The sequence below is a fragment of the Vibrio rumoiensis genome (genome assembly GCF_002218045.2).
Taxonomy (GTDB): Bacteria; Pseudomonadota; Gammaproteobacteria; order Enterobacterales; family Vibrionaceae; genus Vibrio; species Vibrio rumoiensis.
In genome coordinates, this window is sequence record NZ_AP018685.1 from 399,439 (window position 1) to 457,109 (window position 57,671).

34 protein-coding genes and 7 pseudogenes (2 of these 41 only partly in view) are annotated in these 57,671 nt (G+C 41.5%); 27 read left to right on the forward strand and 14 right to left on the reverse strand.

Going from position 1 to position 57,671, the window contains the following annotated elements; all coding sequences use genetic code 11:
• Nucleotides 1-212 (reverse strand): annotated as a pseudogene (locus VRUMOI_RS01885) (IS256 family transposase); it reaches 990 nt to the left of the window's first position.
• A gap of 64 nt (nt 213-276) precedes the next feature.
• Here VRUMOI_RS01885 and VRUMOI_RS01890 point away from each other — a divergent pair.
• The 6 genes from VRUMOI_RS01890 to VRUMOI_RS01915 all read left to right on the forward strand — a co-directional run bounded on the left by VRUMOI_RS01890 (nt 277) and on the right by VRUMOI_RS01915 (nt 6,466).
• Nucleotides 277-1,368: a PTS transporter subunit IIC gene (locus VRUMOI_RS01890; RefSeq protein WP_110410613.1), complete on the forward strand. Its 1,092-nt coding sequence runs from the start codon at nt 277-279 to the stop codon at nt 1,366-1,368.
• 74 nt (nt 1,369-1,442) lie between these two features.
• Nucleotides 1,443-2,072, forward strand: a complete 630-nt coding sequence (locus VRUMOI_RS01895) for an orotidine 5'-phosphate decarboxylase / HUMPS family protein (RefSeq protein WP_110410614.1) — start codon at nt 1,443-1,445, stop codon at nt 2,070-2,072.
• A gap of 33 nt (nt 2,073-2,105) precedes the next feature.
• Nucleotides 2,106-3,167: an L-ascorbate 6-phosphate lactonase gene (gene ulaG / locus VRUMOI_RS01900; RefSeq protein ID WP_110410615.1), complete on the forward strand. Its 1,062-nt coding sequence runs from the start codon at nt 2,106-2,108 to the stop codon at nt 3,165-3,167.
• 137 nt (nt 3,168-3,304) lie between these two features.
• Nucleotides 3,305-3,922 (forward strand): helix-turn-helix domain-containing protein, encoded by a 618-nt coding sequence (locus VRUMOI_RS01905; protein ID WP_110410616.1) that lies wholly within the window; start codon nt 3,305-3,307, stop codon nt 3,920-3,922.
• 61 nt (nt 3,923-3,983) lie between these two features.
• The gene (locus VRUMOI_RS01910) at nt 3,984-4,931 is read left to right on the forward strand and encodes an IS30 family transposase (RefSeq protein ID WP_110410617.1); all 948 of its coding nucleotides are present in this window, start codon (nt 3,984-3,986) and stop codon (nt 4,929-4,931) included.
• Between the two features lie 8 nt (nt 4,932-4,939).
• Entirely contained in the window at nt 4,940-6,466 is a 1,527-nt protein-coding gene (locus VRUMOI_RS01915) for a PRD domain-containing protein (protein ID WP_162598326.1), read from the forward strand.
• 44 nt (nt 6,467-6,510) lie between these two features.
• Here the strand turns inward: VRUMOI_RS01915 and hxpB are convergent, their stop codons facing one another.
• Nucleotides 6,511-7,161 carry a hexitol phosphatase HxpB gene (gene hxpB / locus VRUMOI_RS01920; protein WP_089138328.1) on the reverse strand — a complete coding sequence of 217 codons (651 nt, stop codon included), beginning with the start codon at nt 7,159-7,161 and terminating at the stop codon, nt 6,511-6,513.
• 135 nt (nt 7,162-7,296) lie between these two features.
• Nucleotides 7,297-8,720 (reverse strand): IS66 family transposase gene (gene tnpC / locus VRUMOI_RS01925; protein ID WP_110410664.1). Its coding sequence is split into 2 segments (ribosomal slippage): nt 7,297-8,528 and nt 8,528-8,720, totalling 1,425 coding nucleotides; the frame shifts between segments, so codons are not numbered across the junction.
• A 120-nt stretch (nt 8,721-8,840) separates the two neighbouring features.
• On the opposite strand from tnpC (VRUMOI_RS01925), the gene VRUMOI_RS01930 reads away from it, so the two are divergent.
• From VRUMOI_RS01930 to VRUMOI_RS01955, 6 genes and pseudogenes are all read left to right on the forward strand, one after another.
• The gene (locus tag VRUMOI_RS01930; RefSeq protein WP_110410618.1) at nt 8,841-9,821 is read left to right on the forward strand and encodes an IS630 family transposase; all 981 of its coding nucleotides are present in this window, start codon (nt 8,841-8,843) and stop codon (nt 9,819-9,821) included.
• Between the two features lie 270 nt (nt 9,822-10,091).
• The gene (locus VRUMOI_RS01935) at nt 10,092-20,381 is read left to right on the forward strand and encodes a retention module-containing protein (protein WP_110410619.1); all 10,290 of its coding nucleotides are present in this window, start codon (nt 10,092-10,094) and stop codon (nt 20,379-20,381) included.
• Nucleotides 20,365-24,381 carry a hypothetical protein gene (locus VRUMOI_RS01940; RefSeq protein WP_110410620.1) on the forward strand — a complete coding sequence of 1,339 codons (4,017 nt, stop codon included), beginning with the start codon at nt 20,365-20,367 and terminating at the stop codon, nt 24,379-24,381. The genes VRUMOI_RS01935 and VRUMOI_RS01940 overlap by 17 nt, the downstream gene beginning before the upstream one ends.
• Before the next feature lie 47 nt (nt 24,382-24,428).
• Nucleotides 24,429-25,487, forward strand: coding sequence for a hypothetical protein (locus VRUMOI_RS01945; RefSeq protein ID WP_110410621.1), 1,059 nt, complete (start codon nt 24,429-24,431; stop codon nt 25,485-25,487).
• The gene (locus VRUMOI_RS01950) at nt 25,484-28,504 is read left to right on the forward strand and encodes a COG1361 family protein (protein ID WP_110410622.1); all 3,021 of its coding nucleotides are present in this window, start codon (nt 25,484-25,486) and stop codon (nt 28,502-28,504) included. The genes VRUMOI_RS01945 and VRUMOI_RS01950 overlap by 4 nt, the downstream gene beginning before the upstream one ends.
• 289 nt (nt 28,505-28,793) lie before the next feature.
• Nucleotides 28,794-29,707 (forward strand): annotated as a pseudogene (locus VRUMOI_RS01955) (aldo/keto reductase).
• A 99-nt stretch (nt 29,708-29,806) separates the two neighbouring features.
• Here the strand turns inward: VRUMOI_RS01955 and VRUMOI_RS01960 are convergent.
• A complete protein-coding gene (locus VRUMOI_RS01960) occupies nt 29,807-30,787 on the reverse strand; it encodes a LysR family transcriptional regulator (protein ID WP_089139882.1) in 981 nt (326 codons plus the stop codon).
• 109 nt (nt 30,788-30,896) lie between these two features.
• Between VRUMOI_RS01960 and VRUMOI_RS01965 the strand changes: the two genes are divergently transcribed.
• The 12 genes and pseudogenes from VRUMOI_RS01965 to uxuA all read left to right on the forward strand — a co-directional run bounded on the left by VRUMOI_RS01965 (nt 30,897) and on the right by uxuA (nt 41,833).
• The gene (locus VRUMOI_RS01965) at nt 30,897-32,102 is read left to right on the forward strand and encodes a multidrug effflux MFS transporter (protein WP_089139881.1); all 1,206 of its coding nucleotides are present in this window, start codon (nt 30,897-30,899) and stop codon (nt 32,100-32,102) included.
• A gap of 160 nt (nt 32,103-32,262) precedes the next feature.
• The gene (locus VRUMOI_RS01970) at nt 32,263-33,252 is read left to right on the forward strand and encodes a 2-hydroxyacid dehydrogenase (RefSeq protein ID WP_089139880.1); all 990 of its coding nucleotides are present in this window, start codon (nt 32,263-32,265) and stop codon (nt 33,250-33,252) included.
• Nucleotides 33,253-33,333: 81 nt separating this feature from the next.
• Nucleotides 33,334-33,618 carry a DUF1294 domain-containing protein gene (locus VRUMOI_RS01975; RefSeq protein WP_089139879.1) on the forward strand — a complete coding sequence of 95 codons (285 nt, stop codon included), beginning with the start codon at nt 33,334-33,336 and terminating at the stop codon, nt 33,616-33,618.
• A 24-nt stretch (nt 33,619-33,642) separates the two neighbouring features.
• Entirely contained in the window at nt 33,643-34,479 is an 837-nt protein-coding gene (locus VRUMOI_RS01980; protein ID WP_089139878.1) for a sulfurtransferase, read from the forward strand.
• Between the two features lie 11 nt (nt 34,480-34,490).
• Complete coding sequence (locus tag VRUMOI_RS01985; RefSeq protein ID WP_089139877.1) at nt 34,491-34,910, forward strand: GFA family protein; 420 nt, start codon at nt 34,491-34,493, stop codon at nt 34,908-34,910.
• Nucleotides 34,911-35,020: 110 nt separating this feature from the next.
• Nucleotides 35,021-35,284 (forward strand): annotated as a pseudogene (aspA, locus tag VRUMOI_RS01990) (aspartate ammonia-lyase); the annotation flags it as partial.
• Between the two features lie 58 nt (nt 35,285-35,342).
• Nucleotides 35,343-36,493, forward strand: a protein-coding gene (locus VRUMOI_RS01995) for an IS3 family transposase (protein WP_110410624.1) whose coding sequence is annotated in 2 segments (ribosomal slippage) — nt 35,343-35,586 and nt 35,586-36,493 — 1,152 coding nt in all. Because the reading frame shifts where the segments join, the coding sequence is not laid out codon by codon here.
• Nucleotides 36,494-36,747: 254 nt separating this feature from the next.
• Nucleotides 36,748-38,050: pseudogene (locus VRUMOI_RS02000) on the forward strand (TRAP transporter large permease).
• Between the two features lie 39 nt (nt 38,051-38,089).
• The gene (locus VRUMOI_RS02005) at nt 38,090-39,055 is read left to right on the forward strand and encodes a TRAP transporter substrate-binding protein (RefSeq protein ID WP_110410625.1); all 966 of its coding nucleotides are present in this window, start codon (nt 38,090-38,092) and stop codon (nt 39,053-39,055) included.
• Nucleotides 39,056-39,247: 192 nt separating this feature from the next.
• Nucleotides 39,248-40,120, forward strand: a complete 873-nt coding sequence (locus VRUMOI_RS19575) for a mannitol dehydrogenase family protein (protein ID WP_110410626.1) — start codon at nt 39,248-39,250, stop codon at nt 40,118-40,120.
• A gap of 19 nt (nt 40,121-40,139) precedes the next feature.
• Nucleotides 40,140-40,747: pseudogene (locus tag VRUMOI_RS19580) on the forward strand (mannitol dehydrogenase family protein).
• A gap of 21 nt (nt 40,748-40,768) precedes the next feature.
• Nucleotides 40,769-41,833, forward strand: coding sequence for a mannonate dehydratase (gene uxuA / locus VRUMOI_RS02025; protein WP_027695795.1), 1,065 nt, complete (start codon nt 40,769-40,771; stop codon nt 41,831-41,833).
• Between the two features lie 78 nt (nt 41,834-41,911).
• Here uxuA and VRUMOI_RS02030 read toward each other — a convergent pair whose 3' ends face one another.
• A complete protein-coding gene (locus tag VRUMOI_RS02030) occupies nt 41,912-42,466 on the reverse strand; it encodes a YgjV family protein (RefSeq protein ID WP_110410629.1) in 555 nt (184 codons plus the stop codon).
• A gap of 414 nt (nt 42,467-42,880) precedes the next feature.
• On the opposite strand from VRUMOI_RS02030, the gene VRUMOI_RS02035 reads away from it, so the two are divergent.
• The gene (locus VRUMOI_RS02035; RefSeq protein ID WP_110410630.1) at nt 42,881-43,546 is read left to right on the forward strand and encodes a hypothetical protein; all 666 of its coding nucleotides are present in this window, start codon (nt 42,881-42,883) and stop codon (nt 43,544-43,546) included.
• An 87-nt stretch (nt 43,547-43,633) separates the two neighbouring features.
• On the opposite strand, the gene VRUMOI_RS02040 is transcribed toward VRUMOI_RS02035, so the two are convergent.
• The 9 genes and pseudogenes from VRUMOI_RS02040 to tnpC (VRUMOI_RS02080) form a co-directional block, all read right to left on the reverse strand.
• Nucleotides 43,634-45,604, reverse strand: a complete 1,971-nt coding sequence (locus VRUMOI_RS02040) for a bifunctional diguanylate cyclase/phosphodiesterase (RefSeq protein ID WP_110410631.1) — start codon at nt 45,602-45,604, stop codon at nt 43,634-43,636.
• Between the two features lie 4 nt (nt 45,605-45,608).
• Nucleotides 45,609-46,319, reverse strand: a pseudogene (locus VRUMOI_RS19695) (transglutaminase-like cysteine peptidase).
• Entirely contained in the window at nt 46,300-46,893 is a 594-nt protein-coding gene (locus tag VRUMOI_RS02050; RefSeq protein WP_089139926.1) for an OmpA family protein, read from the reverse strand. Before VRUMOI_RS02050 ends, VRUMOI_RS19695 begins: the two are co-directional and overlap by 20 nt.
• A gap of 9 nt (nt 46,894-46,902) precedes the next feature.
• Entirely contained in the window at nt 46,903-48,216 is a 1,314-nt protein-coding gene (locus tag VRUMOI_RS02055) for a TolC family outer membrane protein (RefSeq protein WP_089139930.1), read from the reverse strand.
• A gap of 423 nt (nt 48,217-48,639) precedes the next feature.
• Nucleotides 48,640-50,750 (reverse strand): annotated as a pseudogene (locus VRUMOI_RS02060) (type I secretion system permease/ATPase); the annotation flags it as partial.
• A gap of 8 nt (nt 50,751-50,758) precedes the next feature.
• A complete protein-coding gene (locus VRUMOI_RS02065; RefSeq protein ID WP_110410632.1) occupies nt 50,759-51,331 on the reverse strand; it encodes an EAL domain-containing protein in 573 nt (190 codons plus the stop codon).
• A complete protein-coding gene (locus tag VRUMOI_RS02070) occupies nt 51,318-52,697 on the reverse strand; it encodes a LapD/MoxY N-terminal periplasmic domain-containing protein (protein WP_162598328.1) in 1,380 nt (459 codons plus the stop codon). Before VRUMOI_RS02070 ends, VRUMOI_RS02065 begins: the two co-directional genes overlap by 14 nt.
• 103 nt (nt 52,698-52,800) lie before the next feature.
• The gene (locus VRUMOI_RS02075) at nt 52,801-54,198 is read right to left on the reverse strand and encodes an HlyD family type I secretion periplasmic adaptor subunit (RefSeq protein WP_089139924.1); all 1,398 of its coding nucleotides are present in this window, start codon (nt 54,196-54,198) and stop codon (nt 52,801-52,803) included.
• 334 nt (nt 54,199-54,532) lie between these two features.
• Nucleotides 54,533-55,959 (reverse strand): IS66 family transposase gene (gene tnpC / locus VRUMOI_RS02080; RefSeq protein WP_110410665.1). Its coding sequence is split into 2 segments (ribosomal slippage): nt 54,533-55,767 and nt 55,767-55,959, totalling 1,428 coding nucleotides; the frame shifts between segments, so codons are not numbered across the junction.
• 300 nt (nt 55,960-56,259) lie between these two features.
• Between tnpC (VRUMOI_RS02080) and VRUMOI_RS02085 the strand changes: the two genes are divergently transcribed.
• Entirely contained in the window at nt 56,260-56,736 is a 477-nt protein-coding gene (locus tag VRUMOI_RS02085; RefSeq protein WP_231897475.1) for a substrate binding domain-containing protein, read from the forward strand.
• Between the two features lie 327 nt (nt 56,737-57,063).
• Nucleotides 57,064-57,671, forward strand: partial view of a TnsA endonuclease N-terminal domain-containing protein gene (locus VRUMOI_RS02090; protein WP_231897476.1) — the 5' portion only. The gene runs 247 nt beyond the window's last position; 608 of the gene's 855 nt are visible here — the first part of the coding sequence; its start codon is at nt 57,064-57,066; its stop codon lies beyond the right edge, outside the window.

The following is a 57,671-nucleotide window of genomic DNA, read 5'->3' on the forward strand; positions in this document are numbered from 1 at the left end:
AATGCTCCGACAGAAGACTTAACAGTCTTCTTAGAGGTTCCATTTTTACGATTTGGCTGGTCATCATTATCGATGTGTTGTGCAAGCTCAGCTTTTAAAGCAGCTTCCGTAATTTGCTTGATAAGAGGAGTTAAAAAGCCATCTTTGCCTGTTAAATCTTGTCCAGATTGAAGAGCTTTAATGGCTTGCTCTAGATCGAAATCATTATTCATGTGTCATTCCTTTTTTGTCTATTTTAGGAGAAATGACACAGATTTCTAAACACTACCCCCAATAATGAAAAAACTGAATGCGACACTAGGTGTTCAAGGTGTACTTCCTGCCAACGAAGCGGTATTTGGTATCGCAATGGTGGACTTAGCTAACACAATTACATTTACCTTCTTAATTGGCTTTTTTATTCACCTTGCACTTGTATACGTTATACCTTTTAAAAGCTGCAAAAACGTCTATCTTACTGTTCATATTCAGTTATTTTTGTCGACGTTTATGGTTGTAACGCTTCCTCAAGTACTAAACATCGAAGGTGCGACACTTATTGGTGTATCGGCAACTCTGTGTGCATTGTATTGGACATTTAGCCCGGCCATTACCAGAAAACTTGCCCATAGTTTTGTCGGAGACGACCTTACCCTTGGTCATCACCAACAGGTAGGTGCGTGGTTAGCAAGCAAAATAGCACCTATTTTTGGCAACAAAGAACAAGACGCCGAAGATATGCATTTGCCTGGATTCCTGGCCATCTTCCGCGACACAACTATCTCTCTCGCATTCTTGATGCCAGCAATATTCATCGGAATTGGTATTGCGATAGGTGGTGAGGGCGTAAGTGAACTAAGCGGCAAGACAAACTGGGTTGTCTGGCTTTTGCTTCAAGGCTTAACCTTTACTGCTGGTGTGGTTGTATTGCTTACAGGTGTACGTATGTTCATCGGATCAATCGTTCCTGCTTTTAAAGGGATTTCTGACAAGCTTATCCCGAATGCAGTACCTGCACTGGACTGTCCTGCATTTTACCCATATTCACCAACGGGTGCCATGCTAGGGTTTGTTGCATCGGTAGCAGCGGCAATTATAGTCATGATTATTACTATCGTGATGGGACTTCCGATCATCGTGTTCCCAAGCCCTATCATCATGTTCTTTGACGGCTGTACTATGGGTGTCTTCGGTAACAAGTTTGGTGGATACAAAGGTGCACTTGCAGCGGGCTTCATTACCAGCTTTATTGCTCACGTGGGCGTTATCTTTATCTATCCTATGACAGGCCCAATTTACGGTAGCGGTTTGATGTTCTCGAATATTGACTTCACTCTAGTATGGCTACCTATTTTTAAAGTACTTCAGTTTATAACGGGTACTTTCTAAAATATTAAATAAGATTCCATACGGTGATAAACCACACCGTATGGACCCTCTCGACTAAAACTCAGGAACTAATAATGAAGTTACAATTAGCATTAGATTTACTTGATAAAGATGAAGCTATCTCAGTTGTTAAAGAGGTTGGAGAATACTTCGATATCATCGAAGTTGGCACTTCTTTATTAAAACTCTACGGAATAAATATAGTAAGCGAGATAAAACAGATTCATCCACATAAAGACGTTTTTCTTGACGCAAAAATTATAGATGGGCCAGAGAGAGAAGCGAGCTTAATGGCAATGTCGGGCACGGAATACTACTCAATGTTAGCCGTAGCGACGGATACAGCTGTTACGAAAGTACTGAACATTGCCAAGAAAAATAATGCAAAAGTCATTATGGATATGCAGTCTGTAACAGAATACAAATCTCGTTCAGAAGAATTAAAAAAACTTGGTGTTGAATATTTCTGCGTTCATAAAAACTCAGATTGTGGTGACAACTTGGAAGAGGCTTTTTCTGAGTTTCTCGATATTAAAGAAATTACCGGTGCTGATATATCTATTGCCGGTGGTATTAATGTAGAAACGCTCCCAACAATCAAGGAAAAACTAAATCCTGATATAGTCGTTATTGGCGGAGCGGTACTAAAAGCATCTGGCAAAAAATCAGTAGCAATGAAAATGCGTACTATTGCTGACAGCTAATCAGTATTTGAATTAATTTAAAAGGTAAATGTTATGAGCAATATTAGAGATATTTCTAGAGAGTCCTGGGTACTTAATACGATGCCAGAATGGGGCAGTCGTCTAAATGAAGAAATTGAATCTGAACAGGTTCCTGAAGGCTCTGTAGCAATGTGGTGGTTAGGCTGCGTTGGCGTATGGGTTAAAACACCTCAGGATACGAATATCTGTGTAGACTTCTGGTGTGGTACAGGTAAGCGCAAGCTTGACCTACCGGACATGAAACCGTCGCACCAGATGGCACGTATGAGCGGTTCAAGAATCGCTCAACCAAACCTGCGAGCCATTCCATTTGTATTGGACCCGTTCTCAATTAAGAAGATGGATGCTGTTGTGTCAACTCACTATCACGCGGACCATATTGATATCAACGTTGCGGCTGCAGTAATGCAGAACTGCGCTGAAGATGTCCCCTTTATTGGCCCTCAGGCATGTGTGGATTTATGGGTTAGCTGGGGTGTTCCAGAGGAACGTTGTATTGTGGTTAAGCCTGGTGATACTGTAAAAGTGAAAGACATGGAAATCGTCGCACTTGAGGCGTTTGATCGAACCATCCTGATAACCGAACCAGTGAAGCCGCTTGACGAGCCAAATGGCCCGGATATGGATATGCGCGCGGTTAACTACCTTATTAAAACGGAAGGGGGGAACATCTACCATTCGGGCGACTCCCACTATTCGAACTACTATGCCAAGCATGGTAAAGACCATAAGATAGACGTTGCACTAGGGTCATTTGGTGAAAACCCTATTGGTATTACGGATAAAATGAATGCGGTGGATATTTTGCGAATGGCTGAAGCACTTCGAACGGAAGTTGTTGTCCCTGTACATCATGATATATGGACAAATATGATGGCAGACACCAATGAAATTCTGACAATGTTTGATATGAGAAAATACCGCCTGAAGTACGAGTTCCAGCCATTCATCTGGCAGCCGGGTGGTAAATTCCTCTACCCACAAGACAAAAATGCCCGCGAGTATCACCACCCTCGAGGTTTCCCAGATGCATTTGAACATGAGGTCGACCTTCCGTTCACTTCATTCCTATAAGCAATGCAATTAATTAATTAATTATTTATCCAATATAAAGGTGCATATTTTTGCACCTTTTTTAATGATAATGTTGAAATAACAATATTTGTGGATTTGTGTTATAATTTTGGTAAAACTTAACTGGCAGGATTGTTATGAAGCTTGACTCTACCTCTCTGATAATATTAAAAACAATAACGTCTACAAATAAGATGTCAGTAATTGATATTTCCAAAGAACTAAATATGAATAAAGGCAGTATTTATCCAAGGTTAGAAAAAATAAACTACTGGCTTAAGCTTCACAACCTGAACGAATTAATACCTGGAGATAACTCAGGGCTCTATGTTCATGGCAGTGAACGTAATAGAGTTATCGAACTTATTAAAGATATTGATAGTGAATACATACTTCAACCACACGAGAGAGTTGATAATATAATCATATATCTAGTATCAAGCACTAAAAAAATAGATATATCACATCTAAGCGAACTAAATGGTGTAAGCAGAAACACTACGTTAAATGACATAAAGAAAGTTGCTTTGAATTCCTATGGCTTTCATATTAAATATGACAAGAAAATCGGATATCAAGTTATTGGAAATGAGAGTTTAATCCGGAACTTGTCCTTTGAAGTAATCCAAAGGAACTTACATAGTAAAATAAAATTCATTCAAAATACGCTTGAATCAAACATGTCTCTCTCTCTTGGATTTAATAAGTTATACCTGATTTCAGATAATAACTGCGACATTCATGGAATGGTGTAGAAGAGGAAACCAACTGCTGAAAGTGGTACGCTCTTCTCGCCAAAGAAACAAGCGGACTACCATGAATTATCAGCAGTTGACCGAGGGAAGACGATACCAGATTTCTGCCCTTTTAGAACAGGGAATTTCAATTTCTGAAATTGCCAAAACCGTAAAATGTCACCGCTCAACTCTCTATAGAGAGTTGAGACGATGCGGTACAAAAGAACAATATTCACCAGATACAGCCCAGCAACTATCTAGGGCAAAGCGATTAAACGCATCTAAGTATCGAGTACCGCAACAACGTGTCGAATTTATTGAGTTTTTAATAACGCAAGACTGGAGTCCAGAGCAAATATCTCACGTTCTTACTCGTATTGGAGAAAAAGTCAGTCATGAATGGATTTACCGTTTTATTGCCTGCAATAAACGGCAAGGCGGTAAACTGTTTCGTCATTTACGCCAAGGTCATAAACGCTATAGAAGAGGCAAGAAAGATAAAGCTCCCGCAATAAAAAATGCCATTTCAATAGATGAAAGACCCAAAGATGTCGATAATCGTACACGTTTTGGTGATTGGGAAATTGATACAGTTCTTGGTAAACATGGTACGGGCGCTATTGTCACAATCTTAGAGCGAGCCACACGGTTTTATTTAGTAAAAAAAGTGCCTTCAAAATCAGCAGAAGATGTGACCAGAGCGACGATAGACTTATTACGGCCATACAAACGATTTGTTCATACTATAACGGCCGATAATGGCAGAGAATTTGCGGGTCATATGGAAGTAGCACAAGCCTTAGAAACCGATGTGTATTTTGCTCACCCTTATAGTTCTTGGGAGCGCGGTGCTAATGAAAATGCTAATGGCCTGTTGAGACAATATATCAAGAAAGGAACAGATTTACGGTCGGTGAGTGATGATGAAGTTGAGCGAGCCCAACTTCGGATAAATTATCGTCCAAAGAAGTGTTTAGGGTTCAAGCAACCAGCCGTCATTTTTAGCAAAATGATGTTGGCTGCTTGAAATTACAAATGTCGCAGTTCGGAGTTGAATTTGGGTATATACATCAAGTATTATCGACTACTATTAATGACATACAGTATTATTCTGAGGTGAGATTTACGGATAAAGACAGGAAGCTTTTAACTAGCCTACTATATGTGTTTATTTCTAGGGTTATTAAAGGTAACATTTCTTCAATGTCCCCAGAACAAAAAGAGTTTATTCAATGTCAGGTTGATATTGATACCATATCAACCGTTGTCGACCAATTGAGTAAAGCGCTAAAGCTTTCTATCACAGGCAACGAATACTATTATGTCGCATTATTGGCAACAGTGCTTAAAAGTGAGCGTAACTTAAGTCATAGCCTTGAGTTTGACCAAAAGCTACATGATTGCGTTGAAAAAATGATCGTCTCATTTGAAAAATTGTCTGGTCTTTATTTTAGTCGTCGAAATCAACTACATTCACAACTTATTTCTCACTTGAGACCAGCAATAGTTCGTGCTTTTTTTGGTATTAAAATAGCTAACATTTTGAAAGAAGAGGTTTATCACAACTATCCTTTGATAATGGATACCGTTAAAGTTGTCGTTATGCAGCTTGAAGGTGAATTTAATATCACTCTAGATGAAGATGAACTTTGTTATATATCGATGAACTTTGCATCTCATGTTTCTGGAGAGGATACAGAGAGCACAAAAGAAAAACGTATACTGTTAATCACGGAAGGTGGAAAAAGCTCAACTCGCTTGCTTGAATCTCAGATATTAGGCCTATCTATATTTCCTCTTATTATAGAAAATATTTCAGCAAGCGAAATTAATGAACAATTAAATATTTCAGATTATGCATTTATAATAACAACGTCACAAATTTTAAGTTTGTCATTCGATTTAAATGTTGTTCACGTAAATCATATCCTAACAAGTCAGCAGCAAATTAAGATTAAGATGCTTCTGGAAGGAAAAGACTACTCTTGGCTCACAGGAGGACTTTCTGACAAAATTGCCCGAGAACTGGCTGGAAAGAAACTTACCGAAACTGCGATTAAAAATCGGGTAAATGAATTACTGGAAGAAGAACTTAAGAGAGGCTTATTAACTGGCCATAACTATGAGTTTTCCTGTTCAGACCTAATGAGAAAGAGTGTCGTAGTTGATACATGCTGCGACTGGAATGAAGCCATCGATTTGGCTGGGGAGCAACTAGTTGTATCTAAGCATATCGACAGACGATATTTAGAGTCGATAAAGGATAATATTGCTCAGTATGGTCAGTATATGTATCTGGCTGATAACATTTTTCTATTGCATACCTCCCCGATGTATAATCTCAAGCAGTCAGCGGATTTAACGTTATTGAAAATTAACCAGTTTTCTATGCTTGGTGGAAAACCAGCACTGGTGTTTTTGTTGGTCACCGCCGAAAATGGCCAGCAAATCAAAATACTGGAACAACTAAACTTACTATTAACAGATGAAACCGCAGTTCAAAACTTATTGAACGCGGTTGATATAGACAAAGTTCAAGAGTTTATTCGTTTGTTTGTGTGAGTGTACGTACAGTAGGGCCGTTTGCTATCGAAACGGCACTCCGCTCACAAGTAACGCGAAATCAATTCAGTTGAGTCAAATAGGCAACGCGATTTCCCGTCGGCTATCACCCAGTGCTCCCGATCATAATTTTTCACATCTGGAACAACGATTGCTCTCATTCGTGCTGATTTAGCTGCCAGAAGCCCACTGAATGAATCTTCCAGCGCAATACACTCGGTTGGGTCAATACCTAACTGGTTTGCCGCTGTGAGATAAACTTCTGGATGAGGTTTTGCGTATGGCAGATCACCGGCAGAACTTAGCACCTCAAATTTATTTTCCAGATCAAGTGAGTTTATGACTCTTTTTATTAAGGGCATGGGTGAAGACGAGGCCACCGCTAGTTTTAGCCCTTTTGAATGCAACAGTTCAATAGTCTCATATAATCCCGGCATTATTGGCTTAGTCCTCATCACTTTGTCTGAGACAAGATCAATTATGTTTTGGCAAACCTCTTCTCTGCTTTTCCCTACCCATGGCTGACGCTGATACCAAATGTTGACCACCATATCAACTCTTAACCCGGTAGTATCATTAGGGCCTTCAGCCATTTTTACACCACACTGCTGCAAGACTTCTTTTTGTGCAGATGTCCAAAGTGGCTCCGAGTCTATCATTAGACCATCCATGTCGAAGATTACGGCTTTAATCATGTTAACTACCCATTTCTAAATTCACTTATTGGTAGATTTAATCTGAAAATCCGGGTGCGGAATAGTCCAAATAACATCAAAAATTAGTAATCGTTCACCAAGGTAACTTGACTCGATATTAACGGGGGGAACAGCCTATAGATCAAAGATGTTGGGGTACGGTCTCTTCGCCACAACAGCCGTGATGATCTCACTCAACACTGACATTGCCGACAAGCCACGTTTTTTGCAGGTTTCGATGAGGGTATGTATCCTACTGCGGAATTTATCGCCTGCATCCGAGGTCGTTCCGAAGCTGATTTTCCTTTGGATTACAAAACCTCTAATACATCGCTCAGCTTCATTATTGGTTAAGGGGATTGACACTTTCTTGAGGAAAACCCACAAGCTCTCTCTATGTTTGAGCAGTAACTTGCATCGCCCCCGATATCGCTTGACCATGACATCAGTCCCTTTGCTCAACCAATGATCGAACGATTTCTGCAACCTACGCATTCTTCGTAAGTATAGCGCATAATTTAACTCATCTTGTTCATAACGATGCCGAGTATGGAAAATGGCGTTCGTCAGCAAACAAAGATGTCTGCCAATATAAGCGGTGTGGCCACCGCCACTATAATCCGCCATTTGCTGAAGGTTACGCTTCACATGTGCCCAACATAACTGATGACGGTCTGCGGCTATCCAGTTATAGCTAGGGCACTGGTCGCTGACCACAATGCCTGCATAGTCTTCATCAATGACCTTTTTCGCTGATGAGGTCGAGCGCGAATAAAGTATTTGCTCATAGACAAGGTCATCACTTGCCACTAACCAACACCAGCGAAGGCTTTGTTCATCATTTCTGTGATGAGAGGTCTCGTCAGCATGAATCAAAGGCGCTTTCTTTAATGCTTGTTTTATCGCTTGATGTAATGGCGTTAGCATTGAAGCGACTTTCGTTTGAGCTTCGCTGATCGCGCCAACTGAAAAGGTTGTGCCAAGCTGTTCTTTGAGAAGAGATTGGATTTTTCGAACACTGAGGTGATATTGCCCCGCAAGAACCCCAATGTAACTTAATAAGTTAGGCCCTATAATCCCTTGTGATGCATCGTCAGGCTTTTGAGCTTTGACGGCTTTGCAATGCCGACATTGACCTGAAAATAAACGGTATTCGGTGATATCGACAGTGGGCTTGGGAATATCAAAGACTTGGTGTCGGTAGTAAGGGCCGTCATGAACATCAATGTCAGACTGTTCGCAACAAGGACAACTATCAGGGAAGCAATCAATAATGATATCCGTGTCTTTTAACGGGGAAAGTTTTCGTTGATGCCCTGTGTGGCCTTTTTTAGCTCCTCTCGAATTGCGACCACCAGAGCTTTCATCTTTTTTCGCTCATGGCGATCTTTAGGACTGTCTGATGAGGGCGATTTTGAAGAGTTTTTGGAGCTAGTGGTAAGCTTATCTTCATAGTGCCTGAGCTGCTCCCACAGCTCATCAATAAGCACCTTAGCCTCATTCAGATCAGAGACTTTAGGTGGTGCGTCTTGGTATTTAGGAGCTTTTTTTCTAGTCATATAACTATGATGAAGCTCAAAAATGATCACTCAATACCTAAAGTGGGATCAAGTGCTAGAGGTCACAGTTTTTATGTCAATAGGGTTTGGTGAACACTTACGAAAAAACAACTTGAACGGATGCACGATTCATCTCGTGACCGTCGAGTATGTGATCGTATCAAAGCTGTCGTGCTTGCTTCTGAAGGTTGGTCTGTTTCTATGATTTCGCAAGCATTGCGAATTCATCAAACGACGGTGACTCGTCATATCAATGACTATTTACAGTCTGAAAAATTAAAACCCGAAAATGGTGGCTCACAAAGTAAACTCAATGCCGATGAAACGATGGCATTAATTGAGCATCTTGCTGAAAATACCTATTTTCATACTCACCAGATTGTTGAGTACGTCCAGAATCAATTCCAAGTCACTTACACTGTCGCTGGAATGAATAAATGGTTACACCATAATGGCTTTTCCTATAAGCAACCTAAAGGTGTTCCACACAAACTTAATCCTGAAGCTCAAGAAGCTTTTATTCAGCATTATCAAGAGCTGAAGCAACTCAATGAACCGATTTTATTTATGGATGCAGTGCATCCAAGCCAAGCGACTAAAATCACTTACGGTTGGATCCGCAAAGGTGAAGATAAAGTAATTGAAACGACCGGTAGCCGTACACGATTAAACTTTGTCGGTGCACTGAATCTAACGGATATATCTACGACAGTGACCGAAAGTTATGAAACGATTGATAGTGAAAGTATTGCCCGTTTCTTTTGGAAACTGAAAAAAGCTCATTATCCATTAGAGCAAAAGATTCATGTAATTCTCGATGGTGCCGGTTATCACCGAAGTCAGCTGGTAAAAGATTTTGCTCGGATGCTCAATATCGAACTGCATTATTTGCCCCCTTACAGTCCAAATTTGAATCCAATAGAACGACTGTGGAAGGTCATGCATGAGCATGCCAGAAATAATGTTTACTTCCCGACAAAAGCATCCTTTAAGGATGCAATAAATCGATTTTTTGATGTGACTTTGCCCAAAGTTGCAGGCTCACTGACAACTCGAATTAACGACAATTTTCAGGTTTTGAAATCTGCAACTTCAAGTTAATTGGGTATAGACTGTTATGTCCTACATTACCTACATGATGTTTGGATTGGTTAAAACAGTGAATAAAACGATTGTTAGTGGTATAATTACAATCGTTTTATTTCTATCTAGCAGAACTATTGTTTAACCTCTATTGTGATATAAATATAGAGGTGTTCTTACTTTTGCTTAAGCTTGTTTATTGCTGCTTTAAGATTAAATTCCTATAAATATAAGATTGGCTTATCCTGGTTTTTTAAGGAAACAATCAACTAACAGATTGAGTTATCTATGGAAAATAATATCCCTTCTTCAAATGTCACCAATGTTAACGTTGAAAGTGGTTCAGTTTTTGTCATTAAAGCTGGTCAGGGAGCTGTATTGGTTACAGGAAATTATCAGTTGAAGTCTGATGAGGTTTTATTGGTGACTCCAGAGGCAAACGCAACTGTCTCTGGACAAGGACAACAAGTACACATCCATAATACTCAATCGGCCGTATCTATTGTACCAAATGCAACTGGGCCTGTGGCGACTACATTGGGACCACAAGTTCAAATTAACGCTGAAAATGCACAAAATGCGAATTTTACTGAATCGGATATTGCGAATATCCAACGCTCGGTAATGAACCTGCAAGATCCTAGTCAAGATATTATGAACCCTGTAAATTCGGATGAACAAGGTTCTCAATCAAATCAAACTGATGATATTGCCGCTATTCAGCAAAGTATTTTGGCAGGACAAGATCCAACTCAAGAAGCAGAAGCACCAGCAGCAGGTGAGGGCGCGGGCGACACCGCTAATAACTCTTTTGTATCGATTGACTACAATTATGACGCTGTTTTAACTCACGCGGGATACGATACTAAAGGTTTTGAACGTGAATACCGTGATGAAGAAGATGAACGAGGCGTTCTTATTGCTGACGGTGGTGAAAACCTTGCCGTTGAAGTTACAGAAGGTGATTTAGACAGTGGTGGTGGTTACCCAACTGAAAGTATAGCTTCGGTTGTAGTTGAAAAAGGTACCTATGCTCTTGATCCAAATTCGTTTTATATCCCGGAAGAAAGCGTAGATTCTTTACTTGGTGAATTAAATTCTGAGATCACATCAGGTGGTGAACCTGTTGTATTTACTTACGATGCGGAAACCAATACTTTCACGGGTATGCAAGATGGTGAACCAGTCGTTTCATTTGATGTTGATTTCGTTGCCCTACCCAACGGTGATGTAACCGTTTCTATTACCACAACGGTTAATCAACCTATCGATCATATTTCAGGTGACACCACAGGTATAGTGAGTAATCAAGGGGATGATATTCATATTGAATTCCCAGTATCGGGGATGGATATCAATGGTAATGAAATCAAAGAACCGATTAATATCGAAATTGATGTTAATGATGGTGCCAATGAACAATTTGGTACCGACTCAGGCACCACGATCAATGAAACTGATGACCGTGATTTAATTGTAGATGGCCAAGTACCATTGGATCTTGGTAGTGATGAAATTGCCACTATTACGTTTGATCCAAACCAACCCTCATTAGAAGGGTTAACGAGCAATGGTGAACCTACAGAATATACCGTTGATGGTAATGTAGTAATTGTAACAGATATTAATGGCGAACCAGTTTTAACTGTTGAGGTTCAGACCGATGGATCTTATACCGTTCAAGCCACTGGTCCACTTGACCAGGATGCAGACGATATAATAAATCTAAATTTAGGTATTACTGCAACAGATGATGATGGTGATACTGCTAACGGTACAATTGTTATCAATATTGAAGATGGTGAGAATGCTGCTGATGTTAGTGACGTTGTCACAATAGCTGAGGGCGATCTGGAAAACCCAGCAGCAGGTAACGCATATCCTGTACATGGCACGAGTAGCGTTACCATTACTGCAATAGATGATAACTTAAATCCTTCTACATTACGTTTAAGTGAAGAAGGCAAAGCCCAGCTAGTTTCTGGAATGGGTAAAATTACGATCCATAATGGTCAGCCAATTGAATTTACCATGACCACCGATGAAAACGGTGTGGTAACCATTTCTGCAGTCGATGGTGATGGAAATCCAGTTTTCGATATCACCATGACGCCAACCATGTCTGAAAATGGTGATGTGACGGTTGTCACCAATGTCAATCAATATCAACCGCTTGATGAAAAAGAGGGTACTGGAGATACAACCGGTCTTATCACCAATAATGGTGACACTATTTCGGTTGACCTACCGCTAGAAATTGATGACACCGATGGTGATACTTCAAATGTTGATATCACGGTGAATTTTGTTGATGGTGAAGATCCAAGTTTTGGTGACAATACCGAGATTGCTGAGATCACTGAAAATGACGGTGAACAAACGGCCAATGGCAGCATTGAATTTGACCAGGGCAGTGATTATGTTGACCAAATTGTCTTTGACCCAAGCCAACCGTCTCTCACTGGCATCACCAGTAATGGTGAAGCGACTCACATTGATACTGCGGCACTGGCAAACGATCCAAGCACGTTAACCTTGTTGGATGTTGATAATAACCCCGTGATGAGTGTGACCATCGATGCGGATGGTAATTACACGGTGACGCAATACCAATCGATTGATCAAGATGACAGTGACATCACCAATATTGCGTTGAATGTTTCTGGTACGGATGACGATGATGATACCGCGAATGGTACCATCAATATCGTGATTAATGACGGCGCGAATGCTACGGATGTGAGCGATACGATTGAGGTCATCGAAGGTGATGTTGATACTGGTGCCGTGGATGCGGATGGAAACCCTGTCCAAACCTACCCAGTCGAAGGCCATGGCTCAATCACGATCGCATCGCCAAGTGATAACTTGGTCGCAAGCTCACTGCGTTTAAGCGAAGCGGGTAAAGCCGCTCTACAAAATGAGATGTCAGAAGTCACCATCAACGGTGGCGATCCAGTTGAGTTCAGCATGACGACCGATGACAATGGTGTGATCACCATCACCGGTGTGGATGGCGAGGGCAACCCAGTTCTTGACATCACCATGACCCCGACCATGTCTGAAAATGGTGATGTGACGGTTGTCACCAATGTCAATCAATATCAACCGCTTGATGAAAAAGAGGGTACTGGAGATACAACCGGTCTTATCACCAATAATGGTGACACTATTTCGGTTGACCTACCGCTAGAAATTGATGACACCGATGGTGATACTTCAAATGTTGATATCACGGTGAATTTTGTTGATGGTGAAGATCCAAGTTTTGGTGACAATACCGAGATTGCTGAGATCACTGAAAATGACGGTGAACAAACGGCCAATGGCAGCATTGAATTTGACCAGGGCAGTGATTACGTTGACCAAATTGTCTTTGACCCAAGCCAACCGTCTCTCACTGGCATCACCAGTAATGGTGAAGCGACTCACATTGATACTGCGGCACTGGCAAACGATCCAAGCACGTTAACCTTGTTGGATGTTGATAATAACCCCGTGATGAGTGTGACCATCGATGCGGATGGTAATTACACGGTGACGCAATACCAATCGATTGATCAAGATGACAGTGACATCACCAACATTGCGTTGAATGTTTCTGGTACGGATGACGATGATGATACCGCGAATGGTACCATCAATATCGTGATTAATGACGGCGCGAATGCTGCGGATGTGAGCGATACGATTGAGGTCATCGAAGGTGATGTTGATACTGGTGCCGTGGATGCGGATGGAAACCCTGTCCAAACCTACCCAGTCGAAGGCCATGGCTCAATCACGATCGCATCGCCAAGTGATAACTTGGTCGCAAGCTCACTGCGTTTAAGCGAAGCGGGTAAAGCCGCTCTACAAAATGAGATGTCAGAAGTCACCATCAACGGTGGCGATCCAGTTGAGTTCAGCATGACGACCGATGACAATGGTGTGATCACCATCACCGGTGTGGATGGCGAGGGCAACCCAGTTCTTGACATCACCATGACCCCGACCATGTCTGAAAATGGTGATGTGACGGTTGTCACTGATGTCAATCAATATCAACCGCTTGATGAAAAAGAGGGTACTGGAGATACAACCGGTCTTATCACCAATAATGGTGACACCATTTCGGTTGACCTACCGCTAGAAATTGATGACACCGATGGTGATACTTCAAATGTTGATATCACGGTGAATTTTGTTGATGGTGAAGATCCAAGTTTTGGTGACAATACCGAGATTGCTGAGATCACTGAAAATGACGGTGAACAAACGGCCAATGGCAGCATTGAATTTGACCAGGGCAGTGATTACGTTGACCAAATTGTCTTTGACCCAAATCAACCGTCTCTCACTGGCATCACCAGTAATGGTGATGCGACCAGCTACAGTGTTGATGACAACACATTAAGTCTAGTGGATGCCGATGGCAATCCCGTGATGGATGTAACCATTGACGCGCAAGGCAACTACACGGTTACGCAATACCAACCTATCGATCAAGATGACAGTGACATCACCAATATTGCGTTGAATGTTTCTGGTACGGATGACGATGATGATACCGCGAATGGTACCATCAATATCGTGATTAATGACGGCGCGAATGCTGCGGATGTGAGCGATACGATTGAGGTCATCGAAGGTGATGTTGATACTGGTGCCGTGAATGCGGATGGCAACCCTGTCCAAACCTACCCTGTAGAAGGCCATGGCTCAATCACGATCGCATCGCCAAGTGATAACTTGGTCGCAAGCTCACTGCGTTTAAGCGAAGCGGGTAAAGCCGCTCTACAAAATGAGATGTCAGAAGTCACCATCAACGGTGGCGATCCAGTTGAGTTCAGCATGACGACCGATGACAATGGTGTGATCACCATCACCGGTGTGGATGGCGAGGGCAACCCAGTTCTTGATATCACCATGACGCCAACCATGTCTGAAAATGGTGATGTGACGGTTGTTACAGACGTCAATCAATACCAACCATTAGATGATAACAATGGCACGGGCGATGACACAGGCGATATGATGGGGTTAATCATGAATAATGGTGACACTCTTTCGGTTGACCTGCCGCTAGAAATTGATGACACCGATGGTGACACGTCAAGCGTCGACATCACGGTGAACTTTAAAGATGGTGAAGATCCAAGTTTTGGCACCGATAGCGGCGCGACTATAACTGAAAGTGATGACATGCAAAGTGCCACCGGCTCAATCGAATTTGACCAGGGCAGTGATTACGTTGACCAAATTGTCTTTGACCCAAGTCAACCGTCTCTCACTGGCATCACCAGTAATGGTGAAGCGACTCACATTGATACTGCGGCACTGGCAAAGGATCCAAGCAGGTTAACCTTGTTGGATGTTGATAATAACCCTGTGATGAGCGTGACCATCGATGCGGATGGTAATTACACGGTGACGCAATACCAACCGATTGATCAAGATGACAGCGACATCACCAACATTGCGTTGAATGTTTCTGGTACGGATGACGATGATGATACCGCGAATGGTACCATCAATATCGTGATTAATGACGGCGCGAATGCTGCGGATGTGAGCGATACGATTGAGGTCATCGAAGGTGATGTTGATACTGGTGCCGTGGATGCGGATGGCAAACCTGTCCAAACCTACCCAGTCGAAGGCCATGGCTCAATCACGATCGCATCGCCAAGTGATAACTTGGTCGTAAGCTCACTGCGTTTAAGCGAAGCGGGTAAAGCTGCCCTACAAAATGAGATGTCAGAAGTCACCATCAACGGTGGCGATCCAGTTGAGTTCAGCATGACGACCGATGACAATGGTGTGATCACCATCACCGGTGTGGATGGCGAGGGCAACCCAGTTCTTGACATCACCATGACCCCGACCATGTCTGAAAATGGTGATGTGACGGTTGTTACAGACGTCAATCAATACCAACCATTAGATGATAACAATGGCACGGGCGATGACACAGGCGATATGATGGGGTTAATCACGAATAATGGTGACACTCTTTCGGTTGACCTGCCGCTAGAAATTGATGACACCGATGGTGACACGTCAAGTGTCGACATCACGGTGAATTTTAAAGATGGTGAAGATCCAAGTTTTGGCACCGATAACGGCGTGATTATAACTGAAAGTGATGACACGCAAAGTGCCACCGGCTCAATCGAATTTGACCAGGGCAGTGATTATGTTGACCAAATTGTCTTTGACCCAAGTCAACCGTCTCTCAATGGCATCACCAGTAATGGTGATGCGACTCACATTGATACCGTGGCACTGGCAAACGATCCAAGCACGTTAACCTTGTTGGATGTTGATAATAACCCTGTGATGAGCGTGACCATCGATGTGGATGGTAATTACACGGTGACGCAATACCAACCAATCGATCAAGATGACAGCGAGATCACCAAAATCGCCCTAAATGTCTCGGGTACGGATGACGATGGTGATACCGCGAACGGTACCATCAATATCGTGATTAATGACGGCGCGAATGCTGAAGATGTAAGCGATGAAGTTACCATTGAGGAAGGTGATCTTGAAAACCCAGCTTCAGGTAATGAATACCCAGTGCATGGTGAGTCTTCTAAGTTAATTCCAACGCCAAGTGATGATCTTGACCCAAGTACTTTACAGCTTACTGATGAGGCAAAAGCCACGTTGTTTGGTGATGGTACCGATCAAAATCCGGGTGAATTATCCGAAATTACCTCAGGCGGCCAGCCCGTTGATTTTGTTTCTGTTGAAAATCCGGATGGCAGCTTTAGCATCGTGGGGACGGTTGATGGTGTAGAGGCCATCACGATAAGTTTTGAAGTGGTACAAGGTGAGGATGGCGAGTTCTACATCAACACCACTGTCGACCAAGCTTTACCACTGGATAATATCAATAAAGATGGCGATACCTCTGGTTATATCACCAATGATGATGATGTGATTTCGATTGATCTTCCATTGGAAATCTCCGACACCGATGGTGATACTTCTAATATCGATATCACCGTTAACCTAAAAGATGGTCAAGATCCGTCTTTTGGTGACAATACCGACATAGCTCAAATCAATGAAACGGACGATATCCAAACGGCCAATGGCAGTATTGAGTTTGATGAAGGAAGTGATCAGGTTGATGAAATTGTCTTTAACCAAGAGCAAGCTGAAGATGCATTTGCCGATATCACAAGTAATGGTGAAGAGACGACAGTATTAGTTGATGGCAACACCGTTACACTCAGCGATCTAGACGGTAATGATGTCTTAACGGTGGCTATTGATGAGAATGGCAAGTATGTCGTGACGCAATACCAACCTATCGATCAAGATGACAGCGAGATCACCAAAATCGCCCTAAATGTCTCGGGTACGGATGACGATGGTGATACCGCGAAAGGTACCATCAATATCGTGATTAATGACGGCGCGAATGCTGAAGATGTAAGCGATCAAGTTACCATTGAAGAAGGTGATCTTGAAAACCCAGCTTCAGGTAATGAATACCCAGTGCATGGTGAGTCTTCTAAGTTAATTCCAACGCCAAGTGATGATCTTGACCCAAGTACTTTACAGCTTACTGATGAGGCAAAAGCCACGTTGTTTGGTGATGGTACCGATCAAAATCCGGGTGAATTATCCGAAATTACCTCAGGCGGCCAGCCCGTTGATTTTGTTTCTGTTGAAAATCCGGATGGCAGCTTTAGCATCGTGGGGACGGTTGATGGTGTAGAGGCCATCACGATAAGTTTTGAAGTGGTACAAGGTGAGGATGGCGAGTTCTACATCAACACCACTGTCGACCAAGCTTTACCACTGGATAATATCAATAAAGATGGCGATACCTCTGGTTATATCACCAATGATGATGATGTGATTTCGGTTGATCTTCCATTGGAAATCTCCGACACCGATGGTGATACTTCTAATATCGATATCACCGTTAACCTAAAAGATGGTCAAGATCCGTCTTTTGGTGACAATACCGACATAGCTGAAATCAATGAAACGGACGATATACAAACGGCGAAGGGCAGTATTGAGTTTGATGAAGGAAGTGATCAGGTTGATGAAATTGTCTTTGACCCAAATCAACCGTCTCTCACTGGCATCACCAGTAATGGTGAAGCGACTCACATTGATACTGCGGCACTGGCAAACGATCCAAGCACGTTAACCTTGTTGGATGTTGATAATAACCCTGTGATGAGCGTGACCATCGATGCGGATGGTAATTACACGGTGACGCAATACCAACCTATCGACCAAGATGACAGCAACATCACCAACATTGCGTTGAATGTTACTGGTACGGATGACGATGGTGATACCGCGAACGGTACCATCAATATCGTGATTAATGATGGCGACAACGCAGCTGATGTGAGCGATGAAGTTACTATTGGCGAAGGGGATTTAGATAATCCAGATAACAGTGAAGGCAGTGCCCATCCAAGTTATCCTGTCAGTGGTAGCAGCTCTATGACCATAGAATCGCCAAGTGATGATCTGGTTAATACTAGTTTGACTATTGATGAGACGGTCAAAGAAGCTTTAAAAGCGGAATTAAACTCAGAAGTGACCACAAATGGTGGAGATAAAGTGACTTTTGAGGTGAGCACCGATCCAACGACTGGTATCATCACAATCACTGGTGTCGACAGTAATGACAATCAGGTGCTTGATATTACTATGACACCAACGATGGGTGCCAATGGAGATGTGGTCGTAACTACCAACGTCAATCAATATCAGCCACTCGATAATAATGATGGCACAGGAGATAGCAATGGCTATATCGCCAACAATGGTGATGTGATTTCGGTTGATATTCCAATGGAAATCTCCGACACCGATGGTGATACTTCTAATATCTATATCACCGTTAACCTAGAAGATGGTCAAGATCCGTCTTTTGGTGACAATACCGACATAGCTGAAATCAATGAAACGGACGATATACAAACGGCCAATGGCAGCATTGAATTTGACCAGGGCAGTGATTACGTTGACCAAATTGTCTTTGACCCAAATCAACCGTCTCTCACTGGCATCACCAGTAATGGTGAAGCGACTCACATTGATACTGCGGCACTGGCAAACGATCCAAGCACGTTAACCTTGTTGGATGTTGATAATAACCCTGTGATGAGCGTGACCATCGATGCGGATGGTAATTACACGGTGACGCAATACCAACCGATTGATCAAGATGACAGCGACATCACCAACATTGCGTTGAATGTTTCTGGTACGGATGACGATGGTGATACCGCGAATGGTACCATCAATATCGTGATTAATGACGGCGGGAATGCTGAAGATGTAAGCGATGAAGTTACCATTGAAGAAGGTGATCTTGAAAACCCAGCTTCAGGTAATGAATACCCAGTGCATGGTGAGTCTTCTAAGTTAATTCCAACGCCAAGTGATGATCTTGACCCAAGTACTTTACAGCTTACTGATGAGGCAAAAGCCACGTTGTTTGGTGATGGTACCGATCAAAATCCGGGTGAATTATCCGAAATTACCTCAGGCGGCCAGCCCGTTGATTTTGTTTCTGTTGAAAATCCGGATGGCAGCTTTAGCATCGTGGGGACGGTTGATGGTGTAGAGGCCATCACGATAAGTTTTGAAGTGGTACAAGGTGGGGATGGCGAGTTCTACATCAACACCACTGTCGACCAAGCTTTACCATTGGATGATATCAATAAAGATGGCGATACCTCTGGTTATATCACCAATGATGGTGATGTGATTTCGATTGATCTTCCATTGGAAATCTCCGACACCGATGGTGATACTTCTAATATCGACATCACCGTTAACCTAGAAGATGGCCAAGACCCGTCCTTTAGTGATGACAGTGAAGCCGTTGTTATTACCGAAACAGATTTTGACAATGTTGACCCTGAGACCGGAGAAGTAACTCAAACGCCAGGTGAATCAACAGGTAAAATCCCAAGCTTTGATATGGGCTCAGATGAAATAGCATCGATGACCTTTGATGACCCTCAAGGTGATGATTCAGGCTTAGGTAATATTACTTACGATGGCGGCAAAGAAACCGACTATGAAGTGGATGGTAATACCATTACCGTCACCGGTGAAAATGATGAACCCATTCTAAGTATTACCGTTGATATAGATGGTAATTACACCGTTACGCAATATGAACCTATCGATCAAGATGCAGGGGATGTTGACCTTAATCTTAGCGTCACTGCAGTGGATGATGATGGTGATAGCGCTTCGGGCAGCTTTAACATTGTGATTGTCGATCCAGAGGGAGTCGATGTTACTGATGAGGTCAATATTACCGAAGGTGATCAGGAGAGCTGGACTGAAGGAAACGCTTATCCAGTATCAGGTAGTAGCTCAGTCGTCATTGATTCCTCTAGTGATGATCTACGCCCTGAGACCTTACATATTGATCCAGAAGTCTCTACAGCTTTGGAAGCCGAACTTGATGGCTTAACCAGTAATGGTCAACCGATTGACTTTGAAATCACTACAAATTCAGATGGTACAATTACGATAACGGGTACTTCGGGGCTCGGATGTCTTAACGATGAGGATGACTTCAACCGTTGATGCAGACGGTAATGCCACCATTACTACCGATGTTGTTCAAAATGGTCCAATTGATCACGAAGATGGAGATGGTGATAGTGAAGGCTATGTGACCAACAACGGTGATAGCATCAGTATTGATGTGCCCTTAGTGATTGATGATGCAGACGGCACACCAAATAATGTTGATATCACGGTTAACATTGAAGATGGCCAAGATCCGTCGTTTGGTAAGGACACAGGTGCAACACTAGAAGAAGGTACTGATGGAACAGATTCAGCATCGGGAGACATTAATGTTGATACCGGCAGTGATGATGTTGTCGATGTACGATTTGGTGCCGACCAATCACAATTAGATGATCTGACTAGTAACGGTCAAGATACCTCTGTTGTAATCAGTGATGATGGTCATACATTAACCATTGTTGATGCAGATAATATTCCGGTTATGGAAGTGACTATCGATCAAAATGGTCATTATGAAGTAGAGCAATTCCAGCCGATCGATCAAATTAATGAAGATAATGATACTTCAGATATTCCTATCAATGTTGAAGTCGAAGATGCTGACGGAGATGTAGGTAAAGGAACGATCACCATTCATGATACCGATGGCGATAACGCACAAGGTGGAGGTGACATTGATGCTGGAATGATCGAAGGTGACCTCACTCCAGATTCCGATCCAGGTGATTCAGAAGGTTATCCGAAAACAGCACAAAGTGGTTCAACTCACGTTGATGCTGGATCAGATGACTTAGATCCAAACACGGTACAAGTGGATCCTACTGTAATGGATGACTTGATTACAGAGCTCAACACTGAAATTACCACAGAAGGTGGCGGTTCAGTTGAGTTCTCATTTGATCCTGAAAACAACACATTAACCGGTGTGGATGCTAATGGTAACCCTGTTTTAGATTTCCATCTGATTGCAACACCTACTGAAAATGGTGGTGTTGATATTAGTGTTGATATGACGCAATACCAACCAATCGATCATGTAGATGGTGCTGGTGATACTGACGGGTATGTCCATAATGATGGTGACAACATCACCATCAACATCCCAATCCAAATACAAGATACTGACGGCGATTACATGGATGAGTCCATTGATTTCAACGGCACCATAACGGATGGTAAAGACCTTGAAATCGATAGTGCTGACAACATCAGTGTTAACGAATCTGATATTGATAAAGGTGGTGATAATCACGCGGGTTCAACACCAGGACAAAGTGGTGAGTCAGCAACCGGCACGATTACTATTGATTCAGGTAGTGATGAAGTGAATCACTATGAAATTGATGTTAATGCTTTTAATGAGAAAAACTCAGATAGTGAAGGCAATAGCAACATAACTTCGGGTGGCACCGACGTTATTTTAGTTGATAACGGTGATGGCACATATTCAGGTGTGCTAGTCGATGATAATGGTAACCCAACGGACGATGATGTCTTCAAAATCAGTTTTGATAACACTAATGGTAGCTATACCTTTGAAGTGACAGGCGCGATTGATCAACCACTTGATAATGGCAATGGTGGACAATCGACCAATATCGTTATACCTATCCATGGCGTCGATGATGATGGTGATAGCAGTAATACAATTGATGTCAATGTTACTGTTAATGATGATGTACCAACTGCGCAAGATGTGTCTGGTGAAGCGATTGAAGAAGGTTCAGGCCTACAAGATTTAGGCAATATTATTGCTAATGAAGGGGCTGATGGTGCCACTGTTACCGGTATTAAAGACAGTAATGGCAATGTTATTGAGCTAAAAGATGGTGATTATGACACCGTTTATATCGACTCAGATGGAAACATTTCTGATACGGGTGACGCTGCCGAAGCTTATTATGCCGTTCCTGTAACGGATGGTGGTGAAAGTATTGGTACCTTATATGTGTCAGAAAATGGTGATATTAAGTTCGAGCCTGTCGATAATTTAGATCATGATGGCAAAGATTACAGTGGTGACTTTGAATTTGTGATCACGGATGGTGATGGCGACACTGATACCGCTGAAGTGACGGTTAATGTTACTGATGAAGGCCCAAGCTGGGAAATTAATGGTGGTAGCTATAGTGGCCATGAGGAAGATGGGCGCACAGATACAACGGGTCTTGATAATCTGGATGGCGTGCCAGATGAGACTCCAAATGGCATTCCGATTGAAATGCAATTGAACGTGGGTGATAGGGATGAAGGAGAGACCATCATCAACCCTGATAACCCAGAACAGAGTACCGTTGTCATAACACCTCCAGAAGGAGGCGCTCATGGTGAGTTTATGTACGATGGTGAGCCACTTGAAACTGACGCTGATGGCAATTTCATCATACCAGCAGATGCATTTAGTTTAGTCGATAATGGTGATGGAACTTATAGCTATGAACTGTCTGGTGTAACGTTTGTACCCGATTCAGATTTCTCAACCGTTGATGGTAACTTAGAATTTGGTGTACAAGCGGAAGTTATTGATAACGATTCAGAACAATCCGGTCAGACAATCAATGGCAACTTCAACATCACGGTTGAAGGTGTTGCCGATACACCAACATGGGATATGGATAACACTGATCTCTATTATGAGACCGGTGAAGACAGTGACAATGTAAAACTGAATATAGATGTTGATCTGAATGATAATGATGGTTCAGAAACCCTAGAATACCACCTTGAAATAAAAGAAGGTGAAGGGGACATTTATGTTGATGGAGTAAAAATAGAGCCGGATGAAAATGGTGTATATACCATTTCAGCTGATGATATCGATAAAGTGGAAGTTGACCCTGCGGATGACTGGTCAGGTGAAATGCAAATCGATGCTTGGGGAACCAGTACCGAAAGTGGCGATACGGTTGATGGCAAAGAAACAGCCGAATCTGATCACCAAACGATTGTCATCGATGTGACTCCAGATGCTGATGAAGTCAGCTTGAGTACGAATAACAACATCAAAGTCGATGAAGATACTGCTATTCAGTTATCGGATGTGATTACCAAGGCGCATACTTCGGTCGATGACGATGGTTCAGAAAGTTACTTTGTGCGTATTTCAGGTTTACCAGAAGGCGCGACAGTATGGGGCGTAGATGATGAAGGGAACCCTGTAGAACTAGAGCCAAATGCAGACGGTTTCTATGTGATTTCTTTCGATGATATTGATGATACTGTCATCATGCCACCGCCACAAAGTAATGACGATTTTACTTTTACCGTTGATGGAATGTCGGTTGATAACGCCGATCTGAGTGATACGGATCTGAATGATGAAGATACTTGGGCTGGCCAAGATAGCACTGAAATCAATGTCGATATGCACGGTGTTGTTGATGACCCATCCATTATTGCCAATGGTGATTGGGAGGTTTCTGATGATGGTAAAACGATCTCAACCACAGTGGATGAAGATGGTACAGCTACGATAGATTTCGGCTTTATTTCTGGTGAGTACACAAACACCGATGGGCATGGCGCAGTATCGGAAGATACAGATTCATCTGAAAAATCACTTTCACAACATTACAAGACATCCCAGAAGGTGTATTTTAGCGATGCTGATGGTAATCCATTAGAACCGACACTCGTTTCAACCAATCCAGATTTATACCAATTTGATGTTGATTCATTGAACGGTATTCAAATTCATACCGATAGCAATAGCGCGGATGATATTGATATTCCAGTACGTATTGTGGTGACGGAAGATGACGGTGCTTCGAAAGAATTTGAATATGATATCCATATTAATGTTAATCCTGTCGTTGATGGCGTCGGTAGAGATGAGAATGGTGACCTAGAGGAATACAACACCACATCAACGGGTAATGAAGATGAGTTAGTTAAACTGAATTGGGATCCTACTGCGCAGTTTGTCGATAATGACGGCAGCGAAAAAGTGGTTGGATTAACCATTAATGGGTTTGAGAATTATCCTGATGGTTATGCAATCGTTATTGGTGATGAAGTACTCACCCTGATGAAAACGGTTCAATTACCTTAACACCAGAACAATTAGCAGAAGCCCAAGAAAGCGGCTTGTATCTTAGCATGCCAGAAGATGCAGATAGTGATTTGCATTTAACCACGGATGTCACGATTCGAGATTCAGATACTGAAAATCCAGATGATAACTATGATGAAACCACAATCCATGGCAATTTAGATGTGGATGTTACCTCGGTCGTCGAAGAAGACGGTGATGGTGTGAATGATGGTGGTAAGTTGGTTATCGATGATGCTGACGGTAATGCGATTACAGATACCGATGGTGACGGAATTCAGGATGTATATGAAGACCAAGACCCTAATGATGAGTGGTCAAATGAAATTCACTTGTCAGTTAACGATGTAGTTAATGGTAGCTCAGGTGGTAACAGCTTAGATTGGGTCAATGATGACACTTCAAGTGATGAAGTAATCAATAAAGTGATCATTACCTTCCCAGATGATTTGCCCGATGGTTTCCAGGTTGAAGGTGCGGTAAATAACGGCAATGGTTCGTTTACGATTACTGAAGATCAACTCGATGATATCGTGATTAAAGCGCCTCGTGGGTTTGATGGGGATGTGACTATACACGTCAGTGTTACCGTACAAGACCAGGGTGATGATGCTAACTCGGAAAGTGAGACAATAATCAAAGAAACCGATATTACTCTTCACTTTACTGATGAACATGATGGCGGTGGCGGTACTTATACTCCACCAGCTGCCGGCGATATTGATGATGATGCGACTCAAGATCAACAAGTCGATGCTTCAGAAGATCAAGAAGGTGGCGTCAATATAGGTGAGTTAATTTCTGATGGTTTGGTGATTAGCACTGATGATACTGATGGTGATGGCGTCTCTGATCTGGATAACGATACCACTTCGATCATTATTAATGCCGATGATTTGCCTCCAGGTGCCACGATTGGTGGTATGGAGTACAACGAGCAAACGGGTGAGTATGTCATTAGTGTCACCCCGAATGCTGATGGTTCAATAACGTTACCACCAGATGTGATTCTATACTTACCACCAGATTATGCTGGTGATATCGATATTCCCGTTAAAGTTGTGGAAACTGATAACGAGAGGGCCAGTCTAATGAAGGCTCAATGAATATCACGGTTAATGTTGACCCTGTTGCAGATGCTCCAGACGTCACCATCACTGGCGGTGGCGATGAAGATAGCCTAATTGAGTTAGATTTAAGTACGGTTATTGGCGACCAAAATAACGGTGGTAAAGATAATGGCGGCGATGAAGAAATTACCGATGTGACAATTAAATTAGTTGATCCATCACAAGGTGAATTTGTCGACGCAAACGGTGATGTGATTCAACCTGATGCCAATGGTGAAATTCATGTTGACCCGAATGACCCAATTTATTTCCAACCTGCTCCAGATTTCAGCGGCACTGTTGATGTTACCGTGACAACGGATGTGACTGATACGGCAATGGTTGATGGTGAGGAAGTCAGTAATAGTGGTTCGTTTGAGCAGAATGTAAGCTTTGATGTTAATGCCGTAAATGATGATATTGAAATCAATGGTGAAGTCGCTACCGATGATAATCCTGTTCAAGTTACAGGTGACGAAGGGACATCGATTTCATTTGGTGATTTTAACGGTAATGTGACTGATATGGATGGCTCGGAAGAGATTGTTTCTGTCAGTATTACCGGCGTGCCAGATGGCTTCGTCATTGAAGGCGCTAATAATATGGGGGGTGGCGTTTGGTCTATCCCTGATGTAATTAGTGATGATGGCCAAAGTTTTGATTTATCAGGTTTGAGTATTCTGCCACCAAATGATTTTAGTGGTGATATTGACCTGACACTTAAAGTCTACACAACAGATGATAATGGTGATCCTGTTGAGAAAGACGTACCTGTTAATATCCATGTTGATGCAAAAGCAGATGCAGTGAATACCGATGTGGATGCTTCTGTTTCTGGTGATGAAGATGTGGCGAATGGCATAACGATCAATATTAATGCACATGCCGTTGATGATGAAAATAGCGTAACGGATCCTGCAAGTAATGTTCAGGAAGATGCACCAGAGCAAGTTCAAGTGACCATTTCTAATGTGCCTGATGGTGCGACTTTTGGATTCCCAGAAGGCTCAGATGGTGAAATTATTCAAAATCCAGATGGTACGGTAACGATCGTTTCAGATGGTTCGGATCTGGATAGCATCATCTTTTACCCACCAGAAGATGGTAACTCTGACAACATGACTGTGGCTGGCGAAGATTGGGACGGAACCCTTGATCTTGCTATCCAAGGTAATGATAACGGTGATACCTCTGGCCCTGTCGAAAACGTCACAGTTGATATTGATGTGAAGGCAGAAAATGATGCAGCGGTGAATACAGTACCTGACTCCGTTCCAGCGTCTGCTGATGGTGTCACTACGATCACAGGTTTACAAATTAGTGATGTGGACGCCTCGGAAGGTAAGGGTGACTTTACTGTTGAGTTACATGCTGGAAATGGCAGTTTATCTTTACCAGAAGGTACGGACACATCAGGTCTAACTATTACTGAAAGTGGTGATGGTACTTACACTATCGAAGGTTCATTAGATGATATCAATGCCGTACTTGATGGCGGTATTATCTATACACCAGATGATGGTTACAGTGGCGATGACACTATCACTATGACGACGACAGATAACGGTGATGCTGATGGTAAGAATCAAGAAACAACAGAAAGCACGATCACCATTACTGATGTTGTAAGCACAGAATCAGATGAACCTAGTGAGCAAGCTTCTAGCTATAACGCAACTTATACACCAACAGAGCCAGCTCAGAACTTACGTAGTCATCTGGCATCAGCAACATCACAAGTGAATGCAACATCAGCGATACCTTTAACAGCGTTACTATTAGGCGCTGCTGTTGCTGCAGAAGAAGGCGATTCGCTGCAATTAAACCACCTAGATGGTGCTCAAATTGTGGATGCAGATAACCAACCTTTAGGGACGGTTGCTGAAGATGGCTCTGTCACATTAACACCAGATCAAGTTGCAGAGGCTTATGTACACCAACAAGCTGAATCAACCACGACTGAATTTACAGTAGTGACTAAATCTGCGGATAACCGTGTGGTGGCCGAGCATAATGTTTCTACCGCAAGCTTTAATACCACAGGGTTAGATTCACAGCGTGATGATGCAGGTCAAAATAATTCATCGGCTTCGTCTAACAACGCTGAGAATGTACAAGCCGCGGCAGTGGGTGATGCGGAACATGCTGTAGAAGGTCAAAATGTGGCGGATTTATTAGCCGCAAACCCTGAAATGGCAGAGCAATTAGCCGAGAATGCTGATCTACTATCGGATGATTTACACGCGATCGTTGATGAAGTATCAGCGCTTTCTCAAGATAATATTGGTGAAACTGTCGCGGATAAAGTATCTGAACTTCAACAAGACGTGCATGACGCAACCACTCAAGATGATTTAGCTAACCAAGACTTGTCGCTAGCTGATAACCCATTTGATCATGAAAATGATACGGATGAGTTAGCAAGTAACGAGGATAGTTCAAATTACTTTGAGCAGTCTTCACAAGATGATGAGACAGCGTTGGCGGATGATGATGCGCTGAATGCTGATGATTCAAGTGATGATTTTGATAGCGAGCAAGATAGCTTGTATTCAAATGACGACGCGAGTGATAGCTCAATATACGCGGATGATGCAAATCAAGATGATGGATTCTTTGGCGATGATGATGACAGTTTTGATTGGGATCATCTTGCTGCCAATGGTCTAGATGGCGGCCTAGATAGCGATATGTCAGGCATGGAAATGACAGATGATGTGATGATGCTGCACAGTGATTCTGACTTTGATGTGTCAGATTTGCTTGATCAAGACGATCAGAATGGCAATCTTGATATGGATAAATTACTAGGTGAGGCAGCACCTTCATCGGCAGCAGATATTGGTAAGCCGGAAGAAGCATCAGCGGATGATTTAGCGTCTACCCAGCATCTTGACCAACCGGATGTATCTGGAATGGGAATGGATTTATCAGGGCTGCATGACACAAGCTCAGCAGGTCATATCATTAATGACTTGTTTGATCCAAACTCAATGAAACCAACCGATGGCTAATGTCATTTTAAGTTTGCAGTAATACAGATAGCCTCACCGAGAAACAATTGGTGAGGCTATTTTTATGGGTAGGAGCAAGAAACGGTTTCATACATTCATCGTATTAGCTGGAAAACGCTACTAAGATCAAACATTCTATAACCTGCATTACCGTGATGTTAGCTTTTTAAATTAGCCATTGTACCTAGATGAAAAACGCCATAGGATTGATAAAAATCGAGAGTAGTCATAGGCTTTCATCGAATTCAAAATATCCTCATCTGAGGTTAAACAACAGGGAGTCAACCAAATGGTTGCAGTGAAAAAACAACAAATAGCACCTCAAGGGCCTGAATTTTCAGAGCTAGTGCAAGGTTATTGGCGCTTAGGCGATTGGGGAATGACACCACAAGAACGTTTAACATTTTTAAAGCAACATGTTGAACTCGGTGTGACCACGGTCGACCACGCGGATATTTATGGTTACTACGAGTGTGAACAATTATTTGGTGAAGGATTAGCTCTCGATAAAAGCATGCGTGATCAAATTGAGATCGTCACTAAATGCGATATCAAATTATGCGGCGATAAAATCCCGATTGGAAAGTGAATCACTACAACACCAGCAAGAATCACATTGTTGAATCAGTCAATAACTCATTAGCGCGCTTACAAGTTGAAGATATTGATGTGCTATTAATTCATCGCCCGGATGCACTAATGGATGCGGATGAAGTGGCTGAGACATTTTCTGAGCTAAAACAAGTCGGTAAAGTGAAGCACTTTGGTGTGTCTAACTTTACACCTCGTCAATTTGAGTTACTTCAATCTCGTTTAGATGCGCCGTTAGTGACCAACCAGGTTGAAATTAACCCATTAAATTTTGATGTAGTTGATGACGGTACTCTAGATTTGCTTCAACAATTGCGTGTAAAGCCAATGGCTTGGTCTTGCCTTGCTGGTGGCTCTATTTTTAATGGTTTAAAAGAGCAACATATTCGCGTACGTGATGAACTAGAAGCGATTCGTGAAGAAGTCGGCGCACAAAGTATTGATCAAGTGATCTATGCTTGGGTTCGTCGTTTGCCATCTAAGCCAATGCCAATCATTGGTTCTGGTAAAATTGAGCGAGTTCAAACTGCGATTGATGCTCTAAGCATTGAATTAACCCGTGAGCAATGGTTTAGAGTGTGGATTGCGTCGAAAGGTCACGGTGTGCCATAAACCACTATGCACGTATAGTAATTGTACTTAGTTAATAAGGAGCTCACTTGAGCTCCTTTTTACATTGTTTTGGTGTTGAATTCGGGGCAATCCGTTGTTTTATGATAATGAGGTAGGTTGGTACGGCAGTCCGGCCTGTTGAATAGATTGGCATATCGTCTCACGTATCCATTGATGACCTTGGTCTTGATTATTTCTTTCATGCCACAGCAATACATAAGCCATTGGCATAAATTCAAATGGTAGCGGTAATTGAGTCAGCGGATAAAGCTTTAGTGCGTGGCTAGCAAAGCTTGAGGGTAGGGTGAAGATCAAATCAGTATGAGCACATACGCTCGCCGCGCCATAAAAATCCGGCACAGTAGTATTAATTTTACGATGATGACCTAATTCTGCGAGGTAGTAATCTAACGCCCACCATTCCTTACCTTCGCAACGAACTTGCACATGTGATAACGCTAAATAGTGCTCTAATGTCCAGTCAGTCTCTTTAATTGTTTTTAATACGGGATGATCATTTCGTACCAAGCAAACTTGTTGATCCTTAAATAAGGTTTGGTGCTCAATGCCTTCGGGTAGCTTGCCGACACTAAATTCTGATTGAGGATGCAAATCCCGCCCAGCAATACCAAAATCGATTTGCCCGTGTTGCAAGTCGTTAAACGATTGGCCAGTCCATAGATAAGAATCAAGTTGAATATTAGGCGCTTGGTTAAGTAATGACCCAATAAAAGAGGGAATCAAGGTTTCGTAGGCACTTTCAACCATAGAAAAACTAAACTTACGGTGGCTCGTCTCTGGGGTAAACGTGGGTGGTTGAGTGATTTGGTATAAGTCTTGGAGTACGCTCGGCAAAATTTTGGCTAATGCGAGGGCATGAGCGGTTGGTTTTAAACCATGAGAAGTACGCTGAAAGAGGGGATCTTCTAGTGTATCGCGTAGACGGTTTAAGCTTTTACTTAATGCCGATTGACTTAAATTCAAACGACTTGCCGCACGCGTAACACTTTGTTCTTCAATCAGAACTTGTAAAATTACGAGTAAGTTAAGATCGATTCTGGCTAGTTTATCTAAATTCACTGTTATTCCTTTAGGGAAATTGTCTTTAGCTATTATACCATTTCTATTCATAACATCTAAGCGCTACACTAGCGGCCTTATCTGATGTGCCAACTTTTACGAGAATTCGATGCAACGCAACTTATTACCTATGTTAATGGCGATGGTGTTACTTAGCCCATTAGCTATCGATATTTATTTACCGTCTCTCCCGACGATGGCGGCGGAATTTTCTGTTTCCAATAGTGAAGTTCAATCCACTTTAATTCTATTTTTGTTCGCAATGGGATTAGGCCAGATTGTGATTGGCCCGCTTGCTGACCGTTTTGGTCGCCGACCAGTTGCGTTGTTTGGTGTCATTTTATACGGGTTGAGTAGTGTTCTAGCCGCCGTAGCACAAGAGTTTGAGTTGTTACAAATTGCTCGAGTACTACAAGGGTTAGCGGCTTGCTCGACTTCAATTGTCGTATTCAGCGCGGTTCGAGATTGTTACAGCGTAAAAGATGGGGCAAAAATTTATAGCTACCTCAATGGCGCGATTTGTGTGATACCAGCATTAGCTCCAACCTTAGGTGGGGTATTAGCACTGCATTTTGGTTGGCGTTCAACGTTTGTATTTATGACCTGCTATTCGATTTTGATTTTATGCATGGTGGCGTTTCGCTTCCCGGAAACACGACCAGCGAATACGGTCAGTGACGGCGCTCTGTACCGTTGGGCTCGTTATCAGCCAGTATTGATGGATCGACACTTTCTTTTTTATGCCATTTGCTGCATGACAGGCATGGGCGCGATTTTAACTTACGTGTCTTACTCACCAGTGTGGTTGATTGGACATTTAGGAATGTCGGAATTAGCGTTTAGTGGTTTGTTTGGTGTCAATGCACTGATTAATATCGGTGCTTGCTTTGGCGCACCATGGGTGATCAAAAAGCTTGGTAATCGCCCAACCGTTATCTTTGCATTATCATTATTTATCGTTTCGGCGGCTTTACAATTTGCGGTCCAGCAATCTGGGCTTGTTTCACCATTGGCAGCAGCGGCAGGTTTCATGCTACCAATGGCATTGCTATGTATTGGCTTTGCTTTGCTGCTTGGTCCGGCAACCAGCATGGCATTATCTGGTTTTGGCGAACGCGCTGGAACCGCGGCGGCAATGCTTGGCTTTATTCAAATGAGCGGCGCGTCATTATTGGCGGGCTTGATTCAACAAACCTCGTTAACGGCTCCTTATGCGGTGATCTGTGTAATGGGCGGCGGGGCGATTATATTGCTGTCAGTAATGTCGATGAAAAGAATGAACGCATGGCATGTCGAACGACTGGCTCACGATTGATGTGTCATGCTTCTCTTTATGAGTAATAGATGAAAGCCAGCCTAGTGCTGGTTTTTTATTATATGAATTTTGTATATTTGGCTTTCAATTATTTGTGTATGTGGGCTTCAGAGGCGTAGTATTGACCTAGATTGATTAATTTTTAAATCAGAGGTATCGGATGAAAATCTCAATGTTTAGCACAAAATCGTATGATGAAGCATCATTTTGTCAGGCGAATGAAAACCATGGTCATGAATGTCATTTTTATAATTTTCAACTGGATTTAAAAACCGCGTCAATTGCTGAAGATTCTCAAGTCGTCTGTGCGTTTGTTAATGATGACTTAAGTCGTCCTGTACTAGAGAAACTGGCAAAGCAAGGCACTAAACTGATTGCAATGCGCTGTGCCGGATTTGACCGTGTTGATTTAGAAGCTGCAAAAGAATTGGGATTACAAGTTGTAAGAGTGCCAGCATATTCACCAGAGGCCATTGCGGAACATGCAGTAGGCATGATGATGTGCTTAAATCGTCGTTTCCATAAAGCTTATCAGCGTACCCGTGATGCTAACTTTTCTTTAGAAGGTCTAACTGGATTTAACTTTTATGGTAAAACCGCAGGCGTGATTGGTACTGGTAAAATTGGCTTAGCCATTATGCGTATTTTAAAAGGACTAGGTATGAATGTTTTATGCTACGACCCATACCCTAGTGATGCCGCAAATGAGATTGGCGCAACTTACTCTTCGCTTGACGATATTTATCAGCAATCGGATGTGATCACACTGCATTGTCCTTTAACATCAGAAAATCGCCGGCTCTTAAATGCTGAATCATTTAGTAAAATGAAAGATAAAGTGATGATTATCAATACCAGCCGAGGTGGTCTACTGGATTCACAAGATGCCATTGAAGCGCTAAAAGCCGGAAAAATTGGCGCATTGGGACTTGATGTATATGACAATGAGAAAGAATTGTTCTTCCAAGATAAATCCAATGACATTATTACCGATGATATTTTCCGTCGTTTATCCGCTTGTCATAATGTTTTATTCACCGGACATCAGGCATTTCTAACGAATGAAGCATTAGCCAATATTGCTGATACGACATTAAGTAACATTAAGCTGTTCTCGCAGGGTAAGTCTTCTGGTAATGAAGTGCTCTAAAGTCAAACTATAGTAGTTAGTCATGGGGTGGAGTATTATTCGTATATCAATTTTACACTCCCCTTAAAAGAGTACGTTTTAATGATTACCCTGCAAGCTGGATTAATTTACTGCTTAATCCTGAGTTTTGTCACTTTTATTGTCTATTGGAAAGACAAACGAGCGTCAATCAAAGGTAATTGGCGCACCCCAGAAAAAACGTTACACATACTTGCTTTTTTAGGTGGATGGCCGGGCGCGTTGTTAGCTCAGCACCTCTTTCGCCATAAAACCAGTAAGTTTCGTTTTCAGTTTGTATTTTGGTTATTAGTTGCCCTTAATTGTATTGGTACAGTTTTGATCCAAAACCCTGATTTTTATATGTAATGTGAATCAACAAGGATTACCGCCATGAACTCTGATTATCCTTTAGTTTCTGCAACTTGGCTCTTTGATCATTTTTCTGACGATAATGTCGTTGTTCTTGATACGACAACTCAACATGCCGTGGTCGGTGAAGCCTTAGAATTGCCTCGTCAGTATTTACCTAACTCTCAGCTTTTTGATATCGAAAATGTTTTCCTTGATTTAACCAATCCACTACCAAATACCATGCCAAGCCCTGAATTGTTTATCGAACAAGCTCGTCAGCTAGGCATTAATCAAGATAGTGTGGTGGTGCTCTATGATGCTCGAGGTTTATATTCCGCTCCTCGCGCTTGGTGGATATTTAAAACCATGGGCTTTGAGCACGTTTATGTCTTAGACGGTGGACTGTCATTATGGCAATCATTGGGCTACCCATTAGTGGATTCTTATACTGATATAGATAGAGCGATGGGTAATGTGAATGCAAACTATCAAGCGCAGAAAGTGTTTAATGTGGATGATGTGTTAGCGGCGATTTCAAACGATGATATTCAAATTATTGATGTGCGTTCGCAAGAGCGATTTTTAGGTAAAGTCGCAGAGCCTCGTGAAGGGATGCGATCTGGACATATTCCATCTTCAATTAACCTACCTTTTAGTTCGGTACTTGAAGGGCATCAATTCAAGAAACTCGAGGCGCTGGAAACACTACTTGAACAGCATTTAGATGCTTCAAAACAGCAAGTATTTTCATGTGGTTCAGGCTTAACGGCGTGTATTGTCCTGATGGCGGCTTATCTTTGTGGCTATACTAACCTAGCCGTATACGATGGCTCTTGGGCTGAATGGGGCGCAAACCATGATCTACCGGTTGAATAAGGAATCGAGTTATGACGGATGTCAGTTATCCAGTAAAAGGCCAATGTCAGTGTGGTAGTGTGAACTTTACCTTGAAAGCGGCACCTAAAGTAGTAATGGCTTGCCATTGTAAAGAATGCCAAAAATTATCCACCAGTGCGTTTAGTATCACTTGTGTCCTGGATGCAAAGGATATTGATATTCAAGGTGAGCTAAAGCAAACCAGCCGCACTGCAGACAGCGGCAATGAAAATATCGGTCATTTCTGTGCTGGTTGCGGTAATCGTATTTATCAATTAAACCCTGCCGTGCCTGAAATGATCAAATTCAAGGCGGCGGCCAGTTTAGACGATACACGTATGATTGTACCGACGATGCATGTATGGACAAGCGAAAAGCAAAATTGGGTTGTGATCCCCGATGATGTTCAGCAATTTGAAAAACAACGTTAATCGATAACTGGTGAGCGTTGAATCATCTTCCCTTATCACAATGATAACTTGCATATCGGCCAAATAGGTTCGACACTGAAGCCATTCCATCACAATTTAAGGATGATGTTATGGCTTCTGTTCCCTCCAATACTTTTTACCGTACCGAACATGACAGCATGGGAGAGGTAAAAGTCCCCAAAGATGCTTTATATCAGGCTCAAACTCAACGAGCCGTCGATAATTTTTCAATCAGTTCTTTGACCATGCCTCCTCGTTTTATTCAATCTGTTGCCATGATCAAACAAGCCGCTGCTAAAGCTAACGAAGAGTTGGGTCTACTCGATAGTACGATGTCTAAAGCGATTCAAGCGAGTTGTCAGGCCATTATTGATCCGCACCAGCAGTTTTGGACACCGAGTTAAGTGAGTACAATCACTAACGAGGTGAACCATGACAAGCAAGAAAAAACGTATTATCCATTCCCCTGAATTTAAAGCAGAAGCCCTGAAGCTAGCAGAGAAAGTGGGAGTAGCTGCGGCAGCGAGACAACTGTCGTTACACGAATCCCAGATCTATGGTTGGCGTAAGTCAGCTAAGAGCGACACCAGTACCAGTCAGCGGGAAAAAGATCTAGCCGCTGAAGTTGCCAAACTCAAACGACAATTGGCTGAGCAAGCTGAAGAGCTAGATATAGTAAAAAAGGCCGCCACCTACTTCGCGAAAAACCTAAAGTAGATTGCTACGAATTTATGCTCGAACACCTGCTGTGCTTCAGAGTTGCCCGCATGGCTAAGGTGTTCGGTGTTTCACGAAGTGGGTTTTATTACTGGATTAAGCATCGCCACAAGGCCATCCAGCGCGAGGTAACTCGCCAAGAGCTTGATACGAAGGTCAAAGAGGCTTTTGATAATAGCAAAGGTCGTGATGGCTCAAGACGCATCCAGAAAGAGCTGGCTGAGAACGGTGATAGCCGTAATGTTAAAACCATTGCCGCCAGTATGAAGCGGCAGGATTTAACGCCGAAAGCGACACGTAAGTTTGAGTGTACGACGGACAGCAAACATAAAATGCCAGTTGCTCCGAACCTGCTGGCTCAGGATTTTAAGGCAGAGGCTCCGAATCAAAAGTGGGCGGGAGACATCACCTATGTTGCGACAAGCGAAGGCTGGCTGTATTTGGCGGTAATCATTGACCTTTATTCCAGGCAAGTAGTCGGTTGGTCTATGGATACCAGAATGACGGCAACTCTGGTTTGCGATGCGTTATCAATGGCCTTGTTCCGTCGAGGGTTCCCTGAGCAGGTTATCGTTCATAGTGACCGAGGTAGTCAGTACTGCTCAAAAGATTATCGAGACATCATAACTGCTTATAATCTAAAGCAAAGTATGAGTAGGAAAGGAAACTGCTGGGATAATGCTTGTGTTGAGAGCTTCTTCCATTCATTGAAAGTTGAAGCGATCCAGTATGAGCCGATCATGACGCGAGACGAGATGCGCCAAACGATCTTTGAATACATAGAGGTTGATTATAATCGGACAAGAAGGCACAGTGCTCTTGGGTATCTAAGCCCAGTTAACTTTGAAAATCAAAATGTCGCTTAATGAAGTGTCCAGTCTGGCTGGAGCAGATCAGACGACGCTGCATCACAATCAAGTCTCTCCTGGGTTATCTATCGGTGGGCATCAACTTTTAATTGGTTATGTCTACACGGTGGTACCGTTTTCGGGTGTCATTATCTGCTACTACGCATGTATTGATATTCTCAAATCAATATATCAAATAGTTCGCTGAGGGAAATATCATGACACTGGTTGATTTAATATTTACTCAAGACTACATCAATTCAATGCCTGATATGGTCTACGATTTACTGCCAATTGTGGTTCTATTTGGATCGTTAGCAATATTTTTATTAATAGGTATTCCGATTGCATTTGCGATTGGTGGCGCGGCATTACTGACAATATTCATTGATTTCCCAATTGATAAAGCGTCGATCTTAGTTTCACAACAATTAACCAATGGGCTAAATAGTTTTGGTTTATTAGCTTTGCCATTTTTTATTGTGGCTGGGAATTTAATGAATCGAGGCGGTTTAGCGAATAGGCTGATTAATTTCGCTATGTTGCTCGGCGGTAAGCTTCCAGGTTCACTGTCTCATGTGAATGTTATTGCCAATATGATGTTTGGCTCTTTATCGGGCTCTGCTGCCGGCTGCCGCAGCGGTTGGTGGGATAATGAAACCACTGCAAGAGAAGCATAAGTACCCGAAAGATTTCTCGACTGCGGTGAATGTTGCCTCTTGTCCAACGGGGTTGCTAATTCCACCTTCTAATATCTTGATTTTATATGCTTTAGTGAGCAGTACTTCAGTGCAGTATCTCTTTATTGCTGGTTATATTCCGGGTCTTTTAATGGGCTTGGGAATTATGATTGGTATTCTGCTATTGGGCAAAAAATACAAGATCCCACAAGAGAAAATCGTTCAAAAAGAAAAAACAATGAAAGTGATTTGGGATGCTATTCCAAGCTTATTTTTAGTGTTAATTATTATGGGCGGTATTTTAGGTGGGGCGTTTACTGCAACGGAAGCCTCAGCTATTGCGGTGGTTTATAGCTTAATTCTAGGCTTTGCTTATCGTGAATTAAAGTTTAAAGATCTAGCGCCTATCTTACTTGATAGTGTGATTACGACTTCTATCGTATTACTGATGATTGCAACGTCTTCGGCAATGTCATGGTCTATGGCCAATGCTGATATTCCGGGTGCGATTGCAGACTTCGTTCTTAATTATTCAACCAACCCGCTGGTTATTATGCTGCTAATGAATTTGATTTTATTAGTGGTGGGGACATTCATGGATATGTCTCCAGCGGTTCTGATCTTCACACCGATATTTTTACCTATCGCCGTTGAGCTTGGCGTCGACCCAATTCAATTTGGCATCATCATGGTATTTAACCTTTGTATCGGCATTTGTACTCCACCAGTTGGTACGGCTCTATTTGTGGGCTGTAGTGTCTCTGGTAATAAGCTCGGCGATGTAGTGCCTAAGTTAATACCTTTATTCTTAATTATGGTTCTAACTTTGGGACTGATCATTATGGTGCCATCACTAACTATGTGGCTACCTCATTTGGCGGGATATGTATCTTAATAAGTTCAATAACGTAGAAACAAATAAGGGAATAATAATATGAAACTGAATAAGTTAATGCTTGCGGGAATCTTAGCTGGAGCAACATTTACCTCTAGTGTTTATGCTCAAACATTGAAATTAGCTCATGCACTACCCACTGAACATCCAGTTCACCAATCGTTAAGTTGGTTTGCTGACCATGTTAAAGATGAAACGAAAATCAGGGTAAAAGTGTACGCCAATGGAACGTTAGGCAATGAAACGAGCTTATTGCAAATGGTGCAAAATGGCACGGTTGCCTTTACTAAAGTGAGTGCTGCTCCGCTGGAGTCATTTTCGAAAGATTATAAGATCTTATCTCTCCCTTATTTATACAGCAGTGAGCAGCAGTATCGCGATGTACTGAATGGGCCTATTGGTGACAAAATTTTAGCCTCTTCTCGTGATGACGGTTTTGTTGGCTTGGCATTCCTAGATGCGGGTGCACGTAGTTTCTATACCGATAAAGCAATCAAAACGCCTGCTGATCTGAAAGGCATGAAGATCCGTGTTCAAAACTCACCACTGGCGATTGATATCATCAAATCTCTAGGGGCAACCCCGGTTCCACTACCATACGGCGAATTATATTCAGCGCTACAGCAAGGGGTAGTCGATGGGGCAGAAAACAACATTCCATCATATTACTCTTCTCGTCATTTTGAAGTGAAGAAAACCTTCTCTTATGACAAGCACACCATGGTGCCAGACGTGCTTGTGGTCTCAACTAGCGTTTGGGATGAACTGACACCTGAGCAGCAAGAAACTATCCGTAAAGTGGCAAAAGAAACGGCGAAGCAGCAAGAAGTCAACTGGAAGAACTATGTTGACCATGCAACGGCCGATCTAAAAACCAAAGGCATCACATTCATAGACAGTGATACGGCATCGTTCCAAGAAGCGGTAAAACCTGTTTACGAGAAGTTTAAGAAAGAAAACCCAGATCTTGTCGATATGCTTAATGATATTCAAAATACTAAGTAATTCAATGGTCTAGCTATACAACCGAAATAGGTAAGGTTCAGGTCGACGCATTAGGTTAGCCTGAGCCTTATTATTTACCTTTTAGCCAAAGAGATCCCAATCAAATTACTTATTGTTTTTTAAGTTGGTTTAGCGCTGTAGAAGAATATTTAACAGTCAATTTAAAAAACAATATGAAATGGCGAACGTATTATGAAGTTGAATCTAGTTAACTTAGAGCATGTCACCGCAAGCTCACTCCCTAGTCAAAATAATCTCAATGCAAAAGTTGGTATTGTGCATTTAGGCTTTGGCGCATTTCATCGCGCGCATCAGGCGTTAATTACCGATGTCGCAATGAAAGAATTTGGTGGCGACTGGAAAATTGTCGGCGTCAATAATTGGCGAGCAGCTGGTAAACCTGAATCGGAAACAGGGCTAGAGCAAGAGTTCTCAAGCCAAGATAACCTGTACACAGTTGCGGTTGGTCAAGATGAACAGGTTAACCTTGAAGTGATTGGTGCCGTTGAAGAGGTGCTTTTTAATAATCAAGTTGAGAAAATTCTTGGTTATATGACCAGCGAAACAGTGAAAATTGTTTCTCTGACAATTACAGAAAAAGGCTATTGCCATTTGCCAGCGACAGGTCATTTAGATACAAATCATCCGTTAATTCAACATGATTTGCAGCATATTGACCAACCACACAGCGCTATTGGTTTTTTGGTTTCTGCCATCAAAACTCGTAAAGAGAAAGGTATTGCACCATTCACGCCATTAACTTGTGACAACCTACCTGAAAATGGTCATGTATTAAAACGTGTCGTATTGGATTTTGCACAGCAACTTGATCCTGAGCTAGCGGTATGGATTAAAGATAATATTGATTTTCCTTGCAGCATGGTCGACCGAATTGTGCCTCAAACGACCCAAGCGGATATCAATAAAATATCCCAACAACTAGGGGTAGAGGATGATTGCTGCGTGAGCACAGAACCCTTTTTACAATGGGTGATTGAAGATAAGTTTAATAACGAGCGACCGGCTTGGGAAAACCTCTATCGCCAATATTATGCTGACCGATGACGTTATTCCGTTCGAAAATATGAAGCTAAGGCTACTCAATGGCACTCATTCTTCTATTGCGTACTTGGGTTATTTAGCAGGCTATCAAACCGTTTCGGAAACCATGTCAGATCCAAGTTTTAGTGCATTTATCCGTTACTTAATGGATAAAGAGATTAGCCCTTCAGTGGATGTAAAAGGATTGATCTTGAAGCCTATAAAGATCAGTTGATTGCAAGATACCAAAACATCGCGCTACAGCATCGTACCTGGCAGATTGCGATGGATGGTTCTCAAAAACTACCACAACGCTTTTTACAGACGATAGCGTTTGGTTTAGAAAATGATATCAATATTTCAGGCTTGGTACTCGCGGTGGCGGCATGGATGAAGTATGTGAGTGGTAGGGATGAGAATGGTGAAGACATTGATATCCGCGATCCGCTAAAAGCGACATTCAATGAGATATGGCGAGCGCATGGTGATTCTACATCAGATGTCGTCAGCGCATTTTTGTCGTTAGATTCGGTATTTTCAGCTGAGTTAGCAAGTAATTCTATATTTAAAGCACAGTTAATAGATGCTTTAAATCAACTGATTGAGCACGGATCTAAGCAAAGTGTTCAACAATTTATTCAAACTGTGTAAGCGCAGGCAAGGGTAAGTATTATGAAAATGACATTTCGTTGGTATGGTGAAGGAAATGATAAAATCACCTTAGACCAAATTAAACAAATTCCGGGTGTAGAAGGCGTAGTTTGGTCATTGCACGACATGCCGGCAGGCGCACTTTGGTCACCAGAGCGTGTGGCGGAAGTCGAAAAACAAGCGCAAGAATATGGTTTTCATATTGACGTGGTAGAAAGCGTTAATGTGCATGAAGATATTAAACTGGGTCTTGATACTCGAGATCAATACATTGAAAACTACAAGCAAACGCTACGAGTGCTGGCTAAATTTGGTGTCAAAGTCGTTTGTTATAACTTTATGCCGGTATTTGATTGGACTCGCACTAATCTCTATAAAAAAATGCCAGATGGTTCAAATGCTTTGTTTTTTGAAAAAAGTAAGATTAATGAAATTGACCCTATTGAGCTAATTGAGACGATTTCTAAAAACACTGATGTGACCATGCCCGGCTGGGAGCCTGAGCGTTTAGCTAACCTAAAGAACACCTTTAAACAATACGAGGGTTTTACTGCTGAAGATTTATGGAAAAACCTCCAATACTTCTTAGAGCAAATTATTCCGGTTGCTGAAGAATGTAATATCAAAATGGCGATTCACCCAGATGATCCTGCTTTCCCTATTTTTGGGCTGCCACGCATCATCATTAATAAGGAAAATATCGGACGCTTCTTAAAGCTCGTTGATAGACCTCATAATGGTTTAACCGTATGTACCGGCTCATTAGGTTCAATTGATAATGATATTCCTGCAATTATTGAAAGCTACCATGACCGCATACACTTCATGCATATTCGTAACGTAAAGCGTTTTGAAAATGGGGATTTCATCGAAAGTTCACACCGCGCGTGCGATGGTTCGGTTGATATTGTCGAAGTAGTAAAAACGCTGCATAAATATGATTACCAAGGTTATGTTCGACCTGATCATGGACGTCATATTTGGGGAGAAGAGAAGTGGGCAAGACCGGGTTATGGTCTATATGATCGTGCGCTTGGTATTATGTACATAAACGGTTTGTGGGATACGTTAAACCATAAGTCGTAAATGATCTTCAATTGAAGTGAGCGATGAAGAGGCGAAGTACTGAGGTTTACAGTACTTCGCCTTTATTGTTTTTTGGGACTATTTCTTTTCATCCAACAGAGGAGATTCTATCGCTTCGTTAGACTCCAACTTTTTCTTATTGCGATATAAACGCATGATAGTAAATAAGTTTACGGTTAATAACGTCGCTTCTAAGAGTGAGCCACCGATCGAGCCGACAATAATATTATTGGCCAGCCAGCATACCGCACCGATGATAAAGGCAATTCGCATTTGAATCCCTTTTAGGAGAAATACTGCAATGGTGCCTAATACTGAGCCTGCGATAGGGAGTAAATCAAGTGGCCCTTCCGCTATCCATAAACCAAGTGCAATACTGATGATTACAAAAAAGGCGGCCACAACCTTGTTTGAGGTCTTAATCGCTGTGGCAGTTCGTAAGAAAGATAAAAGGGTACTGATTGCTGAAATATTTGAACCCAAAAGGTAGAAGTGTAAAACGTTATTCAGCTGGAATATCACCATTAAAATTTTAAGCTTACGGTCATCCTTTTGATAAAAAGTAGAAATCCCTAAGGCGAAGCTGAGAAAGCCAAGCCATTGAGCAAAAGAAAGGTTAATTAAAAATTCCATGTAATAGCCTTAAGCGAAGAAAGCAAAGATGGCAATAGGGGCTGGAGTCTAAAGCCGAATGATAATAAGTATTGTGATGTGCGAAAGTTGTTATACCAATTAGATTAACATGGTAAAGCATGATTTGAAATAAAATGAAATACCTTTTCATTAAATAGTGATTTGGTGCAAGGAATGCAGGTAAACAGCAATATATTGGTGCGGTTATTCGCTAAGGGATATTGACCTATACATTTTAGTTCGTAGCCCATAGTCTTTATTTTTAAGGTGTAATAAATCCCTAATAATGGAAGATATTTCCTATAAATTTCGTTAAAATGGCAGGAATTATGACCAATGTATTTTAGTTAACTATAATTTGGCTTAAACGACTGGTTTGTTAACAATTTCATCGCGTGTGAAAGGGAATATAATATGAGAAAAATTTACTTAGCTTTAGCTATTGCAGGGGTGCTTGCTGGATGCTCTTCTAACTCGGATAAAGCGCCTGTAAATACTACACCGGTACCCGCTATGGGCAAAGTCGCTGATGGTGCATTTACTCGTTTCGCTTTAAATGGCAACAGCAGTGGTGCTTGGTTGGTGCATGCTACGCCAGAGTTAGGTTTGGGTGCGGTTGAAGCAACGAATATTACCGCTTCAGGTGATCCTGGTTCTCTACGTTTGTTTTACCCTTCAATCAATGAAAGCTCAACATTACAAGCGGGGCCTGGTGTAAGCCAAATCATTCCTAACATTGAACCCGATACCGACTATCTTTTGACGGTTTATTACCGTGATGAGAAAGGCGATGAGTCACCAAACTTACTTGAGTTGGGCGTGAAAGATATGGGTGTTGGTTCTCTAGCGGGTAACACAGTCAGAACAAAGACATTCACGAATGATGCTATCGATTCTGACGGCGATGATACGAATGGTTTCCGTAAAGTGGAATTAGCCTTTAATTCAGGCAGTAACACAACTTTGGAAGTTTATGCTCTAACTCATTTAAGCAGCACTGAAAATATCGATGTTAATGGCGACGTGGCATTCCAAACAGAAGTGTTTATTGATGATGTTGTACTAGAGTCTGATGATTAATCGAGCTTAATATCTAAAGCTCTAATCATTAGAACCTAGTACCAGAAACCCCCTGATATTTTCTATCAGGGGGTTTTCTTTTTACGGTTATTTGTCAGCGTTTTTATGGCCGTTTAATTCTAGCTTATCGGTAATGAACCCTTGGAAGCGTCGAATATCAAGCTCAACTAATTGATCAATTTGCTTTAAATTCTCTACATGAGTTGCAATCATGCCAATGCCTAAGTTTTTGGCGATGCGAGTCATAGAAGCGAGAAGGTCATATTTTGCCGGATCATCCAATTGGCTCGTATACGTAAAATCTAATTTGACATAGGTCGGGTGAACTTGATGTAAGTAATCGATAGAGCTGAAAGTATGACCAAAGTTATCAATACCAAACTTGAACGAATGCTGGAGTAGTAATTGAGTAATAACTTTGGTTTCTTCAAGGTGCTTAGTGAAGCAAACCTCAGGAAACTCAAATACCAGCGTCTCTCTAAGTTGAGGGTTAGCTTTTAGCATTTGAGTTAAGAAGACTACAAATTGGCTATTATGAAGACTATCTTTACTTATATTAACGGTAATCGGTGACTTGCTTGGGTTAGCAGCCAATTGCTTACTCACAAGCGTTAATACATGATTATCGAATTGATAGGCCACATCACTATCTTCTAGTGCAGTAATAAAATGATTGGCTGTGTAGATAATATTATCCACTTCAATATAGGCAAAGGCCTCGTAGTGCAGGATTTGTTGCTCTTTATTAATCGCTGGTTGAAGTCGAATTTTGACCTGTTGATTTTCAATACCTTGTTTAACAAAGTTCTGCCATTCCATTTTACCCTTTGTAAACTCAGGCAAAATAGTATTTTCATTATATAAAAATAGTATTTTCATTATATAAAATGCTTTTAAGCCGCTTTGTTGACGAGCTTGAGTTAGGGCGCTATCAAGTTGGGTGAAAACTGTTCTCATGTCGGTTTGATGATGTAAAACCATCATCCCAATAGAGGCTGAGTTATCTTCAATTAATTCGTTCGGTTGCCATTCATTAACGAGATTAAGTGCGGTCTCTGATACTTGTTCTAAATACTCATAATGGCAATGAGGGACCAGTAAAATAAACTCAGAACGACTAAAGCGAGAAAAGGTACTTCTTCCGTCAACAAATGAACTTAATTTCTGAGCAAGTTCTTTAACCATGCTATCGGCTTTATCAAATTCTTTGTTTTCATACGCATCTTCAATGGCATCGACTTTCATTAACCACAGACCACAATGATCATGGGTGTTAGAAGTTAGCCATGGTTCAAGTTGAGTGATGAAATATTCACGATTACTTAACTCAGAAACAGGATCTTGGTAAGCGCGCATACGTAGGCGTTTTACTTCATTTGCCGATTGTAAGTAATGAGCTTCAATATGCTTACTCATGTAATTAATCGCTTGTATCACATCAGAGAGTTCACGAGTATTGACTTGAGGAATAGGGTCGCCAAACTTATTTAAGCTAATTTCATTCGCACGCTTTTGTATGTCCTTTAATGGTTTGAACATGACTCGAAGTATGATGATCATCGAGATTGCAGCAAGTAATGAATTAATAATAAATGCGGTGAGCAAGCGTAGAGTCAGCGCCCATAATTGGTCATAACCTGTTGCCGTATTATTGGTGACAGTTAAGGTTGCGGCTTGCATCCAACCATCCATTAATACGCGAGATTCTGTTAGCTCTTCAAAAGGCGCAATTTTTTGAAACCATTCAGGTGAGTCAGAATTTTGATTAAGATTCTTACGTTGAATTTGGGTATTGCTATCATTTATTTTGAGTGTGATAGAACCGTAGAAGCCACTATCAAAAGAGGCATTAATGACGGACTCTAAACCCACTTTATCTTTTTGATGAATGAACGGAGTTAGCGCAATATTCAATGCGCTGATCATGTTCGTCATCTCAATCTTTTGCTGAGTCTTCAGGTAAGTATGGCTAGAGTGGAGTAGTAAGCCAAAAACCGATGTCGTCAATATTAAGAAGGTTATCGATAACCAAATTTGAAATTTATTATATAGACTCATAGCATCATTGATCCAAGTTTATAATAGGGTGATGAGTGTCATGCTGACTTCGCTTACGTAATTTTTGCCACATACTTAAATTGGAGACATTACCGGCCGGCACTGATTGGCTTCCAGCTGCGCCTCCTTTTGTGATCCATAAGTTAGTGGCGTTAAAACTATAGACAGGAACGAGATCGCTTCTTTGACTGGCCGGTTTTATTTCGCCATCAATATTATCTAAAATTAAAGGCATTGAACTTGGCGTTTCATAATAGGCAACGACCATATGAAATTGGTTTAATGTCAGTGATTTTACGTAGATTAAGCGCAATTTCTCGTCATCTACCCCTAATTCTCGCAGGGTATAATATTTGGCAATACTAAAATCTTCACAGTCTCCACCGCCAGCATTAAGAAACTGCACCGGTGTTGCCCAATAATCATCTTCACCCTATAACTTTATATCATCAATAAACACTAATTGATTAAAAAAGTTATTCACTTCGGATAATTGTAGAGAGAGGGAGTGATTCTGTAAGTTATGGGTGAGATCTAGCCATGCTTTGATTCGTAAACCAGCACGTTGTCCAAAATGCTCATGACTGAAGGTAATGATTTGTTGTTCAACAGCAGTGAGAGCCGAAGCTCTCACTGAAATGATTAACAAGATTAAGAAAAGATAGGCGGTAAGCGAGAAAGAGAGAAAAGATCTCTTAGTCTTTACGTTGATCATAGATAGTCCAGCTTTCTACTACGCTGCTATCCATCCCTACCACTGAGGCAGTAACACGACGGCTTAATGTCATAGTTTCTTCTCTCGATGTTGCTTGAATTGGATCGCTGTCACCGTAACCTACGGTTTCAATACGTTTAGGACTGACGCCTGCGGCAACCAAGGCTTTATAGACATTCGCTGCACGATGTATCGAGAGGTACTTGTTGTGCTCTGCCGGGCCAACTGGGCTAGCATAACCATTAAGTACAATATGAGTTTGTGGATATTTATCTAAGAAACTACTCATATTCTTAATGTGCTTATCATAAGCGGCAGGAATCACGGTTGAATCGTTAGCAAATAAAATGTGTAGTTTATTTTCTTCTTCTGAATGGACAACAGTAGGGCAACCATTGTTATCAATCACGGCGTTTTTACGAGTATTAGCACATAAATCACGCGCGTTGATCACACCGTCATTATCTGAATCGCTCAAATCTTTTGAATGAAAGGCGATTGGCGGTGGATCAGATTCTAGGTTTGAACATGCACCCAATAGTAAAACCAATAAAGAAAGAGTTAATGCTTTCATAATATTTCCTTATTTAGACGAACGAGCCCATTCATCAGGGATGGCAACACGTAACTCATTCAGAAGCAGACCTGTTGAATTCAATAGGCGATAATCAGCAATAATACCAGAATAGTGTGCGCTTAAATAAGCTTTACGAGATTCAAATAACTCATTTTCGGTGTTTAATAGGTCCAATAAGGTTCGTTTACCGATTTTGTATTGCTTCTCATAAGCGATGATGGTTTTTGCCGCAGAATCTACGTGTTGTTGAAGAAACTTTTCTTGTGATTCCGCCAGTTCTTTAGCACTCCATGATAAACGGGTGCTTTCTTCTAATAAGCGGTAGGCGTTATCTCGAATATTTTTCGCTTTGCTGATTTGGCTGGCAGCTGAACGACTGTCTGCTGCGTCACTACCACCGTTGTACAGGTTGTAGTTCATTTTAAGCATTACTTTAAGCTCATCAGTATCCCCATCAGATGCGTCAATTTCATCACCATATTTCTGTGAGCCTTCGACAGTAAATGTCGGTAACATAGTGCCTTTGGTTTGTTCGTATTGATATTGAGCGGCTTGCACATCATGGTAAGCCAAATACATAGTTGGGTTATTGGCTTTGGCTTTCTCAAGCGCATCATTTAGCGACTTAGCGATGTAAGTATCATCAACTTTAGGTTTTCTTAAATCTTGAGGGTAAGAGCCAACTATTCTTACAAATGCTGTAATTTTGTCGTTAAGGTTACTTTGAGCTGAAAGTAAGTTGGTATTGGCTTGTGCAACACGTCCCTCAACCTGAACGAGATCTGCCGTTGAGCTTAAACCTGAATCTGTACGTTTTTTGATATCACGATAGATACGCATGTGAACATCATGGTTTGCTTGAGATAGGGTAACCACCTCTTGGGCTTGAATGACATCAATATAAGCTTCAGCAGTGGATAATGCCATATCTTGGGCATCAGCGAGTAATTGATAGCGTTGAGATTCAGCTTCTGCTTTTGTTCTTTTTATATCGTTATAAGTGCTTGAGCCATCCCAGATTAACTGACGAATACTGATTTGAGCGTAGCGAGGGTTGTATTCGCCTTGAGAGCCTGCACTGTTGTCATAATCTTCATAGCCGACACCAGCTTCAAGATCGACCGATGGTAAATATTTACCAGTTGAGGCTCGGCTGGTTTCTTTTTGGCTGATAAATTCATTGTAGGTTGATTGAATATTTGGGTTTGTTGCTAATGCATTGGCAATCGCTTGTTCAAGAGATTGCGCGTATGTTGGCAGAGCGATTAATTGGCAACCAAGGAAAATGGCTAATTTATTTATCTTTGGAGTTTTTATCATCATCATCCTCTTAACATGCTAGATAGTTAAGCGTTAAGGAAAGGGTATATAAAGCCGAAAACGGACAAAAATTTAGATTTACACGATATTACAGGGTATTTAGAAAAAATAATATACCCTTTAACTGATAAACGGTGTTAAATATACAAATTTAAACGCATGATTTTGTTTAAATCATATCAGTCTAGACAAAATCATGCGAATAAATTAGTTGTATGTTTGTTAAATCGGCCTTGTTTGAATGGTAGATTTCTTCTTATTGGTTGTCGTTGTTTGTTTGGTCGCCGTAGCTGATGTTGGTCTAGAAACAGTACTAGTTGCTGCTTGCGCCTGATCTTCGCTTGGTTTTGGCTCGGAAGCAGAAGGTGCAGCATCACTTGTTTTGGCCTCTAGTGTTGGTGATTTTTTAGCAACAGTCGGTGCTGATTTCTGTGACTTTCCAGAGCGAAGTGCTTGTAATACTTTATCTCTAGGGCCGTCGGCAATGATTTGGCCTTGTTCCATGACTATTAAACGATCGACTAAGTCTAACATGCCAGTTTTATGCGTAATTAAGATTAGAGTTTCACCTTTATTAAAGTTACGCAATTGGCGCTTGATGAACATCTCCGTACGGTTATCCATACTACTGGTTGGTTCATCCATGATCATTACTGGTGGTTTACCTAATAGTGCACGTGCAATGGCAATCGCTTGACGTTGACCACCAGATAAAGCGGCACCACCTTCGCCAATTTGTTTTCTAAACCAGCGCTGTCCTTTTGTGTAAAGCTTGTTACGCCAGCGCGTTCAGCGGCAAGAATGATATCTTTATCACTGGCAAGAGGGCGTCCAAGTGCAATGTTGTCACGAATGCTACCGTAAAACAGAGTAATATCTTGCGGTACACAACCTAAATTACGGCGTATATCGATCTGATGTAACTGCTTAATATCTGTATCATCAATTAAAACGGTACCTGAGGTTGGTTGGTATAATCCCATCAAGATACGCTCTAACGTCGTTTTACCTGAACCAATACGACCGATAATACCAATGCGCTCACCTGGATTAATTGTCAGGTTAATATTTCTTAACGAAGGCGAGGTTGCATTCGGGTAGGTGAAGTTCACATTATCAAATTGGATCTTACCTTTGATAATAGGACGGTGGATATAACGCTTGCCCGGTTCTTGCTCAGTTGGCATTTGCATTAAGTTGTCGATAATACCCATCGCAGATTTGGCTTGGTTATAGCGAGTTGATAGCATCGCTACTTGTATCATCGGGCTAACTGCACGTCCACTTAGCATGGTAGCTGCAATTAAACCACCCATGGTTAGGTCGCCATTTCCTATTAAGTAAACACCGACAACGATCATTGCTACGTTCAAAAATTGTTGAACGAACCCCGCTGTATTTTGCAGTGAATCTGTAAGACGACGAGACTTTAAGCTCCAGTTTGCCATGTGGGCAACGGCTTCTTCCCAACGATATTGATACTGACTTTCAGCACCAAACATTTTTAATGTTTCAAGACCAGATAAGCTCTCAATAAGATTTGAGTTTTTTTGTGAAGCTAAGCGAGAACCTTCTTCAATAGTGCGTCTTAATGGCTTTTGTACAATAAAACTGTAACTGATCAGAATGATCACACCAATTAAAGGAACTATAGCTAATGGGCCTGCAATGAATGCAATTACGAGCATAAATAACAGAGCAAATGGCAAATCAATTAGAGTGGTAATACTAGCAGAGGTAAAGAAATCTCTGATTGATTCAAATTCTTGCATGTGTCTTGCAAAAGCACCAACGGAAGGGGGCTTAGATTCTAGACGAGTTCCCATTACATGACTAAAGATTTTTGAAGAAATCAAAATATCCGATTTCTTTCCCGCCACATCTAAGAAATAGCTACGCATCATTTTTAAAATAAAATCAAAAATGAAGATGATAAAAACACCAACAGCTAGTACCCAAAGTGAGTCATAGGCCAGGTTAGGAACAATTTTGTCATATACTAAGCGTGAAAATAATGGGGCACTTATGGCAAAGATATTAATTAAGATCGAGGCAATGAATACGTCGCGGTAAATTTTACGTGATTGCCACAGCGTGCTCCAGAACCAATGACCATCGTTGTTTTTCAGAACTTCAGGGGACCTTTCATCGTAACGGAAGCTCTTTTTAACCAAAAATAGTTGGCCTGTGTATTGTTTATTAAGTTCTTCTAAACGAACCCATTCTTGAGTGTTGTCATCATTTTGCGACAAGATTACTTCAGCTTCGTTCTTCTCGTAATCGACAGACAAGATAACGCATGCGTCACCATTTTTAAGCAATGCAACTACCGGTAAAAGTAGTGGTGGTAAATCATTAAGTGGCAACTCTTCAAGCTTAGCATTTAAGCCCGCGGTTGCTGCAGCGCGGGGGAATAAATGTACAGTTAGTAAACCATCTTTGAGTGGTAAGCCTGCAACGAGCGCGTCAGGTGAATTGGCTTGGCCGTAATAACGACTGATATAATCGAGCGAATTTAATAGCGGATCTTTTATGGTATTCATTATGCCTGACCTTCAGTAACATTATTAATTTGCTCAGTAACAAAACCTTGGAAACCACCAAGTTCAAGTTCGATCAGTTTGTTTTTCTGTTCTATTGTTTCTACACGAGAAGCAATAGTGGTGATTGATAAGTTGGCGGCAGTACGTGCAATGGAGAAAACAACATCTGCTTTTTCGTTATCATCTATTTGAGTAGTGTAGGCAAAATCCAATTTGACATAAGCAGGGCGGTAGGCATTGAGATAGTCAATCGAACCAAAGTTATGACCAAAGTTATCGATACCAAAACTGTATTTATGTGAAGTAATGATGTTACACAGTAGTTTGGTGTTATCTGGCTGCTTAATAAAGCAAATTTCAGGAATCTCAAACAATATGCGGTTGGCATATTCAGGATTGCTTTCCATTTTTTGGCTTAACCAGCGCATAAAGCCAGTATCATTAACACTGCTTTGAGTTAAGTTAACTGCAATTGGATATTTCGGATCGTATATATCGACTTGCTCAAATACTGCGTCGATGATGTACATATCAAAGTCTTGGCCTTTATCTAGGCTTTCAAGGGCATTCAAAAGCTACCTGCTGAATAGCGAGTGTCGTCTTTTGTATAGCAGCAAATACTTCTTGGTGGAGCATTTGATTATTGCTGTCGATAGCTTTCTGGTAGTTGAAAATAAATTCTTTATTAGCAATGGCTTCATCTACGATGGCTTTCCATTGTTGTTTACCAAAGTTTGGTTGGCTTTCATCACTGTCTGCAAGAACCAAGAACATTGGTTCTTCGCGATTAGCACGAGCTTGTACTAAGCCGTTATCAGCGCGAGCAAGGAGATCTGAAATACTGTCGTCAGTTTGCTTCATAATTAAAGCAACAGCAGCTTGAAGTGGGGCAATATCAAGTGGATCGTTTTGTAATTCGGCGACACGGTTAAGCATAGCGCGACCCAACTCAAGCATATCTTCATCTGATATGTTTGGAGCTAATAGCATAAACTCAGAATTGTTTAAACGAGCAATATTGAACTCATCTGAAGAAATTTCCATTAATGATGCAGCAAAGCTACGAGTCAGTTCATCACCTTGGATATATCCTTCTTTTTCATACACGTCATCAAGTTGATCGACCTTGAGAAGGGCAATACCACCTGTTGACCCGCTTTCAATCCAAGATTTAAGTTGAGTCATCATGTATTTGCGATTAGCCAATCCTGATACTGGATCTTGGTACGCACGAACACGTAGTTTGTTTGCTTCTTCTGATTGTTGTTCAAAGTGTGTACGCAGTTGCTTGGTTATTTGATTAAATACTGAAACGACATCATTTAATTCTCGGTATTTAGAGGTTTCCAATACTTCATCAAATTTATTGTTAGCAAGATTTTGAGCGCTAACTTGGATAATCTGTAACGGTACTAAAATTCGACGGAATACTATCGATAATCCTACAATCAGAATCACGCCACAAAATGTTAGAGCAAAAAGAATAGATTTAGTGTTATTCCACAGCTTTTCATAAACAAAGGTAGGGCGATTGATTACTTTTAGATTGGCTAATGGTTGCCAGTTAGAGCTGATTTGTACCGTTTTCTGGATAGGTTTAATATTCGATAATGTCATAAACCAACTAGGTATAGAATTTTTGGGTTCTTTGAAATTGAGCTTAATGGCTTCACTCGATGTAATTGATATCAGAGTTGTCGATTGATAGTTATGATTATCAAATATTTTCTTGATAATAGTTTGAGCTTCTTCTAAGTCGTCACCTTGTAGATAAGGTGAAAGAGCAAAAGTGGCAGCATTTAATGTGTCATCGAAGCGAACCGTTTGTTGTTCGATTAAGTCGTTACGCGTGTGATGGAATTCAAGGGCAAATAAAACTACGGATATAGTGATAAAAATCCCCATACTCCAAGTTAATAGCTGTTTGTACAATGTCATATCATTTCTCATTAAATAATTATGGTAATAGACCAAGAGAGATAAACTGATTTTTTCGACTGAAAACCAACTTGCAGAAATCGTTATAATGACTTGATGATGCTTATTGTTCTCTTAGTGCAGAATTGGTGGCTTTGAGAACCGGTTTTAATAGGTAGCCCATTACGGTGCGTTTGCCGGTAATAATATCGGCCGAGGCAGTCATACCAGGAATAATTGGTAAGGATGCTCCGTCTTTATTGGTTAAAGCACTTTCATTGGTTCGAATTTTAACCTGGTAGAAGCTATTACCTTCGTCATCTTGAATCGTGTCTGCACTGATTGTTTCAACCGTACCTTCAAGGCCACCGTAGGTAGAGAAGTTGTAGGCGGTAAATTTAATTAATGCTGGTAATCCAGGGTGTAAGAAACCGATATCTTGAGGGGCAATTTTCGCTTCAATGAGTAAGGTATCTTCTGTTGGTACAATCTCGATTAAATCCATACCAGGCTGGATAACTCCACCGATAGTATTGATATAAATTTTTTGAATAGTGCCGGTAACAGGTGAGGTAACGACGGTGCGGTTTACTTTATCTTGTAATCCAACTTGAGATTCACTTTGGCTAGATAATTGTGCACTGACCTTATTTAATTCGTTTTGATTATCACTACGATACTTTAGAGCAATGTCTAAGTATTTTAATATCGCTTCATGGACTGCAGATTCAGCAACCGGGATCTGCATTTTGGTTGAAGTCAAATCACGACGAGTATCAATCAACTGACGACGTAATTTTAACAATTCAATTTCGGGGACCACGCCATCTTTTGCTAATGGCTCTGTTATATTAAATTCGTGACTTGCCACATTATAACTACTTTGTAGGCTTCTATAACGTGAGCGGTTTTCATCTAGTTCACGTTGTTTTTGTGTGACCTGTTGTCTTGCAACTGACAATTGGTTCTCAAGGTTAGACACGTTACCTTGATATTCACTTAACTGACGAGTAACCAATATTGGGTGCTTTTTTGCAAAATCTTCATCGAACATAGGAAGAATTGACTCATCTACAATAACGCTATCTTCCCAATTACTGGTTTGCTTCGCTTTTTTCGTATCAATTTTTACGGCAGAAATTTGTGCTTTTAGACGAAATTGGTCGGCTTGCATATTGGCAATATCAGAAGCTTTGCCTTGAAAGTCAGAGCGCGCTTGTGTGTCATCAATTAAAAGTAGACGTTGGCCTTTTTTAACCGGTTGGCCTTCACGAACAAGCACTTGTTTAACAATACCACCCTCAAGGTTTTGTATCACTTGCATCTGAGTGGATGGAATAACTTTAGCCGTTCCTGTCGTTACTTTATCAAGCTTAGTCAGAGATGCCCAAATGATCGCGATAATAAAAAAAGCCACGATTGTCCAGAGCATGATTTTGGTCGTATAAGTGGTGCTTAGCATTAATGCTGATGACTTATCATCGACGAAGTCTAGTTGTTCGGTGGTGAGTTTTTTTTTCATTGAATTACCAAGAGCAAGCGAAGCTTATTACCCAATAGATAGTGTTGTGTTAGTCATGCGTTAGTGATGAACTATTTTATCATCAACTTTGTAAGAATAATCACTGCGATAAATGATGACATCTTTTAATTTATATTATATAGAAATAATGTTTTAAGTCACCTATATTCACAGTTGCGAATATATTAATGATTATATACCCGTGATCATTGAAGATGCTTGATTTTATCCTTGAACAGGATCATGCTACCAAACATGAAAATAGAACTTTCCAACCAAAGAAAAACGTAATCGTTCACCAAGGTAACTTGACTCGATATTAACGGGGAACAGCCTATAGATCAAAGATGTTGGGGTACGGTCTCTTCGCCACAACAGCCGTGATGATCTCACTCAACACTGACATTGCCGACAAGCCACGTTTTTTGCAGGTTTCGATGAGGGTATGTATCCTACTGCGGAATTTATCGCCTGCATCCGAGGTCGTTCCGAAGCTGATTTTCCTTTGGATTACAAAACCTCTAATACATCGCTCAGCTTCATTATTGGTTAAGGGGATTGACACTTTCTTGAGGAAAACCCACAAGCTCTCTCTATGTTTGAGCAGTAACTTGCATCGCCCCCGATATCGCTTGACCATGACATCAGTCCCTTTGCTCAACCAATGATCGAACGATTTCTGCAACCTACGCATTCTTCGTAAGTATAGCGCATAATTTAACTCATCTTGTTCATAACGATGCCGAGTATGGAAAATGGCGTTCGTCAGCAAACAAAGATGTCTGCCAATATAAGCGGTGTGGCCACCGCCACTATAATCCGCCATTTGCTGAAGGTTACGCTTCACATGTGCCCAACATAACTGATGACGGTCTGCGGCTATCCAGTTATAGCTAGGGCACTGGTCGCTGACCACAATGCCTGCATAGTCTTCATCAATGACCTTTTTCGCTGATGAGGTCGAGCGCGAATAAAGTATTTGCTCATAGACAAGGTCATCACTTGCCACTAACCAACACCAGCGAAGGCTTTGTTCATCATTTCTGTGATGAGAGGTCTCGTCAGCATGAATCAAAGGCGCTTTCTTTAATGCTTGTTTTATCGCTTGATGTAATGGCGTTAGCATTGAAGCGACTTTCGTTTGAGCTTCGCTGATCGCGCCAACTGAAAAGGTTGTGCCAAGCTGTTCTTTGAGAAGAGATTGGATTTTTCGAACACTGAGGTGATATTGCCCCGCAAGAACCCCAATGTAACTTAATAAGTTAGGCCCTATAATCCCTTGTGATGCATCGTCAGGCTTTTGAGCTTTGACGGCTTCTTTGCAATGCCGACATTGACCTGAAAATAAACGGTATTCGGTGATATCGACAGTGGGCTTGGGAATATCAAAGACTTGGTGTCGGTAGTAAGGGCCGTCATGAACATCAATGTCAGACTGTTCGCAACAAGGACAACTATCAGGGAAGCAATCAATAATGATATCCGTGTCTTTTAACGGGGAAAGTTTTCGTTGATGCCCTGTGTGGCCTTTTTTAGCTCCTCTCGAATTGCGACCACCAGAGCTTTCATCTTTTTTCGCTCATGGCGATCTTTAGGACTGTCTGATGAGGGCGATTTTGAAGAGTTTTTGGAGCTAGTGGTAAGCTTATCTTCATAGTGCCTGAGCTGCTCCCACAGCTCATCAATAAGCACCTTAGCCTCATTCAGATCAGAGACTTTAGGTGGTGCGTCTTGGTATTTAGGAGCTTTTTTTCTAGTCATATAACTATGATGAAGCTCAAAAATGATCACTCAATACCTAAAGTGGGATCAAGTGCTAGAGGTCACAGTTTTTATGTCAATAGGGTTTGGTGAACACTTACAAAAATTAATATATGTATTTGTACTTTTGTTATTTATCTTAATATGATAAGGGTTACACATCAGACGCAAGGTAAGCTAAGGGTTTGGCGCAATACTCTATTTACCCGAGATAGAAGAGTTGCTCGAACAGCCCCCCTTATTGTCTATTGATCTGACTGTCGGTGATTCGATTTCAGATTTTTTCTGGTTCAGGTTGATATGGCTCTGCGTCACGGAAAACCAGAAGACTCATCTATGGTTTCATTTCATATCGCGACCATGAGCAGGGGCACCTGCGCATCCTCTGCCTATATATCTAAACATGGTGAGCCAACGCACCCTAATAGCTTGAAGGAGCATAATTGCTTATTGCACTGTCGGGCTGGTCGTTTATTTAACGGTTGGGAGTACGCTGAACATTCTGGTTCATACAAAGTCAAATTGGATAGCAATCGAGTAAGCAATGATACCGACATAGTTCGTAGATGGGCGGTTAGTGGCAAAGGGATAGCGTATCGCTCTCAGATAGATGTCCAATCAGATCTTCGTAGTGGGCAACTTGTACAGCTTTTACCAGGCTTTGAATCACCATCTTTTGAGTTAAATCTAATCTATCCAAGCCGAGAGCAGGTTAGCCCAGCTGTTATTGCTTTTCGGGAGCTACTCAGGAAGAAAGTGGCACAAATCGTTTCGTGATAGTTTTTCGTGCATTAACATTCAGTGTGGCAGCATAAAAAATATTCGCTCCCAAAATCGATCATGTTAGAAATGGTCCAGCCTAGTCCAACTCAGATACCGTTAAAAACTGTGACTGAGTACGTTTGGGATGCCAAAAGTCATTCGATGGGTAGATTACGCCCAAAGCGTCTGAATTGTTTCTGTCCAATTTCGTTTCAGACGGTAAACAAAGCTACTTGGAATTGTGAGGTAGAAGCTGTCCGTATATCGTGACTATCAATTCTCTAATGACTTAAATTAAGTAATAAAGTTGCATACCTATTGTTAGCCCTTTATGCTTGTTTTATGTTCAATTTTCTAGTTTTGGTTCATATGGCAAGAGGCAAATATTCTCCATCAGAAGCTAAATACAACCGTTGGATTCAGCAAGGTCGAGGTAGTGGGCAGAGAGCTGACTACCTTCCTTGGATAACGGTTCGAGATGTTCCTTCTGACGGGCGATCTCATCGTGTTTTTGGTCATAAAAGCCAACGTACCCACCATTTACTTTCAGATCTTGAACTTGCAGTATTCCTTACTCTCGAATGGAACTCACAAACACTAGATATTCGAGAACAGTTCCCTCTCAATCGTGAAGATACACTTCAACTTGCTTCTGAGTATGGCATCAAACACCCTGCTGAAAGGGGTGTTAAGTTGTTCATGTCATCAGACTTCTTAGTTGATAGCTTAGATAAACAACAACCTCAATACGTTATCCAAGCTAAATATTCTGATGCCTTAGAAGATCCGAGAATAGTTGAGAAACTAGAGCTAGAGCGGCGATTTTGGTTGATGAAACAGATCCCGTGGTATTTGGTGACAGAAAAAGATGTATCGCAAACTTTAGTTCAGAACATCAGTTGGATCTACCCTGCTGAGAGAGATGAAGTTTCCGATGATATTTTGATAGA

Coding starts and splice junctions, on each gene's coding strand:
- VRUMOI_RS01890 (WP_110410613.1), top strand. CDS start 277: ATGAAAAAACTGAATGCGACACTAGGTGTTCAAGGTGTACTTCCTGCC.
- VRUMOI_RS01895 (WP_110410614.1), top strand. CDS start 1,443: ATGAAGTTACAATTAGCATTAGATTTACTTGATAAAGATGAAGCTATC.
- ulaG (WP_110410615.1), top strand. CDS start 2,106: ATGAGCAATATTAGAGATATTTCTAGAGAGTCCTGGGTACTTAATACG.
- VRUMOI_RS01905 (WP_110410616.1), top strand. CDS start 3,305: ATGAAGCTTGACTCTACCTCTCTGATAATATTAAAAACAATAACGTCT.
- VRUMOI_RS01910 (WP_110410617.1), top strand. CDS start 3,984: ATGAATTATCAGCAGTTGACCGAGGGAAGACGATACCAGATTTCTGCC.
- VRUMOI_RS01915 (WP_162598326.1), top strand. CDS start 4,940: ATGTCGCAGTTCGGAGTTGAATTTGGGTATATACATCAAGTATTATCG.
- hxpB (WP_089138328.1), bottom strand. CDS start 7,161: ATGATTAAAGCCGTAATCTTCGACATGGATGGTCTAATGATAGACTCG.
- VRUMOI_RS01930 (WP_110410618.1), top strand. CDS start 8,841: ATGCACGATTCATCTCGTGACCGTCGAGTATGTGATCGTATCAAAGCT.
- VRUMOI_RS01935 (WP_110410619.1), top strand. CDS start 10,092: ATGGAAAATAATATCCCTTCTTCAAATGTCACCAATGTTAACGTTGAA.
- VRUMOI_RS01940 (WP_110410620.1), top strand. CDS start 20,365: ATGACTTCAACCGTTGATGCAGACGGTAATGCCACCATTACTACCGAT.
- VRUMOI_RS01945 (WP_110410621.1), top strand. CDS start 24,429: ATGCCAGAAGATGCAGATAGTGATTTGCATTTAACCACGGATGTCACG.
- VRUMOI_RS01950 (WP_110410622.1), top strand. CDS start 25,484: ATGAATATCACGGTTAATGTTGACCCTGTTGCAGATGCTCCAGACGTC.
- VRUMOI_RS01965 (WP_089139881.1), top strand. CDS start 30,897: ATGCAACGCAACTTATTACCTATGTTAATGGCGATGGTGTTACTTAGC.
- VRUMOI_RS01970 (WP_089139880.1), top strand. CDS start 32,263: ATGAAAATCTCAATGTTTAGCACAAAATCGTATGATGAAGCATCATTT.
- VRUMOI_RS01975 (WP_089139879.1), top strand. CDS start 33,334: ATGATTACCCTGCAAGCTGGATTAATTTACTGCTTAATCCTGAGTTTT.
- VRUMOI_RS01980 (WP_089139878.1), top strand. CDS start 33,643: ATGAACTCTGATTATCCTTTAGTTTCTGCAACTTGGCTCTTTGATCAT.
- VRUMOI_RS01985 (WP_089139877.1), top strand. CDS start 34,491: ATGACGGATGTCAGTTATCCAGTAAAAGGCCAATGTCAGTGTGGTAGT.
- VRUMOI_RS02005 (WP_110410625.1), top strand. CDS start 38,090: ATGAAACTGAATAAGTTAATGCTTGCGGGAATCTTAGCTGGAGCAACA.
- VRUMOI_RS19575 (WP_110410626.1), top strand. CDS start 39,248: ATGAAGTTGAATCTAGTTAACTTAGAGCATGTCACCGCAAGCTCACTC.
- uxuA (WP_027695795.1), top strand. CDS start 40,769: ATGAAAATGACATTTCGTTGGTATGGTGAAGGAAATGATAAAATCACC.
- VRUMOI_RS02030 (WP_110410629.1), bottom strand. CDS start 42,466: ATGGAATTTTTAATTAACCTTTCTTTTGCTCAATGGCTTGGCTTTCTC.
- VRUMOI_RS02035 (WP_110410630.1), top strand. CDS start 42,881: ATGAGAAAAATTTACTTAGCTTTAGCTATTGCAGGGGTGCTTGCTGGA.
- VRUMOI_RS02040 (WP_110410631.1), bottom strand. CDS start 45,604: ATGAGTCTATATAATAAATTTCAAATTTGGTTATCGATAACCTTCTTA.
- VRUMOI_RS02050 (WP_089139926.1), bottom strand. CDS start 46,893: ATGAAAGCATTAACTCTTTCTTTATTGGTTTTACTATTGGGTGCATGT.
- VRUMOI_RS02055 (WP_089139930.1), bottom strand. CDS start 48,216: ATGATAAAAACTCCAAAGATAAATAAATTAGCCATTTTCCTTGGTTGC.
- VRUMOI_RS02070 (WP_162598328.1), bottom strand. CDS start 52,697: ATGACATTGTACAAACAGCTATTAACTTGGAGTATGGGGATTTTTATC.
- VRUMOI_RS02075 (WP_089139924.1), bottom strand. CDS start 54,198: ATGAAAAAAAAACTCACCACCGAACAACTAGACTTCGTCGATGATAAG.
- VRUMOI_RS02085 (WP_231897475.1), top strand. CDS start 56,260: ATGGCTCTGCGTCACGGAAAACCAGAAGACTCATCTATGGTTTCATTT.